Raw genomic sequence first — 57,671 nt, 5'->3', positions numbered from 1 at the left:
GTGTATCTTTCCTGCCTAACGGCTGCCGCTCGCGCGGCACCGGAAAGCTACAAGGCGCTCAACGGAAAGACTGGGATCATTTCCAATAGCCACGGCTGACGGAGCTTCTGCCAAGCCCCCTTTGAAAGGGGTAGAGAGATAAGCGTGCGCTTCAATCAACCGTTAGGAAGCTTCAAATTGCACATCACAGCTTGTGTTAGTTTCAAGAAGTAACTGCTACAAATACTTTTGGTACAGGTTGTAAAGTACGATTTTGTCTTTTGCCGTCAGCACCGTGTCTACCTCGTGTTGGATAAAGTGCAGCTTAAACGCCTTGATGGCGGCTGGCATGTCGCGGGTATCGTAGCCAATGATGCGGAGCGCGTCCTTGGGGTTAAAGTGAGGAGGAATGGTGGAAACAGAGTCGGTCGGCTGCAGTATAAGCGCAGGTTTTGTGCCGGTGCTGTCGAGAACCGTGATCGGCGCGGCCGGCTGCAGGTACTTCTCCACCACCCCCTCGTCGTACCACAGGCCGTACCCGGCATCCGCCAGTTTCTTCCACGGGAAGGTGCGGTTCGGGTCGTTCTTGCGCGTCGGGGCAATGTCAGAGTGGCCTATGAAGTTGGCGGCCGGGATGCCGTGCGTCTCCTTCAGCATGGCAAGTACGTCCAGCAGGCTGTTGATCTGCTCCTCCGAAAAAGGCTCCAGCCCGTTGTTGTCCAGCTCAATGCCGATGGAGGAGGAGTTCAGGTCCCGGTCGTTGCCCCAGCGGCTGTTGCCCCCGTGCCAGGCGCGCAGGTTGTCGTTCAGCATGTGGTATACTTTGCCGTCGCGGCCGATCACATAGTGCGCGCTCACCTGGGTCTTCGGCATCGTAAACGTCTTGAGCGTGTGGTCGGTGGAGTTCTGCGCCGTGTGGTGAATTACCACGAAGTTAGGGCGCCGCATGCTGAAGTTGGTGGTGCCCACCCAGTAATCCCCCTGCTGCAGGCGCTCCTCGCCTGGGATAGTGGCCGGAACTGTGCGGAGCTGCCTGGCGTAGGTCTTCAGCTGTTTCTTGTGCGCTTTGTTGGTGCTGGCATAAGGGTTTTTGGTACAGGCGGTAAAGCTGGCGCTCGCCAGCAGCAGGGCAAAAAAAGCAGTAGCGGTATACTTCATATTGGTTGTTTTGGGTGATTTTTCAGAACATTAAACTTGCCGGATTTTCGGCACAGATGCAAGTTTAGACACTGAATAATAGCCGTACTGGAATATAAATGTTCTTAGAAGTTTCCGAAAAGGTTTGATTTTGTCGCGCGGCTGCTTTTACCTTTGTGGCATCTTTATGCAAGATTTATAAAGAAGAGGGGAGAGAGCAGGCTCAGCGAACCTCTAGCAACCACGGCCGCGGCCGTAAAGGTGCTAACACCTGCCCAGTTTGGGACCTATAAATTTAACCTCATGCACCTGTTACACCAGCTTTCCGCTATTCTTTTCCGTGCCTTTACCGCAACGCCTGTGCGCGCCTGCTACTGTTGTTACTGCTGTTGAGGGTAAGCCTTTTCTTCGGTCACTGAACCGCACCCCGTCGCTTTTCTGCAGGGGATAAAACTAACTGTACATTCTTTTCATTAACCGGGCGTGGCTGCTGCAAGTACTTGGTACCTGCTCCTGCCTTTCGCTTTCATCTATACATGCAACATATTCAGAAAACAGGGGGATGGGCCCTTGTGCCTTTCCTGGTGTTTGTGCTTACCTTCCTGGGGGCAGGCATCCTTTTAAATGATTTTTATGCACTTCCTGCGCCTGTGGCCGTTTTGCTGGGCATTGTTTCGGCCTTTTTTATACTTCGTGGTTCTACGGAGGCGAAAGTGGCGGCGCTTATCCGGGGCTGCGGCGACTCCAAGATCGTTACCATGTGCCTGATCTACTTGCTGGCAGGCGCGTTTGCCACGGTAACAAAGGCCGTGGGCGGGGTAGACGCCACCGTTAACCTGGGCCTCAGCGTGCTGCCGGTGCAGTACCTGGCGCTGGGCGTGTTTCTGCTGGCGGCTTTCCTTTCCACGGCGACAGGAACTTCGGTCGGTGCCATTGTGGCGCTGGGCCCGATTGCGGTAGGGCTGGCAGAGCAAAGCCATACGTCGCTGCCCTTGCTTTTGGGAGCCTTGCTGGGCGGCGCGATGTTCGGCGATAACCTCTCGTTTATCTCCGACACCACGATTGCCGCCACGCAAACCCAGGAGTGCAGCATGCGCGATAAGTTCAGGGTAAATATTTTGATTGCAGGCCCGGCGGCCTTGGTAACCATAGGGTTGCTGCTGTTTACAGGCTGGAACACGGCCGGAACGCCGGAAAACCTGCTGCCTGAGCTGCACGCCGCTTCTTTCTGGCAAATAGCGCCTTACCAGCTTGTGATTGTGCTGGCCGTGTCCGGTGTGAACGTGTTCGTTGTGCTGACGGTCGGCACCCTGGCGTCCGGGGCGGTTGGGTTGGCAACGGGGCACCTGGAGGTGCTGTCGTTCGGCCGCAGCGTGTACGAAGGCTTTACAGGCATGATCGAGATTTTCCTGCTTTCCATGCTCACAGGCGGCCTGGCTCAGATGGTGAACGAGGCAGGCGGAATTGCCTTCCTGCTGCAGCGCGTGAGCAAAGCCACCCGCGGTTTCCGCTCTGCGCAAACAGGCATACTGGCGCTGGTAGGCGGCACCAATACGGCCATCGCCAACAACACGGTCTCTATTGTGGTCACGGGGCAAGTGGTGAAGGAGGTGAGCCGGAAATACAGCATCGATAAGCGCAAAACCGCAGCGCTGCTTGACATCGCTTCGTGCGTGGTGCAGGGCCTGTTGCCGTACGGCGCGCAGATCCTGATCCTGCTCAGCTTTACCGAGGGGCAGCTGAGCTTCCTGGACCTCTGGGCCTCCGCCTGGTATCTGTACCTGTTACTGCTGTTCAGTTTGGTGGCTATCTACACACCACTCGTGGACAGGTTTTTGGCCAGGCAGCCTGCCGCTGCGCCCGCTGTGGCGGCATAACGCATAAACACGCATTACTCTCACCTTAAATACATCCGCAACTATTCTAACTTTACTAACCTTACCAAAAAAGGGAGACAAGCTTTGTCTCCCTTTTTTTATCAGATCAGGCCCCGTGCTTTTAGCTCCAGGTATTTGTTGATGGTGTTCACCGTCAGGTCCTGGGGTGGGGTGAGGATGGTGTGGATGCCGTGCTGGCGCAGTACCTTTACCACTTTTCGCTTATCATAGCTGAACTTCTGCGCGATGGCCTTGGTGTATACTTGCGCTGTGTTGGTGGCAGGCCGGCGCAGCACCTCATGCAGCTCGGTGTTTTCAAAGAAGATGACCACCAGCAGGTGGTGCCGGGCCAGGGCGCGGAGGTATGGGAGCTGGCGTTCTGCACCGTTGAGGGTTTCAAAGTTGGTGAACAGCAGGAGCAGGCTTCGCTGTTTCAGGGAGTGGCGCACCGTGGTGTAGAGGCGCTCGTAGTCTGTTTCCTGGTAGAGGGTTTTCTGGTTGTAGAGCAACTCCAGAATACGGCGCAACTGGTTTTCTTTGCGCTGTGCCGGGAGTATGTTGCTGATCTTGTCGGAGAAGGTGATGACGCCGGCCTTGTCCTGCTTTTTGAGGGCGATGTTGGAGATAACGAGAGAGGCGTTGATGGCGTAGTCCAGCAGGGTGAGTTCCTCGAAGGGCATCTGCATCACCCGTCCCTTGTCGATCAGGCAGTATACCTGCTGCGACTTCTCATCCTGGTAGCTGTTCACCATTAGGTCGGCTTTGCGCGCCGTGGCTTTCCAGTTGATCGTCCGCTGGTCGTCGCCGGCGACGTAGGGGCGTACTTGCTCAAACTCGGAGCTGTGGCCCATGCGGCGCACTTTTTTTACCCCCACCTCATGGAGCCTGTTGGATACGGCCATCAGCTCGTACTGCCGCATCTGCACAAAAGATGGGTACACCGGCACCTCCTGGTCCTGCGCGAACCTGTAGCGCCGCTTCACAAGCCGCAGCGGGCCCATCGCAAACACGTTGATCGCGCCGAAGCTGTAGCTGCCCCGTTTGGTTGGCCGCAAAGTATACAGGATAATGTGCGTGCGGCCCTTCGGGATCTGTGCCTGAAACAGCGTGTCGCGCTTCTGGAACTGGAAGGGCAGCTCGTCAATCACCTCCGTGCGCACCGCAAAGCTATACCTGTTCTCGAGGTACAGGTGTATTTCGTTATCGCTGCCGTTGGAGAGCTTCTCCTGCATGGAGCGGCTGGCATGCATCCCGGCTTTGTTGCTGTAGAGCATGAGCAGGTCCACGAGGGTGAGCAGCAGCAAAACCGCAGTGCCGACCTTGGCAACCACCAGTAGCACCGGCACAAAAAACGCCACCACAAAAAGGCACACCAGCGCAGCCAGGTTCAGGTACAGGCGGTTTGTAAAGTATAAACTGCGGATAAAAGCCACTAGCGCGGTACCTCTATTTTCTGAACGATCTGTTTGATGACCTCATCCGGCGTGATGCCCTCCATCTCACGCTCCGGCGTCAGCAGGATGCGGTGGCGCAGCACCACCGGGGCCAGCTCCTGCACTTCCTCCGGCGTCACGAAACCGCGGCCGCGCAGGGCCGCCATTGCTTTGGCGCTGTTGAGCAGGGCAATGGAGGCACGCGGCGAAGCGCCCAGGTAAAGCGACCTGTTCACCCGCGTTTCCCCGATGATCTGGGCGATGTATTCGATCAGTTTCCGATCCAGGTGCACGGCCTGCACGGCTTTTCGCAGCTCCAGCAGTTGCGCTGCCGATAGCACCGGCTGTACCCGCTCCAGGTCTTTCCTGAGCGCAGCGCCTTTGTGCTGCAGCTCCAGTATCGCCACTTCCTCCTCCAGGCTTGGGTAATCTACCAGCACCTTAAACATAAAACGGTCCAGCTGCGCCTCGGGCAGGCGATAGGTTCCTTCCTGTTCAATCGGGTTTTGGGTAGCCAGCACCACAAAGGGCGCAGCCAGGGGATACACACGGCCATCGTGGGTAATGTGCTGCTCCTCCATCACCTCAAAAAGCGAGGCCTGTGTTTTGGCAGGGGCGCGGTTGATTTCGTCAATCAGAACGATGTTCGCGAAGATCGGCCCCTGCTTGTACTCGAAGGTGGCGCTGCCGGGGTGAAAGACAGAGGTGCCCAGCACATCGGAGGGCATCAGGTCCGGCGTGAACTGTATGCGGCTAAAATCCACCTGCACGGTGCGGGCCAGCAGTTTTGCCGTCAGTGTTTTGGCGATGCCGGGCACGCCCTCAATCAGCACATGCCCTTCGGCAAGCATGGCCACCAGCAACAGCTCGATAAGTTTTTCCTGCCCCACAATAATCTGGCGGAGCTCCTGCTTTATACGTTCGGTGGCTGTGCGCAGGGCCGTATAATCTGTTTTGTTTTCCTGGGTGGCGGTGAGTAGGTCTTCTTGCATAAGCTATACCGGGGCTTGTGGCCCAAAGGAGGTTTGTCTGTGAAATTCTTCTAAATAACTATTCAGCATCAAAAGTGTCTGGTCGCTGAGGGCATCGCTGCGGTGGATGCTGTCGATAAGGTTAAACAGCTTGCCGACCAGCTCTTCGCTGGCGCCGGACTTGCTGATGACCCGCTCCCGCAGCTCCGCATCCTGCTCGTTGGTTTGAATGTGATAGTTCAGGCGCAGGTGCTCCAGGAAATAGGCGATTTTTTTCTCGGCGATGTTCTTGTGGCTGCCCTGGTTAAAGTATAAACTGCTGATGGCCTGCACGAAGTCCAGCGTGGTATTGCGGAGCGGCTCCAGCACCGGAATGACGCGCTGCGTGCGTTTGCTCTGGAACAGCAGGAAAAGCGCCAGCGTCAGCAGCGCCAGGTAGTAGGCCCAGGTCAGGGGCTCGTGGCGCATTAGCACCCGGAACACGGACTGGTCCTCCGGCCGGCCCTGGTTCTGGTACTCATCCCACAGCACCGGCTGCACCGGCAGGTAGGAGAGGGCCGTGGCGGCGTAACCGCTCTGGTTCAGGGTCAGGAGCTGGTAGTTGGAGAAAGCCAGTGGGACGGAGCTGAGGTAAAAGCTCCCTTTGCCATAGGGCAGCCTTGCCAGGTTTGGCAGGCCCGCCTTGTTTTTGCCCAGTACCGTATACCTGGCGGGTTTCTCCAGGCGCAGGAAACGGGCGTTGTTGTTCGGCGGGAAAGTATACACCTGCTGCTGCTGGCCGGTAAAGAAAAAGGCGGTGGAGTCGGGGGAGGTGGTGTTGAGGAAGGCGGTGCTGAAGTGCAGCGTGTCCTGCAGTTCATCCGTAAACTCCTCCGCGGCGATAAACACCTGGTTCCCCCGGGCTACAAAGTCCAGCAGCCGGTCTATGTCCAGACTATCCGCCGTAAAAAACTTGCTTACAAAAACGTAGTTGCCGTGAAGGGTGCTGTCCTGCAGCAGCGTGTAAACCGGCTCCCGCACGGGCTGGATTCGCTGGCCCGGGAAAAGGCCGGGCAGCAGCTCGTACAAGGCGAAGGTGCCGTACGGGATTTTGTCTTCGCGCGAGAAGGTCTGCGACCAGTCCACCTGTTTCGGGCGGAAGTACTCCAGCAGCACCAACGCTCCGAAGAGCAGCACGATCAGGGCGATATATCTGCGGTAGCCTTTCATGCGTGCTGCTTTACGCGTGCGTCAAACTGTTGAAACTCGGCTTGTGCCGAGGCAAAGAACTCCTGCCCCAGCCCCGCTCCGCCGTACCACACGTACTCAAACATGCCCGTGAGCTGTTCAAACTCCTGGCGGATGGCGGCGGGTTTAATCTCTGCTATGTAGCTGCGGTTTGTTTTCCCGGGTTGCCAGTTTATCAGCCCCAGGTCTGTGAGCTGTTTCAGGCTTTGCAGGTAGAGCAGGCGCACAGCCTTGCGGTAATTCTGCTGTGCCACGGCTTCCTCCAGCAGGGCGACCATGTCCATCTCATGGATGTTCTCGTCCAGCACCTCGTACGGGGTGGCTATACTTGCTGTTTTCCTCCCGAACAGGCTGCCGATGTCCACGTGCTGCATTTTCACGACGAGGTATACGATGGCCGCGGCGATAGCCAGGTAAATGAGCACCTGCCACAGCCCGCTGGCGCTGCCCCGGTAAAACACCTCCTCCAGCCATTGTTGTAAGCGACGCTTCAGCCGCTCCCAAAACGTGTTGGCCGGGCGGGCTTCCTCGTAGTACTCAAAGTCCTCATTGGCGCGCAGCTCCTCCAGCTTTGCCTGGTCGAAGCGGCGCATTACTTCGGGGGAGAGGCTTACAGCGGTGCTGTCTTGCGCAAGGGCATGCGCTGCCGGGCCAAAGCTCAGCAGCAGGCAAAGTATAAGCTTGGTAAAGAAGAAGTGCCTAATACGCTCCCTCATTCGCGCTTGTGTTCAGGTCGTTGCGGCCGATCAGGTCCACCTGCTCCAGCAGACCGATGCCGTCCTTCTGCTCCACCAGGTTGAAGTACTGGAAGCCCAGCGCGATCATGGAGATGGTATAGGTGAAGGTGGTCAGCACTGTAGACAGCGCGTTGGCGGCCACCAATAGCACATCGCTCTCGGTGCCCGGCACCTGCAGCGCCTTCAGTACCAGGACCACTCCCAGCGGAAGGGCGGCCAGCCAGGCAACAACGCTCTGGATAATGCCCGCCACGATGATAAGGCCAAAAGTGGCCCACCAGTTGCTCTTTACAAGGTAAAAGCAGCGCTCCACCGTGTCGATAAAGCCGGTCTCCTCGCGCACCATCACGATGAGGAAAAGGGAGAGCACCACGCCCAGGTAGAGGCCCAGGCCGAAAAGAAACACGCTTAGGAAGCTCACCACACCGATCGCTAAGCTGGAGTAAGTGGCCTGCAGCAGGTTGTTTTTAAGGTGATGCCACACGGCGGCCGGGGTTACCTCGCCTTCCTCATCCATGTAGGCCACCATGTAGCTGTACACCGTCAGGGCGACCACAATGTAGCAGAAGAAGGTGAAAAACAGCATGATGATGTAGTTCAGGGAAGTCACCTGGTTAAAGAAGTTATACTCACCCATCGTCTCCATCTCATACGCCCCTCCGCCTGTCAGCGTCTTTAGCATGCGCGATTGGTAGAGGCCCGAGAAGAGGCCCGTCAGCAGCGCCACCGGTGTCACGTAGAGCAAAATGGCCTTGCCAAGCGGTTTAAAGTTCTGTTTGATAAAGGCAAAGGTGGCATTCAGCTTATCCCCGAAATCCCTTTCCTGTCTTAAGTTAATTTTCTGGTCGGTCTGTAACATGTTGCTTGTGCAGTGAACCTGGGTAAAGTATAAAGTAGTAGATGATAAACGCTGCTGAGGCAAGTATAATAAAGAGGCTGAGCGCCAGCGGCATATCGGTATGGCGCGTCACAAAGCCCTCCAGAAAGCCAGCTGCCATAAATATCGGTACCAGGCCTACCGCAATTTTGAGCCCCTGTCTGGCCCCCCGCTTAAAGGAGTGCAGGCGGGAGTAGGTCTTCGGGAAAAGCAGGCTGTTGCCCATCACAAAACCGGCGCAACCGGCAATTACGATCGCCGAAATCTCCAGCGTGCCGTGAATCCAGATGGTGAGCGCAGAGGTGAGCAAGAGCCCCTGTTTGTAAAAGAAGTACTGAAAGGCTCCCAGCATCACCCCGTTCTGAAACAGGACCCAAAACGTGCCGATGGAGAAGAATACCCCCAGCACAAAGGCCATAAAGGCCACTTTTATGTTGTTAAAGGTGATGAACAGGAACATCTCTGCTTCCCCTTCACGCTTGTAAACGGCCATCGGGTCTCCGTTGCGGATGTTCTCCAGCGTCATGTTTACGTAGCTGTCGCCAAGTATGAGCCGTACAAAGGTGTCATCCAGCGCGGCAGAGAGCGCCCCGATGCTACAAGCCACGGCAAACACCAGAAAAGCGTAGAGCAGCTGGCGGTGGTGCTGCCGGAAAAGGAAAGGCAGTTCATACTTCCAGAAGCGGAGGAAGCGGTTCTGGCTTTCTTTTTTGTTCTTGTAGATCGCCTGGTGTGTGCGGCCGGCGAGAGCGTTGAGGTAACTGGTAGTGTCAGACTCCGGGTAGAAGGTGCGGGCATAGGCCAGGTCGTCGGTAAGCTCTATGAACCTGTCTGCCAGCGCGTCAGGGCTGCTGGTCTTCTCGGTTTCGTAGGACTTCCACTTAAGTTTGTTTTTTCGGATAAAGGCTGCCTCGCGCACAGGTACTGTGTTTTGTACTGAACCAAATATATGTATATTGTGATGTAAAAAAAATGAAAGCAAACTTATTTTAGATAAAATGAATACCATTAAAATCCGGACTACCCAGCATGTGGAGGTGGCGTATCCTGTGGCCAGTGTGGGCGATCGCATCGTGGCCCACCTGATAGACCTGGTGGTGTATTTTGTATGGTGCGTGATGTGGGCCATCGTGAAGGAAATGACCGATATGGTGGGGGAAGTCTTTCTTGCCATCGTCGTGATGCTTCCCATCGTGTTTTACCACTTGTTATGCGAGATCTTCCTGCACGGCCAGAGTATAGGAAAAATGGCCCGCGACATAAAAGTGGTGAAGCTGAACGGGGAGGCTCCCTCAATAGGGGATTACCTGCTGCGCTGGGTGTTCCGCCTCATCGATACCACCATCTCTCAGGGCTTTGTCGCCGTTGTCACCATTGCCGTGAGCAACAAGGGCCAGCGCCTCGGCGACATGGCGGCCGGTACCAGCGTGATCAGAATGCGTGCCGTACGCAGGCGGGAGGCCGTAGCGGTGAACATCGAGGAGGGGTACCAGGTCCGCTTCCCCGAAGTGCACCTGCTCACCGATACGGATGTAGCGCTAATCCGAAAGCTCCTTTTTAAAGCGGAAAAGTATCATAACTATGAGCTGCTCGAGAAGATGGCGGAGCGGGTAAAGGAAATTACGGGCATCCAGACCGATATGGCAGAGTGGGAGTTTCTGCAGACAGTTGTGAAAGACTACCACCATTACACCCACGGGGATATAGTGGTATAGCTAAGAAGTGAATGCCGCATAAGCTAACACGGCAGCAACGGAAGTATGGCCCTCCGGCTCAGTCGGGTGCAAGGCTCCGCACCATTGATAGCCACACGTGTGAAGGCCAGCGCCAGATGGATAGGTGTGAAGAAACAAAAAGCCCCGGCTACGTTACAGTAACCGGGGCTTTCTGTTGATACGCTTCAGCGCTTAAAGCTGCGGCTGTTTTTTAACGGAGGCTAACTGCTGCTTCAGTTCCTCTACGCGGTTCAGCTCGGTTTGCAGCTCGCGCTTTATTTTAAGCTCGCGCTCGCGGGCACTTTTCTTGTATTCATTCAGCTCCAGCTCCATCTCGTCGGAGGCTTTGCGCTTTTCGTTGGCTACTATCTTGCTGCTTCTGTGCTGTACCAGCATCACGCCCAGGGCAATCAGCAGGGCGATGATAATGCCGCTGTTCAGGAGCACGTAGAACTGCTTGGGTATGTCAATGCCCAACACAGCGATATGGGTGATGTCGTGCATGCTCTGCTGAATCTCAGCCTCTTTCTGCTCCATGCTTTGCTTCATGGCCTGCAGCTGCTGCTCCTGGGCAGCTACATCCTTGCGGGCCTCCTGTAGCTTCTTGTCGGCCTCTGCCTCAAAGTTGTCCAGCTTTTTGTCTTTGGCAGCTACCGTCTCCTGCACGCTTTTCCAGAAAGCCTCCAGGGTGTTGATCTTCACTACCTTGTAACCCTGCCAGCTGTTGGAGTTGTTTTTCAGGTTGTTAAATTGCTGTTCCAGCTTGTTGGTTGCAGGTGCTTTTTCTGCGGCAGTACCTTGTGCCTGTACGGCGGAAACAGTGCACATAAGCGCCAGGGAGAAAAAGAGTGCCTTCATAATGTAAAATTTTGGTTTGGACTAATTTTAGTTTACTGATGCGGGGCATCCGGCAGGTGAAGATACGCAATTATACCTTTTGGAGCACAGAAACCTTAAAGGGTTAACCAGCAAACAGGTGTATTATTGTAAAAACCTGCTAAAAATTAACCTGCCGCAGCTCTACACCGAACAGAAGTATGGCAAAAGCAAGTTCATTGTGTGGAAAGTTTCCACAGGTAGCGGGCTTTACCCCTTCGTGCCGCGCACAGAGGTCTGGTGCTAGTGCTGCAGAATGGCTAGGATCGCAAAGATATTGATCACCCAAAGCATCCAGCTGATCTCGTTGCGCTTGCCGGTCACAAGCTTCAGGGCCGTCCAGCACAGGAAGCCCCAGATAATGCCCTGCGTAATGGAGTAGGTAAAGGGGATGAGCACCATGGCCAGGAAAGCAGGGATGGCGTCATCCATCTTAAACCAGTCTATTTTGGTTACCGGCCGCACCATAAAGGCCCCCACCAGCACCAGCGCCGGCGCGGTGGCAATCGGGGGAATCATGGAAAGCAGCGGCGCCAGGAAAAGGAACGGCAAAAAGAGCGCCCCGCCCACAACCGCTGTAAGCCCGGTGCGGCCGCCCATTTCTATGCCCACCGCAGACTCCACGTAAGCCGTTCCGGGGCTGGAGCCCACCAGGCCCGCCAGTGTGGTGGCTACGGCATCGGTCGTGAGGGAGCGCTGCACGTTTTGCGGCTCCCCGTTTTCGTCCATGAGGTTGGCGGCCTCGGCCAGCCCCACAAACGTGGAGACACTGTCAAACATATCCGTGAACACAAAGGCGAAGATCACCGGCACAACCGAAAGCTTAAACGAATTGATCAGGTCCAGCTGGAACAGGAGGCTGAAATCTGGTGCAGCCACAAGGCCCTGCCAGGTGATGAGCGGGGCCAGGTCCGTGCCCCACCAGCGGCCGATCGGGTAGGAGGCCAGGGTGGTGAAGAGGATGCCCAGCAGGATGCCCCCTTTCACGTTGCGGACGATGAACACCGCCGTTAAAAGCAGCCCGGCCAGGAAGGTAAGCAGGGCAGGGGTCATGGGGCTGATGCCGATGATAGTGGAAGGGTTAGCCACGATGAATTTTGCGTTGGCAAAGCCGATAAGCGTGATGAACAAGCCGATGCCGGCGGCAATGGCGTAGCGCAGCGGCTTGGGAATTGCCCGCACAATAAGCGTGCGCACGTTAAAAAGGGAAAGCAGGAGAAACACGACGCCCGACCAGAACACCGCCCCCAGTGCCACCTGCCACGAGATCCCCATGCCCAGCACGGCCGAATAGGTGAAGAAGGCGTTCAGCCCCATGCCGGGGGCAACCAGAATGGGGTTGCGCGCATAGAAGCCCATCATAACGCTGCTGAAAAAAGACACCAGCACCGTGGCCGTCAGGACTCCAGAAAAAGGCATGCCCGCCTGGCTCAGGATCGTAGGGTTCACTACAATAACGTAGGCCGTGGCCAGGAAAGAGGAAACGCCCGCCAGCACCTCCGTTTTCACATTTGTGTTGTGTCGATTCAGGTGGAAGTATGACTCCATGTTGCTTTGTGTTGATGTTTAAGAAGGGCCTTCTGAAGAGACAGAAGCAGAGAAGCCCAAAAGTAATAAAAACCTCTGAGTTGGTACGGCTTGCGGCGCTTTATGATAACACGGCCTGCACAATTAAGCCAAGGCAGACGCCAGGACGAACCGCCCTAAAAAGCAACAGCCACAGCGGCTCCTGTAGCGGAGCGGCTGTGGCTGTTAGGAACGTCCATCCGATGCTTATCCGTAGATCTCGTTGAGGAGGCCGGCCAGGCGGATACCCGCCTGCAGTAGGCGCTGCTCTACCAGGTCATAGTTCTCATACGCATAGCGGTAGCTTAATTTCTTGTCTTCCGGCAGGTCGTACATCTGCTCGCGGTAGCTCATCGACTCCTTCGCCCAGTCCCTTACCGACGCAGACTGCCACTGCTTGACCTGCTCTTTGTTCGGCTCGCCCAGGAAGCGCACCACCTCCGTAAAGCTCAGGTTCTTACTGTCGATCATGTCGCTGTCCCACACGCGGTGCAGGTTAGACGGCTGGTAGAACCACTGTACCTTCACCGCGTTGCCACCCTGGTCGTCGTAGCCGCCCACGTGCATCGGCTGGTGGATATCCCCCACCAGGTGCACCAGAAACTTCACGTACTCCTGCTCCTGCTCCTTCGTCAGGTTGCCGGCTTTCAGGGCCTTCGAAACTTCCTCAATCTTGCCGATCACATCCCCGTGCGGGTTTTTCTCCGTCTCTTCGTAAGATTTTCCGTCCGGGATAGTCACCCAGTGCCAGTCATGGGTATGGTCATAGGCATGGTCACTCTTGATATCATCCATCCACACAGAAACCTCTGCCAAGGTGTTCTCTTCCAGGAGTTTCAGAATCTTCTTCTTTGCCTTCTTGCTCAGGTGCTGCTCAGCGACAAGGCCAACGGCGCGGTGTCCGTTCTGGCCCCAGGCAAAGGCCTGGCTGGTAAGCAGTAGGCACAGGAAGAAAACACTTGCTAATTTTTTCATGGCTATACTTAATGGTTGATTGTTGCGATTGCAAAACAACAAAATTTATGCTGAACTGTGTTAGCGCAAATCATTTTTTAGGTGAATTACCGGAAAAAGGGCGCAGCTGTGGCTTTAAGGTCCTCTCTGGAAACCAAAATTGTGTTATGGGTTTAAATTGCCTGCAGCTTTTCGTATTTTAGCAAAAAACGGACAATTGACTATGGATAATGTATATGAAGGAAAGGTAATGTGGTCGCACCTGGATGCCAACATGCACATGCGCCACTCTGCCTACGCCGATTTTGCCGCACAGGCACGTATTGTGGTGCTCGACAGGCTTGGGCTGGACCTGAAAGCGTTTCAGCATTTAAAGATAGGCCCTATCCTTTTTAGGGAGGAGCTGGTGTACCTGCGCGAGGTGGGCATTAATGAGCACCTGAAGGTAACGGTGGAGCTGACCAAAAGCAGAGCCGACGGCTCCCGCTGGTCCATCCGCCACGAAGTATACCGTGCGGACGGGGTAAAAGCCGCCGTGATCAACGTGGAGGGAGCCTGGCTCGACCTGGAGAAACGCAAGCTGGCAAAGCTGCCGCAGGAGCTGGTGGAGCAGTTTAACCGACTGAACAGAAGCGAAGACTACGAAGAGCTAGCGGGCTAAACCGAGTCTGAACCCAAAGCCCTGGCGAGCAGAGGATCATAAGAAAGCGCCGGCAGAGACAGTAAACCTGACTCTGCCGGCGCTTTTTATATGGTAGCGGTTTAAGTTGGGGCTAGAGCCCGCTCTAATCCCGCTTTTTTCGCTGTTTCCGCTCCTGCCGGCGTTTCTTCCAGTTTTCCTTCCACTGCTCAAAAGTCTGGGCGGCTTTGTCGGTAACTTTGTCCAGTACGCGCTCCAGAAAGTTTTCGCGCGGCGGCTCGGCCCGGAAAGACGCACAGTTTAAGCTGGCCTGCAGGCTGGGGGGGAGCGGCTCAAAGTGGCTGTTGTAGTACCCTTTATAAGCCGGGTCGATGGCGATGCGGCGGATAAAGTCTCCCCAGATCGGCAGGGCCGTGTGTGAGCCCTGCCCCAGCGCCAGCGTCCGGAAGCGCACTTCCGGGCTCTCGCCACCAACCCAGACGCCGGTTACCAGCTGCGGCGTTATTCCGATAAACCATCCGTCGGCGTGCTCCTGGGTGGTGCCCGTTTTTCCGGCGATATCCATTTTCAGGCCGAACTGTGAGCGCAGTTTGGCGGCACTGCCCTCTTCCACCACGCCCTGCATGAGGTGCAGCATTAAGGCGGCCGTTTTCTCCGAAAGTACCTTTTTCGCTCCCTCTCCCGCACGGTGCTCACGCAGCACCTTGCCATCCCGGTCGGTGATCTTCTGGATGTACACCGGGTCCACCTGATAGCCGCGGTTGGCGAAGGTGGCATAGGCGGTCACCATCTCCAGCAGCGATAGGTCGGCGGTACCGAGGGCCAGCGAAGGCACCTCCGGAAGGTCTGAGCTGATGCCCAGGCGGTGCGCCATGGCCACGGTTTTGCGCACGCCCGCCTTCATGATGAGCTGAGCCGACACCGTGTTAACGGAGTGCGCCAGGGCACCGCGCATGGTATACTCGCCGCCGTACTGCTCTGAGGCATTGCGTGGAGACCAGTTATCATACTCCGGGTAAGTAATGCGCTCATTCGGGAAGTAGTCGCAGGGTTGCAGGCCCTTTTCCAGTGCGGCAGCGTACACAATGGGCTTAAAGGTAGAGCCCACCTGGCGCTTGGCGCGCACATGGTCATACTTAAACACGTGGTGGTTTATGCCGCCGACCCAGGCGCGCACGTACCCCGAGTGTGGCTCCACGGATAACAGGCCCGTGTTCAGGAAGCGCTGGTAATAGGCGATGGAGTCCAGCGGGCTCATGGTCTTCTTGTCGGTGCCGCCCCAGGCATACACCTGCATCGGCACCGGCTCCCGGAACGCGGCGGCAATATCGGCCTCCGATTTTCCTGCCTCCTTCATTTTTCTGTAGCGGTCGGAGCGCTGCATGGCCACCTGTAACACATTGGAGCTCCGGCCCCAGGGTGCCCGCCCGCGCCAGTGCGCGTCGAACTGTTTCTGCAGTTGCGCCATCTGCTTGCGCACGGCCGCTTCGGCATGGCGCTGCATGCCGGCATCAATGGTGGTATAGATCTTCAGCCCGTCGGTGTAGAGGTTGTAGGTTTCCCCGTTTCCCTTTTTCTTGCCGGCGGCCCACTCCACCAGCTCCTGCCGTAGCTGCTCCCGGAAGTAGGGTGCAATGCCGTCGTTGTGGGTGGTGTAGTTATAGTCGAGTTGTAGCGGCAGCTGTTGCAGGGAGTCGGCCTGGGCGGGGCTGAGAAATTCATACTTGGCCATCTGCGCCAGCACCACGTTACGGCGCGTTCTGGAGCGCTCCAGGTGCAGGCGCGGGTTATAGGTGGTGGTGGCTTTCAGCATTCCAATCAGCACGGCGGCCTCCTCGGGCTTCAGTGAGTCGGCGGAGGTGTTGAAGAAGCGGTGGGAGGCGCGCTCAATACCGTACAGGTTGCCGCCCATGGGCACGGTGTTCAGGTACAGCTCCAGTATTTCTTCTTTGGAGTACAGGCTCTCCAGCTTCCGGGCGATGATCATCTCGCGCAGCTTGTTGACGGGCATGTCCCAGAGCCAGTAGTTCTTACGCGGGTACAGGTTCTTGGCCAGCTGCTGGCTCAGCGTGCTGCCGCCGCCGGAGCTCTCGTTCTGCATCAGCAAAGACTTTATAAAAACGCGGGCCAGGCTGCGTGCATCTACGCCGCTGTGCTCATAAAAGCGCACGTCCTCTGTGGCAATCAGGGCATCTATGGCGGCAGGGGAGATGTCGGCAAACTTGACGTTGGTCCGGTCCTGGATGTAGTAGCGGCCCAGCAGCACGCCATCGGCCGAGTAGACTTCCGAGGCGGTGTTATTGTGCACCGACTTCAGCTCCTTGGTGGAGGGCATGCCTCCCAGAAAGCCAGCGTAGACGGCGAAGTAGAAGAGGACCAGCACCAGAACCCCGAAGAGCGCCAGCTTGTAAAAGGCCCTGAGCAGGAACCTGTAGTCAGAGCGGCTGCGGCTCTCCTGCCACTCGGCCCATTTCTGCTGCCAGTAGGTGCGGGTGAACTTGGGTTTCTGGCTCTGCCAGAAGGCAGACAGCTCGCCGTGCACCAGCCGCACAAAGGGCGCCATTATTTTGGTGATGATGAATTTTAGTATCTTATTCAGCGTACGCCTCATATTCTGTGTTCGTGCCTGGTTTGCTGCCGCAGCGGTGATGGTGGCGAAACATGCAAACGAGTAAAGTGCAAATTTGGGTGCAACGCCTGTCAATTAGCAAAGCCTGTGCCATTGCCCACGCGCTCCGGTGCTGCAAAGGTAAAGTATAATTCTTTACCTTTGCAGCGATGCTCTGTACCCGTACTATCCGACGCCACTGGCTTAAGTACCCGCTGATGTGGGTGATGCTGTTTTGGGCCCTGACCATGCCGGGGCACGAGGTGATGGTATACGATTACCTGGTGCAGGGCTCCGTCGCCAGCTCTGTTTTGCGCCTCGCGCCCGCCCATGTGCAGGAAAACGAGCAGGCTGTAAAACCGCAGCCGGTACAGGTCTTCGATCACGCCGAGTCGGCCCCCGTGCTGGTGGTGAAGCAGGTGCTGCAGGCGGTAAAGCTGCTGTTGCTGCCCCTTTTTGCCGCCCTTGCCCGTAATGCCGAGCCGGTTTATACTTGCCCGGTTACCGCTGCCGAGCTGCTGGAGCAGGTGCTGCCTGCCTCCATACTTCCCAACGCGCCCTAGCTTTTTGGTATTGCCTTTTCTCTGGTTAAGCCGGCTTCGCCTGAAGCCGGCAGTGCTTTCCTGCGCGCGCCGGAGAAATCCTTCAGCCCCTGTTTCGGGGCAATCTTTTTTTTACTATTCCTGTACCGGCGGCGCTGGCTAAGGCGCTGCTGTAACACATTGTTTATACTTTTCAGCTATGGCAGAACTGTCTGTTATTACTTCTATACTTGCTATGACAGGCCTTCTGGTGGGCCTGTTCTCCCCAAGGCGTAGCCTGTGGTGGTACTATGGCGTGCCTAGCCGGGGCGCTGTACTGCGTATTTACCTGTTGGTGCTACTGCTCTCTTTTCTGGTGCATGCTGTAAGCAAGGGAGTTTAACGTAAAGGAACATGCGGCTGCGGCCGTATTACAGCTCAAAACCATCACTTATGAACTTTACAATTGAAGATATCCTTTTAGGCACCTCCATACTGCTCTTCCTGAGTATACTGGTCAGCAAGAGCCTGGGCCGGCTCGGTATTCCGGCGCTGGTGCTGTTCCTGGGTGTGGGGATGCTGGCCGGCTCCGATGGCATCGGCGGCATTTACTTCGACGATTCCCAAACGGCGCAGTCGCTGGGTACCGTGGCCCTGACGCTGATCTTGTTCTCGGGAGGGCTTGATACCAACTGGGCGAGCACGCGCTCGGTACTCTGGCGCGGCGTGACCCTCTCCACGGCCGGGGTGTTGGTTACGGCCCTGCTGGTGGGTGCCTTTGCCTCTTACGTGCTGCACTTTACGCTGCTGGAGGGGGTGCTGCTGGGGGCCATTGTTTCGTCTACGGATGCCGCGGCTGTGTTCTCCATCCTTCGCTCGCGCAACATCGGGCTTAAAAATAACCTGCGCCCCACCCTGGAGCTGGAGTCCGGCAGTAACGACCCCATGGCCTACTTCCTTACCGTCAGCTTTACGTTTTTACTCACCAACCAGGAGGCAAGCCTGTGGGAGCTGGTGCCCTTGTTCTTCCTGCAGATGAGCATCGGGGCCGTGATGGGGGTCGTGATGGGCAACGTGATGGCTTGGACGATCAACCGCATCAAGCTGGGGCAGGAGGGGCTGTACCCTGCCCTGACGCTGGCCATGCTGCTCTTTACCTTCGCCTTCACCAACCTGATCAACGGAAACGGGTTTCTGGCCGTGTACACTTCGGCGGTTATACTGGGCAACAGGAACTTCATCCACAAACGCAGCCTGACGCGCTTTTACGATGGGGTGGCCTGGCTCTCGCAGATCCTCATGTTCCTTACGCTGGGCTTGCTGGTCTTCCCCTCGCAGGTTGTTCCGGTGGCCGGTGCCGGTTTGCTGATCTCGCTGTTCCTGATATTTGTGGCGCGGCCGGCGAGCGTGTTCCTTAGCCTGGCCTTCTTCAACGCCTCCTGGCGCGATAAGCTGTACGTGTCGTGGGTGGGGTTGCGGGGTGCCGTGCCCATTGTGTTTGCCACCTATCCCTTATTGGCGGGGGTAGAGAAGTCGGGGCTGATCTTCAACATCGTTTTCTTTATCGTGCTGACCTCGGTTATGCTGCAGGGCACCACGCTGCAGCTTGTGGCAGACTGGCTGGGGCTGAGCGAAGTGGACGATTCGCTCAAGCGGGTGCAGCTGGGCGAGGAGCTGGGCTACGATGCCAAAAACGAACTGGTGGAGCTGCAGCTCTCCGCGGGAAGCGCCGCTGTTGGCAAGTCGCTGGTGGAGCTGCAACTGCCCAAAAGCTCTCTGATTGTGCTGATAGACCGGGGCGGCAAGTTTGTGACGCCGGTGGGGGCCACGGTATTGCAGGCTTACGACAAGCTGATGGTGATGGTAGACAGCGAGCAGGAGCTAAAACGGGTGAGGGAGCTGTTGGGCTGATTTGATTTTAGCGGCAGTTTCCATACTTCCGAGCACGAATTGGCGCTGCTGTTTGTTCAGTGTGTATGAAATATTTCGTGCCTGAAGATTCGGTGGTGCGCCAGATATGGGGCAAGAGCGACACCATCCTGTTCATATTTGCCGGAGCCTCTGCCGAGTTTGCCCTCAACAAGGCGGTCGACTGGCTTTACTTCACGGGCCGCCTGCCCGCTGATCCGCTCGGCAGGCTGTTCTCCACAGTAGGCTATGCGCGTAAAATCGTGTTCTCGGAGGAAGCGGCAGCGCACCGGGCCATCGACGCCATGGCGGCCATCCATGCCGGGGTGGAGGCAAAGCGCGGCATGTCCATCCCCGACTGGGCTTACCGCGATGTGCTCTTTATGCTGATCGATTACTCCATCCGCGCTTATGAGCTACTCGAGCGCCCGCTGGCGGAGGCGGAGCGTGCAGAGGTGTTCAGCACCTTTAACCGCGTCGGCACCCGCATGGGCATCCGGGGCTTGCCGGACACCTACAGCAAATGGCGCGTGGACCGGGAAAAGCACCTGCAGCAAAACCTGGAACGGAGCCGCTATACCTATGATCTGTACAAGCAGTACCGAAAGCACCTGGGCAGCTTCCGGTACTGGCTGTTGTTGCAGGCGCAGGTGCTGGTGGTGCCGCAGCGCGTGCGGGAGCTGCTGGGGCTGGCGCGGCTGCCGTTGCTCCTCCCGGTGCTGGGCGTGTACAAGTTCAGCCGCAGGTTTAAGGCGGAGTGGCTGCTGAAGGAAGCCATACTTCCGCCGGCTTACAAAGCAGAGATCCGGGAGCTGGATGTGGCACCTGCCTAGCATACCCTATCTGCTGCCCCAAAAAAAGCCGCTCCCTCTAAATTGGAGCGGCTTTTTTTGATATGCGTAACATCCGGTGTAAAGCAATGGTTATAGTGTGTTTAATATGTTAAGTATAGGATGGCGGCATCTGTTTTTCCGCAGCAACTTGGCAAAATCTTAGGAAGGTGGCTAACGGCATGCAGCGGCTGAGGCCGTGCCGGCAGGAGGAGGCGCTAAACTATTTTCTGAGGTTGAAAGTATAACTGTTCTACTGATTGAGAACCAAGCAACAACGTAGCATAACCGATCAGCCGGTGCTACAGGTGAATCTTGCTGGCCTGTTTACCTTAACTACACATACTATGGATATAGAGAACTACCCGGGGAGCCCGTACCCTTTGGGAGCTACCTGGGACGGAGAAGGCGTTAATTTTGCACTTTTTTCAGAGAACGCTACGGCCGTTGAGCTCTGCCTTTTTAATTCGGAGGACGACAAGACCGAGGCAGCGAAGGTGAAGATGACGGAGCGGACGCACCAGGTGTGGCACACCTACCTGCCCGGTGTGAAGCCGGGGCAGTTGTATGGCTTCCGCGTGCACGGGCCTTTCGAGCCGCACAACGGGCACCGCTTTAACCCGCACAAACTACTGCTGGACCCTTATGCCAAAGCTATATCGGGCACCATAGAGTGGCACGACGCCCTCTTCGGCTATACGATGGGAGACCCGCAGAAGGACCTGAGCTTCAGCAAGACGGACAGTGCGCAGTACATTCCCAAGACGGTGGTGATCGACCCTTCCTTTGACTGGGGAAACGACAGAAAACCCAAAATCCCTTACCACAAAACAATCATATACGAGGCGCATGTGAAGGGCTTTACCAAGCTGCACCCCGAGATACCGGAGGAGATACGGGGAACCTATGCCGGGTTGGCGCACCCTGTCACCATCAAGTACCTGAAGCAGCTGGGCATTACGGCCATTGAGCTGATGCCGGTGCACCACTTTATCACCGACCGCCACCTGGCCGATAAAAACCTGGCGAACTACTGGGGCTACAATACCATCGGTTTCTTTGCCCCGGATGTACGCTACTCCAGCAGCGGCACCCACGGGGAGCAGGTGGTGGAGTTTAAGCAGATGGTAAAGGCGCTTCACCAGGCGGGCATTGAGGTGATCCTGGACGTGGTTTATAACCACACTGCCGAGGGCAACCACATGGGGCCAACGCTCTCGTTCCGGGGCATCGACAACGCCGCCTATTACCGCCTGACCGAGGACCAGCGCTACTACATGGACTACACCGGCACCGGCAATACGCTGAACGCCAACCTCCCCAACGTGCTGCGCCTGATCATGGACAGCCTGCGGTACTGGATACTGGAGATGCACGTGGACGGCTTCCGCTTCGACCTGGCCGCCACCCTGGCGCGGGAGCTGCATGAGGTGGATCGCCTCAGCGCCTTCTTCGACATCATCCACCAGGACCCGATCATCTCGCAGGTCAAGCTTATTGCCGAGCCCTGGGACGTGGGAGAGGGAGGCTACCATGTGGGCAACTTCCCGCCGGGCTGGGCCGAATGGAACGGCAAGTACCGCGACTGTATCCGCGACTACTGGCGCGGGGCCGACAGTATGCTGGCAGAGTTCGCTCAGCGCTTTACGGGCAGCTCAGACCTGTACAAAGACGATTACCGCAGCCCGACGGCCAGCATCAACTTCGTAACGGCCCATGACGGCTTTACCCTGCATGACCTGGTGAGCTACAACGAAAAGCACAACGAGGCCAACGGCGAGGGAAACAACGACGGCGAGAGCCACAACCGCTCCTGGAACTGCGGCGTGGAGGGGCCAACGAAGGACGCGGAGGTGGTGGAGCTCCGGAACCGCCAGATACGCAACTTCATGACCACGCTTTTCCTCTCGCAGGGGGTGCCGATGCTGGTGTCCGGCGACGAACTGGGGCGCACCCAGGGGGGCAACAACAACGCGTACTGTCAGGATAACGAAATTTCGTGGATCGACTGGGGGAATGTAGACCAGGACCTGCTCTCGTTTACGCGCCGGCTCATTAGCTTCTGCAAAAAGCACCCGGTGTTTAATCGCCGCCGCTGGTTCCAGGGCAAGCCGATCAAAGGAAAGGTGAAAGACATCGCCTGGTTCCTGCCGGAGGGAAAGGAGATGACGGAGGAGAACTGGAACCATGACTTTGCCAAGTCGCTGGCCGTGTTCCTTAGCGGGATGGGGATCCATTCGAAAGGACCCAAGGGAGAGCAGGTGCAGGACGACAGTTTCTATGTCATCTTTAATGCGCACTATGAGCCGCTCAAGTATAAGCTGCCTTACGTAAAGTATGGGAAAAGCTGGACTAAGGTACTGGATACCGCCGCCCCGGATTCGCTTGATGAAGAGGAGGAAGTATACTTGCCCAACGAAACTGTAGAGGTGGCTGCCCGCTCTGTTGTGGTGCTGCACCACCAGGAGGAAAAGCGCTAGTTACCCGTCAACTAAAGTAGAAGGCAGCCTGCATACGTTGCAGGCTGCCTTTTTTATGAGGCTGTACTTCAGGAGCTTTCTGCCACTGCCTGCGCCACACCTGCTGCGGCAGAGGCTACAGCAACGGGAGAGCCGTGCCTGGCGTGCCAGGTTAAAACGATACAAAAGAGGGGTTGTGGAGGTCCGGCTTGTTGTACACCAGGTCTGTGGTGAGGTCAGTCTGGTAAATGCCCCTTTCCACCGTGTTCAGGATGGCGTGGGCGGCAGCAGTGTCCCATTCCATGGTAGGGGCGAACCTGGGATAGAGGTTTGCCTTGCCCTCGGCGAGCAGCATGAACTTAAGCGAGCTCCCCATGGAGACAATGGAGGGAGCTTGAAACTGGCCGATAAACGTCTCGGTTTCGGGGCTTAGGTGCGTTCTGGACGCAACAATGGAGAGCCCCTGCTGTTGTGAGACGGCAGCAAAAGTAGTTTTCTGGGGCAGTGGCGGGAGCTGCTCCTGCTGACCGGCTGTTACCTTGCCGGCACCGGTCTCTCTGGAGCCGTAGTATAGCGTATCGGTGCAGGGGACGTAGATAACGCCCGCTACTGGCTTGCCTTGCTGCATCAGCGCTATGTTAACCGTAAACTCGCCGTTGCGCTTGATAAACTCCTTTGTGCCGTCCAGCGGGTCTACGAGCCAGAACCACGGCCATTGCCGCCGTTCCTCATAACGGGTTTGTGCCCCTTCTTCCGACAGGATAGGCAGCCCGGTGGCCGACAGGTACCTGGTGATAACGGTATGGGCAGCCAAGTCGGCTTTGGTCAGGGGCGAGGCATCCGCTTTTAATGTCACATCCAGCCCGGGCGCATTGTAGATGTCCAGGATGGCCTGCCCTGCTTCGCACGCGGCGCGCTTCGCCTGCTCCAGCAGTGCGGGCACGTTGATTTCTGATTGACCCGGGGCTTGTTGCCCTGGCTTGTTTTGCGGCATGTATGTATTCTGTAAAGTGCGTTAAGATACTATGTTGGCTACGGCACTGGCCTCATTTTGCAGGCTCAGCTGCGGCTCAATGGCTGCAATCAGCTTGCCCAGCGACTCCTCAATGGACTCTGTGTCCGTTGCCACCTCTACATCTGGTGCCAGCGGAGGTTCATAGGGTGAACTGATGCCGGTGAAATGGTCTATTTCCCCGCGTCGGGCTTTGGCGTATAGGCCCTTGGTGTCCCTCTTCTCACACTCGGCCAGAGAGCAGTTAACATATACCTGCGTAAACCTGTCCTTCCCGATTACCTCTTTTACCAGCTGCCTTTCCGCCTCGTAGGGTGAAATAAAAGCACAGAGCACCACCAGGCCGGCGTCCAGCATCAGCTTGGCGGCCTCGGCCACGCGGCGCACGTTTTCCTTCCTGTCCTTCTCCGAAAAACCAAGGTCCTTGCTCAGCCCGCTCCGGATGTTGTCGCCGTCCAGCAGGTATACTTTATACCCCTGGTGAAACAGGTAATGCTCCAGGCGCAGGGCCAGCGTACTTTTGCCAGAGCCGGAGAGGCCGGTAAGCCACACCAGCCGGGGCTCCTGCTGCATACTGCTTTTGCGCTGCTCGTAGCAGACCTGCGAGTGGAAGGGGTAAATATGTTTCTTGTTGTTCATAAAGTAAGGGAGCGCTCTTGTTTCCCGTGTCTACGTTGTCTTCTGCAGTAGAGGTTTTGCAAGCTTTGGTGAGCCGACAGCCTCCGGGCAGGGCCCGGCGCAGGCAGCGCACGGGTACCGGTGGTGAAGTTAAGAAACTTTGCACGCACTCTCTTCGTCAGTAGGAGCGCAATCATCCTAAGACAACATGAAAATACTGCAAGGCGGGGTGCCCAAGTGCGGCAATTTCTGGCTATACCAGATCATACAGCAGGTCCTCGAAAGAACCGGGGGCAACACGACAAGCTTTATACAGACGCACCCGATCTACACTTTGGCAAGGGAGTGGGACCTGAACTACCCGACCCAAGCCAGCATTGACATGCTGGACGTGACGGACCTGCAGTACAGCTACCGCATCAGCAGTATTTTCAGAATGCCCGTTCAGGACATACAGGCCTATGTAGCGCAGACCAACCATGTGTGGACGCACTCGCCCATTTGCAAAAGGAGCGGTGAGCTGCTGGGCCTCTTCGATAAGAAAGTGTACATCGTTCGCGACCCCAGAGACAGGGCTGTCTCCGCCTCCAAGTACTACACGTCTGACTACATGCTGAAGTACTACCCGCAGGAGGAGAAGGACCCGAAGCGCTTTCTGGAGAAGAACTTTGAGCAACTGATGCTGGAGTGGGTGTGGCATGTGTACGACCACCTGCGCCTGAGCCAGGAGTACAACATTCACATTGCCTTTTACGAGGGCTTCCTGCTCGACTTTCAGGAGGAGCTGACACGCTTGCTGGACTACCTCGGCCTTGAGCTTGGCGAGGACCAGCGGGCAGACCTGCAGGAAGCCATGAGCTTCTCCACGATGAAGAGCAAAAACCCGAAGCACCTGAAGAAAGGCACCTCGGGCTATTGGATGGAGCAGTTGACGGAGGAGCAGGCGGCGCTAGCCGATACCGTAGCCGGTCCACTGATCCGGTTCCTGGGCTACCCGTCGCAAAAGGGGCAGCCGATGGGGTTCTCCGCCGATCTGCCCCACCACGACTTTGAGCAGCTAAAGCAGGAAATAATAGCGGCACAGACACCGCTCTTCCAAAGCTAAGGTCGTTACCAGACGCCAAGCTGGCGCCCAATGGTTTTGAGCTGCCCGATGTGGTAGCCTGTGTGGTGCAGGGTAGTCATGGCGGCCCAGGAGCGGGTTTTGCCGTTGCCCTGTACTTCGAAAAGCTGCGTTTCCGGGTCTTCCACCAGGCGGATCATCTCCTGCAGGTCTTCTTCGTACCTGTCAATGGCCTGCTGCCACTCCTGGTCGCTTTCCGGTACGTGGTTTTCCGGCCAGTGCGCGTCCGGCCACACGTTAGGGTGCGCGCCGGGAGCCTTCATAAAGTTGAGCAGCGTTTGGTGCCGTGCCTGAATGTGGCCCAGTAGTATCCAGGCAGAAAAATGCAGCCCATCGAGCAGAATGCCGGCCTTGCGGTAGTCGAACTCGCGCAGGAGAATAACGTTGGGGGCAAAGCCTCCTTTCAGCAGTTCTGCCAACTGCTCCCTCACCTGTGTCTCTACACTCTGGTCTGTGGATGTTTGATTCATGCTATACGTTGTTGATGGATCGTTTTGTATCGTGCTTACCCCGCGAAATGTTGTGTATTGCCGGATTTCGTGCAGCAGGGGAGAACTAAGCGGAAAAACCGGCTGTCTGCGTTTTTAAAATGCGTTGAGGTTCTGACTTGGTTGCAACCATCTGTTTTACAGAAAGTAAACCCTTAAAGGATACGGTGAGTTCTTAAACGCTTGGGCCTATGCACGTCACTTTCTTCAGCACAAAAGTATACGACCGGCAGTTCTTTGAGGCGGCGAACGCCAGCGCCGGCCATACCTTCAAGTTCCTGGAGTCGCCGTTGCACGCGCATACCGTTACGCTGGCAGAAGGGAGCAAGGCGGTCTGTGTTTTTGTGAACGATGTGGTAAATGAGAGTGTCCTGCAGGGGCTACGCAAGGCAGGCACAGAACTGGTCGCCCTGCGCTGCGCCGGGTTCAACAACGTGGATATAAAAGCCGCCACAGCACTGGGCATAAAGGTCGTGCGGGTGCCGGCGTATTCCCCTTACTCCGTAGCCGAGCATACCGTAGCGCTTATCCTTACGCTCAACCGCAAAACGCACCGTGCCTATAACCGGGTAAAAGAAGGCAATTTCTCATTGAACGGCCTGATGGGCTTTGACCTCCACGGCAGAACCGTCGGTTTGATCGGCCTGGGAAAAATAGGCTTGGTAACAGCACAGATTCTGACTGGCTTCGGCTGCCGGGTGCTTGGCCATGACCTTCGCGAAAGTGAAGAGGCTGCGGCCATCGGGGTGGCGTTTACAGACCTGGATACCCTTTACGCGAAGTCCGACATTATTTCGCTGCACTGCCCGCTCACCCCGCAAACGTACCACCTGGTAAACGAGGAGGCGATCGCAAAAATGAAGGACGGCGTCATGCTGATCAACACGAGCCGCGGCGCCATAGTTGATACAAAAGCGGTGATAAAGGGGCTGAAAAGCGAAAAGATCAAGTACCTGGGCCTGGATGTGTACGAGGAGGAGGCGGACCTGTTCTTTGAAGACCTTTCCAACAAAGTCATTCAGGACGATGTGTTTATGCGCCTGCTCTCCTTTAACAACGTGCTGATAACAGGCCACCAGGGGTTCTTTACCACCGATGCGCTGCAACGCATTGCACAGGTAACGCTGCAGAACATTTCCGACTTTGAGCAGGGGAGGCCGCTGGCAAACGACGTAACGCTCTGATGTACCCGCCTTTTCGGGCACGGCAGACTTGCCTCCTTTTAGCCTTTTGGTCGTGTTTTCTTAATGGACAGTGCGGGGCTGCGAAATTTATATACAGCAAAAAGGAGCTCCCCGGAACCACCTTTCCCTGCCTGTGGTTGTGAAGCCAATGGAGAAACTGCTATTGACAACCCTGATTTGCACCTTTTTGGGTGTGCTGCCGGCCGCTGCTCAAACACAACTGTCCGGGCACGAGGTCATCGAAAATATCTCAGGAAAATACCAGGAGCTAAACGCCGAGGCCGCCTACGTGACGGCTGCAGGCGCGCCAGTGGCCCAAGCGACGCGTTTTATTGAGCCGGAAGACCAGGTAGTGAAAGACTACGGAAAGCTGCGGCAGATTGCACTTGTCCGGCACGGTGAGCCCGACCTCGTCAAGACAGGCAAGTTTTCCCATGAGCAGGCCCAGCGCTACATCGCGGCCTATGATTCAGTAGGCATTGTGGTTCCCGAAAAGCCTTTCTTTCAAGTGCAGCAGGGGGAGGATGTGAAAGTCTTCGTAAGTCCGCTGAACAGGGCCCGCGCCACGGCCGAGTACCTCTTTGGCACGGACAGCGACATGACTTTCTCCGCGGACTTCCGTGAGTTTGAGCGGAGTATTGGCAAGCGTGCGCTAAAGCTGCGTTTGCCCATTAAAGTATGGACGGCTGTTGCCCGCGTAAAGTGGCTGCTGGGGCTCGACAAGAGCGGCGTGGAGAGCTTTGCAGCGGCTAAGAACAGGGCCAGGAAAGCGGCCAAAACTTTGGCCGATGCAAGTGAGGACAACTCCAAAGTAGTACTGGTGGCACACGGTTTTCTGAACCGCTACATTCAGCAGGACCTGGAGGAGATGGGCTGGCGCGTTGTGCGCGATGGCGGCACCGACTACTTTGCCACTACCATTTTAGTGAAGGTAGAGGAGAAAAGTACCCCGGTTGACAGCCAGCTGGCGCTAAATAATAACTGAGCACCAAGCTAAACTTAAGGCGTTCCCGCAACTGCCTTTGCTTTATGGAATTGATATACCACAGGCCGTTTTAGCTGCAGCTAAAACGGCCTGTGGCGTTACGCTTGCGCCTGACTGCCCTGTTTATACTTTCCGTTTACTCGGCGTAGGCAACCTCATAGTGGCGTACTTCTTTCTCAAAGCTAACCATCATGCGCTGCGCCTTTTCTGATACAACGGCTACTGCTGCCTTCTCACCGGCAAACCGGCTAATATCCTCCATCGACTGCCAGCTGGAGATAACCAGAAACTCGGTTGCGCCAGCTGCCTCTCTGCGTTGCACAGAAGCACCCAGGTAGCCTTTTAACTGCCGAAGCTTTGGAAACAGCTCTTCCCGCAGGTAATGCAGGTAGTTTTCTGCTTCCGCCGGCTTTACCTGCCCCGTCCAGTGTCGTGTAATCATGGTTATTTCTTATTGTGTCTGGGGAGGCTAAAAAAGGTTATTTTTTTCTTAGATGCAACAGCAGTTTGCCTGGCTTTAATTGAAGGGTGCGTAGTTCTATCCTTTTATACCTGGTTACGTACCTCACCTTGTAGCATACGGCTTGCTGGCACATGATGCGGCGGCTGTTAGTTTTAAACCCCAAACCTAAAGCCCCGACCTATGGAAAAATCATTCGTTCTAGCTGTCTTTCTCCTGGCTGCTTTCAGCGCTTTTGCCCAGTCAGGCGTTCCATCACCAGAAGTTCAGATAAAGTCGGCTGTGCTGGCCGCGCCGGCTGAGAAGCGGGAAGGTGCGGCTGTATGGGGGTATAACCAGCAGGGGGAGCTGGTGCAGTTGCGGAAAGGAACGAACGAGATGGTCTGCCTTGCAGACGACCCGGCCCAGAAGGGTTTCTCCTCCTCCTGCTACCACCGTGACCTGGAGCCGTTCATGGCGCGGGGCCGGGCTTTGCGGAAGGCCGGAAAAGACGCCAAGGAGATTTTTGCTACCCGGGAGCGGGAGGCAAAGAGCGGAAAGCTGGCCATGCCGAAGCAGCCTGCCTCACTGTTTGTTTTCTCTGCCGATGACGAAGACTTTGACCGATCCTCCGGGGAGGTGGAGAACGGTTACCTGCGCTACGTGGTGTACATTCCCTTTGCCACCGCTGAAGGCACAGGTTTACCCCTGAAGGCAGCGTCTCCGGGAATGCCCTGGATCATGTACCCCGGCACGCATGGCGCCCACATCATGATCAACCCTCCCAGAGAGTAACACCCGTTTCTTCACCGGCTTGCTGCCAAGGCAGGAGTTACCCCGCTCCATCCGTTTTTCGCTATGTATAAAAACTGATTTTGTGCCTGCATATCTTTAGATTTCATCTATATTTACCTATGCAGCAAGCACTACAGGTAAAACCACTTCTTCTTCTGCTATTGATGATAGGAGTAACCACACAGGCCTGGGCCCAGCAAAAGCGCAAGCGGGCCCGGGAGTACGGCATCGTGGTCGGGGTGCTCCCGACAGGCAAGCATAATGCTATCACCGATGTGGCAGGCGTCCGTGTCGGGCATACCACCCTTGTTCGGGAAGACAGTGTGCGCACGGGCGTTACCGCGATCCTGCCGCACGAAGGCAATGTGTTTCAGGAGAAGGTGCCTGCCGCGGTGTACGTAGGCAACGGTTTCGGGAAGCTGGCCGGAAGCACGCAGGTGGTGGAGTTGGGCAACCTGGAGACGCCGGTGATACTAACCAACACGCTGAGCGTGGGCACGGCCCTGAACGCAGTGGTCGGCTACGAGCTGCAGCAGCCGGATAATGAGGAGGTGCAGTCGGTGAATGCGGTGGTGGGGGAGACGAACGACGGCTACCTGAATGATATCCGGGGCAGGCATGTGACGGAGGCGGACGTAGTGCAGGCGATACAGCAGGCAAAAGGCGGTGCCGTGGACGAGGGCAATGTGGGGGCAGGTACCGGAACGGTTTGCTTTGGCTTTAAGGGCGGCATCGGCACCTCCTCGCGGCAGCTGCCCGGGAGCCTGGGCGGCTATACGGTGGGGGTGCTGGTGCAGACGAACTTCGGCGGTGTGCTGCAGGTAAACGGGGCACCCGTGGGGCAGGAGCTGGGGCAGTATTATTTCAGCCAGAAGATAAAAGACAGTGCCGACGGCTCCTGTATGATCGTAGTGGCCACAGATGCCCCCGTAGATGCCCGAAACCTCGAACGGATGGCCAAGCGCGCCATGATGGGCCTGGCAAAAACCGGCGGGATCGCCTCTAACGGAAGCGGAGACTACGTCATCGCTTTTTCAGCGCACCCGGAGCTGCGTATCCCCTATACTTCACCAGGTAAAACGCAGGCAAACAATACCTTGCGCAACGATGACATGTCGCCTTTGTTCATGGCTGTTATCGAGGCCACGGAAGAAGCGATCATCAACTCCCTGTTTAAAGCAGAAACCATGACGGGCAAGGAGCAAAGAACGGTGGAGGCCCTGCCGCTAGCGAAAGTCCTAAAGATCCTGAAGAAACACAATGCCATCACAGACTAATAATTTTGCTTATGTCCGCGGGGAAATCCTGCCGCTGGACAACGCCTTCCTGCACGTGAGCGACCTTGCCATCCAGAGAGGCTACGGCGTGTTCGACTATGTTAAAGTGTCGCAGGGGCACCCGCTCTTCCTGGAGGATTATCTGGAGCGCTTCCATGCGTCGGCACGCATGCTGCACATGGCCGTGCCGCTGTCTGATAAGGCCTTGCGCGATGTGGTTTACGAACTGATCGAACGCAACGACATGGGCGTGTCGGGGGTGAAAATGATCCTGACGGGTGGCTACTCCGGCAACGGGTACGACCCTGCCGAGCCGAGCCTGGTTATGCTGCAGCAGCCCCTTTCGCTGCCGGGGCAGGAGATGCTTGCGCGCGGCATAAAGATCATCACGCACGCGTATGTGCGGGAGATACCGCAGGCCAAGACGATTAACTACACCATGGGTATCCGCCTGATCGAAGAGATCAGAAGCAAGGGGGCCAGCGACGTGCTTTACCAGCAGAACGGGGTTGTGACGGAGTTCCCGCGCTGCAATTTCTTTATTGTGGCGCAGGATGGCACCGTTGTAACGCCAGATTCAAATGTGCTGCTTGGCGTAACCAGGAAAAATGTGCTGGCACTTGCCGCCAAAAAGTACAAGGTAGTTGAGCGGGCCGTGACGCTGGAAGATGTATACCAGGCAAAGGAGGCCTTCCTGACCAGTACCACAAAGCGGATTCTACCCGTGGTGCAGGTGGATGAAAAGACCATAGCCGACGGTAAGCCCGGCCCGGTGGCGCACGCGCTGCTGGCGGATTTAATCCAGCTGGAGGAGGAATACTGCCGGCAGCAGGTGGTGCGCTAAGCCAGTGCCTAAGTATAAACCCAAGTATACAGCGGCGGGAAAAGGCGCTGTATACTTGGGTTTATACTTAGGCGAGCTCTTTCGTGTAAATCAGGCTGATCAGGTCTTTATATTTTTCCTGAATTACCTTTCGCTTCAGCTTGAGGGTTGGGGTTAGCTCGCCTCCCTCTATCGACCAGTTGTAAGGCAGCAGTACAAATTTCTTAACCTGCTCTACATGGTTAAAGTACTCGTTATACTGGGCCACGGCGTCGTTGATCAGGGCCCAAGCCTGTTTGTCCTTTATAACCGCCTGGTCGCCGGGGTAGGGCTGGCCCTGCTTGGCGTACCACTCTTTTAGCGCCTGGAAAGCAGGGACAATGAGGGCCCCCACGTATTTCTGCAACTCGCCCACCACCATAATCTGCTCTATCCAATGGCTTTCCACCATTTTGTTTTCAATGGGCTGGGGCGCCACGTACTTGCCGCCGCTGGTTTTAAAGAGCTCTTTTTTGCGGTCGGTTATTTTCAGGAACCTGTCTTCCAGCATCGTGCCGATGTCGCCGGTGCGCAGCCAGTCTCCCTCCATTACCTCTGCCGTCAGGTCAGGGCGCTTGTAGTAGCCCATCATCACGTTTGGCCCCTTGCAAAGAATCTCCCCGTCTGGTGCCAGGCGTACCTCCACATCCTTTAGCAGCGGGCCCACTGTGCCGAACATGCGGTTCTTTTCGCTGTAGCGGTTGCCGCTGATGATAGGGGAGGCCTCGGTTAAGCCATAGCCCTCCTGTATCACGATTCCGGCCGCCGTAAAGACTTTTAGCAGCCGCACCTGGCAGGCTGCCGCGCCGGTAATGATTGCCTTTACCTCGCCTCCCAGGGCTTCGCGCCACTTGCTAAAGATCAGCCTGTCGGCCAGGGCCAGCTGTACTTTATAGCTGGGGCCTTGCGGCTGGTTAATCTCGTACTGCTCGGCCAGGCGGAGCGCCCAGAAAAACAGGCGCTTCTTAATGCCCGTCAGCTCGCCCCCCTTGGCCAGAATGCCTTCGTACACCTTCTCCAGCAGCCGCGGAACAGTAGTGAAAAGCGTCGGCTTTACCTCCCGCAGGTTCTCCGCGATCTTTTCCATACTTTCGGCATAGTACACGGACACACCGCTGTAGAAAAAGCAATAGGTGGCCATGCGCTCAAAGGCGTGGTTCAGGGGCAAGAAGCTGATCGCTCTTTTCCCGCGCACCCCAATCTCCTGAATGATGTCTGCGCTGCCGAACACGTTGCTGATAATGTTGCGGTGGGAAAGCATCACGCCTTTCGGCGTACCTGTGGTGCCGGAGGTGTACAGGATCGTTGCCAGGTCCGTTTCGGCTACCGAGTGGCTTAGCTGCTGCACGCGCTGCGCAACTTCCGGTGTCGTGTCGGCAAGCAGCGCTGTCCAGTGCGGGGCACCGGCTACAGGCTTAAAGGCATATATTGCCTGAAGGTCAGGTAGGGCGTCCTGTATGCTGAGCACTTTCCGGTAAAGGGTATCATCCCCCACAAAGATCAGCTTAACGGCGGCATCCGAAAGTATAAACTGGAGCTCGCTGTTGTTGATAGTGGGGTAAACAGGCACCGAAACAGCCCCGATCTGCTGGATGGCCATGTCTACCATCATCCACTCAGGGCAGTTCTGGCTCAGTATGGCGACTTTGTCACGGCCTTCGGTGGTGCCGTCTCCGTTGGAGATGCCCTGCGCAAGCAGCGAAGCACTGATCCGGAGCACATGGTCCTGCACGTCGCTGGTGCTGTACTTTTTCCAGTGGCCATGCTCCTTGGCACTGAGCATGTCGTCCAGCGGGAAATGCTCTAGCTGATAAGCCAGGCAATCGAAGAGGCGCTTCGGCTGTTCCATGGCTGCTGTTTTGATAGTTGTAGTCACTTTTCTTTGTTATTCCCTTTGCTACGCCCCGGCCGTTGCCGCCTTGCGTTGCAGTTCGATAAAGGCCTATGGTAAAGCCTACGTAATGGCTGTAAATTTAGTGCTTTTTAGTGATGCCCGGCTATGGTCTTGGAAATTAGGGCGCCTGGTTACGCCAAGGGCAGGGCAAGATGCTAACAGGGGGCGGAGGGAGGTGGTTTAACGCCGGGTGTTGGCCAGGAGGAGCCGGTGCCTGGGAATCTTGTTTCGGTAGAGGATTGCAGGAGTTGGGTGGATACACAAAAGGCCGGCTATCTGCCCGGCCTTTTGCAATACAATAACTATAGGAGCTGGTTTAGCAGCAGCCGTCTATGCCGCAGCTGTTGCCTTCTCCCTTGATTTCCTCTAGCTGCGGTGCCACCTGCGCGAACACGTTCAGGAAAGCCTCGGCAGGCTGTGCGCCACTTACCAGGTACTTGTCGTTAATGATGAAGGCGGGTACGCCTGTGATGCCTGCATCCTGCGCCCACTGCTCCATCTCACGCACCTCTGCCTTGCCTGCCTCACTTTCAAAAAAGCCTTCCAGCTTTTCGGCCGGTATGCCATTGTCGAGGCCTATTTGCTTCAGCAGCTCAGTGTCGTTCATGTTGTTGCCCTCGGTGAAGTGGCTGTAGAAAAGGGCGTTGGCCACTTTTTCCTGCACACCGTTTTCGCCAGCCAGCCAAATCAGCCTGTGCCCGTTAAACGTGTTGTTCACCTTCGTTAGCTTATCAAAACGAAATTCGATGCCTTCTTCGGCGCCCGCGTTCGTCATGCGTTCATTCATGGCGTCTAGCTGCGAGACGATGTTAGGGCCGTAGGCCTTTTTAAAGTACTCCACTCTGTCCTGGCCCTCCTGCGGGAGGTTGGCATTCAGCTCGTAGGGTTTAAAGCTGATATCAAAGCTATACTTGGCCTCCGTGGCGGCAACGGCCTTTTTCAGGCGCTGCTCCCCCACGTAGCACCAAGGGCAGTTAATATCAGAAACGATGTCTATTTTTATACTTTGTTTGCTCATGTTCAATGTTTGTGTGTTGTCTGGTCACGCTGTGATAACAAATATACGACGTTTTAGTTTAAAACTTGTACCTACAAATGTGTAATCTCCCCGATGCCTGCTTTGTGTGACGCAATGGCAGGCGCTGGAAAGCATTCTGCTAAAAATACAGTGTCACCAGAAAATAAAACATTACCTTTGCAGCCAAATTTTCAGCATATGATTTCAGTAGACGGTGTAACGGTTGAGTTCAACGGCTCAGCCCTTTTCAGCAATATCTCATTCAACATCAACGAGAACGATCGCATTGCCCTCATGGGGAAGAACGGCGCAGGTAAATCGACGCTGCTCAAAACCATTGCGGGGGTAAACAAGCCCACGCGCGGTAAAATATCGGCGCCCAAGGATGCCGTGATCGCCTACCTGCCGCAGCACTTGCTAACAGAGGACAAATGCACCGTGTTTGAGGAAGCCTCCAAGGCCTTTTCCAGAATACTGGACATGAAGGCGCAAATGGACGAACTAAACGCACAGCTGGAGACCCGCACCGACTACGATTCTGATGACTACTACAAATTGATTGAGCAGGTCTCGGAGCTTGGGGAGAAGTACTATTCCATCGAGGAAATAAACTTTGACGCCGAGGTGGAGAAAACGCTGCTGGGCCTGGGCTTCCTGCGCGCTGATTTCACCCGGCCCACGAGCGAGTTCAGCGGCGGCTGGCGCATGCGTATCGAGCTGGCCAAGATCCTGCTGCAGAAGCCGGACCTGATCCTGCTCGACGAGCCGACCAACCACATGGACATTGAGTCCATCCAGTGGCTAGAGGACTTCCTGGTGAACAACGCCAAGGCGGTGATCGTGATCTCGCACGACAAAACCTTTGTGGACAACATCACCAACCGCACCATAGAGGTTACGATGGGCCGCATCTACGACTACAAAGTTAACTACACCCAATACCTGCAGCTGCGCAAAGAGCGCCGCGAGCAGCAGCAGAAGCAGTACGATGACCAGCAGAAGGAAATTGCCGAGATTCAGACGTTCATCGACCGCTTTAAAGGGACTTACTCCAAGACGCTGCAGGTGCAGTCGCGGGTAAAGATGCTGGAGAAAATGGAGATTGTGGAGGTGGATGAGGTGGATACCTCTGCCCTGAACGTGAAGTTCCCGCCGGCCCCGCGCTCCGGAAACTACCCGGTGATCGTCGAGGACCTTACCAAGAAGTACGGCGACCACACCGTGTTTGCGGATGCCTCGCTGACGATTGAGCGCGGAGAGAAAATTGCCTTTGTCGGGAAAAACGGTGAAGGAAAGTCTACCCTCGTGAAAGCCATTATGGGGGAGCTGGACTATGACGGCAAGCTTCAGTTGGGCCACAACTGCATGATCGGCTACTTCGCCCAGAACCAGGCCTCCCTGCTCGACGAGGACCTGACGGTGTTCCAGACGATTGATCAGATAGCCGTTGGCGACGTGCGCACGAAGATCAAAGACCTGCTGGGCGCTTTCATGTTCAGTGGAGATACCGTGGAGAAGAAGGTGAAGGTATTGTCCGGGGGGGAGAAAACGCGCCTGGCGATGATCAAACTGCTGCTGCAGCCTGTCAACCTCCTGATCCTCGACGAACCGACCAACCACCTGGACCTCAAGACCAAGGACATCCTGAAAGATGCGCTCAAGGCTTTCGACGGAACACTGATCCTGGTGTCGCACGACCGGGACTTCCTGGACGGGTTGGCCACGAAGGTGTTTGAGTTTGGCAACAAGCGCATTAAGGAGCACTTCGAGGATATTAACGGCTTCCTGCGCAATAAGAAAATGGAGAACCTGCGCGAAATAGAGCGAAGCGTGGCAAAGTAACATCGGATAACCGGCTGGCTCGCACTTCGGCGTAACAGCGGCAAAACCATACAACAAAGAAGCGCCCTTCTGACCAAGAGAAGGGCGCTTCTTCTTTTTTTAGGCTGCTTTAGCTGCTGAGGGCCTCACGGCCCGCCCCAGAGCGAGGCAAGTGTGGATTTTTGTTTCAGGCGCTACTATGTTGTATAGCAGGAGTTTGCGTGCCGGCGGCTCCTGCGTTTTGCTGCAAAAGGCGCTATGCATAGGCCCTATTTGAAATATATGCGTATTTTAGGGGTAAACGCTGTAGAACCAGATGCGCCCTGCATGAATCACGTAGAGAGAGTACTCGTTATTGACGACGACCCAACCAGCATTTTCCTGACCACGCGGATACTGAAAAGCATGGGTATAGGAGAGCAGACCCAGACGGCCAGGAACGGGCTGGAGGGGCTGGAGCTCTTTAAGGAGGCTGTTGCACAGAACCGGGTTCCGCAGCTTGTCCTGCTCGACCTCAAAATGCCGGTCATGGACGGCTTTGGCTTCCTGGCCGAGCTGGAGAAGCTCGGCAGCGAAAGCCTGGCGCAGGCGAAGGTGGTGCTGCTGAGCAGCTCTCAGAACCCGTGGGAAATGGAGAAGGCAAAGAAGTATGTGGCGGCGGCGTTTTGCCATAAGCCACTGACGAAGGAAAAGCTGCAGCGAGTCCTGGATACCGCCCGGTAAAGCCTACTCTTTTGGCAGCTTAATGTAAAAGGTCGTACCAACCCCTTCCTGGCTTTGGAAGGTAATCTCGCCCTTGTGCAGCTCCACAATTGTTTTAATGATGGACATCCCCAGTCCGGTCGCTTTCTCCCCCCTTAGCCCGGCTCTGCGGGCCACGGTAAACCTCTCGAACAGGTGGGGTTGTACCTTTGCAGGAATGCCGATGCCGGTATCCGCCACCGTTACAAGCACATGGCCCTCTTCCTCCTGCACCGAAACAGTGATATTTCCGTTGTCGGGGGTGAACTTGATGGCGTTGGAGACCAGGTTGTTCATCACCTGCAGGAACTTCATCATGTCCAGGTAAAGGAAAACAGGCCGCTCCGGTAGCACCAGGTGGAAGGACTTAGCCAGGCGGCTCTGGCGCTCTCTGTAGTTGTCCATCATGATGGCGAGTTTATTGCACAGGTCAACCCGCTCTTTGTGCAGCACCACCTGGGAAGACTCCAGAAACTCATGGTCCACAAAGTCGCGGATCATGTCAGAGCCACGCAGTGCATCCTGCTTTATAAAGTTCAGCAGTTGCTGAATGTCAGCCTCTCCCGCCTGTATCTGCTCTTCTATGGCGTTTATCATACCCTGGATGTTGGCGAAAGGGGCAGCCAGGTCATGCGAGAGTATCTCAAGGGTGGAATTCTTCTTGTTGTTGTACTTCATGATGTTCCGGATGTACTCCTTGTACTCCGTAATGTCTTCGGCAAGGCCCGCTATAAGTTGCTGGTCGCCTTCCTGCACCATAACGGCGGAAACACAAAGCCACCGCACCTCCTGGTTCCCAAGTACGACCCGGAACTCTACCTGCTCTTCCTCATGGCTCAGCAACAGCGACGTATACTTATGCGCCAGAAAATCAATGTCTTCTTCGTGCACATAGTTTACAAAAGAATGAGGGGATGCCTTTATACTTTCAGAAGAGATGCCCAATACCTGCTCAAACCCAGGGGAGATGTGACGAAACGTTTTGGTGCTGGTGTCGAAGCTAAAATATACCTGGCCGAAGCGCTCAGCCACTTGCTCTATAAAGGATATGTCAGGAGAGTTTCTGTCTTTCATAAGTATAACCTACTGCTGTTTACTGCATGCGCCAGTAGCGCGTTTTTAAAAGCTTTTGTGGTATACTGTACTTTGCAATCTGTTTTAAGTTGACCCTCACCTAAAAAGAAACGCCTTTTTCGGAATTGTGCACCTGGCGGAGGCTGTACTTCGGGCACCTGCTGGGGGAGGCGGAGCGCGTAATGGTTGCTCTCCGCCGGGTGGAGGCGGAGAGGCAGGTCTGCGTACTTTCACAAAAGCGGAGCTATGTGGAGCCGTGCTTATTTGGTGTGATTCTAAATTGCTTTAAAACAGTGGTTTATGCGCAACATGAAGGAAGCAAAACGAAGTATAAATAACAGATATGAGGATGTAGAACTAAAAGAACACGTTATGGAAGCAACATGCAATCACTGCACCCACTGGGAGCAAGATCAGAATAAAGTACAGCTGCAGAGCAACGACTTTGGCGTATGCGACGAACTGACCGGGCAGCATGCCCTGGAGCCGTCTTACGTGCTGCCGCTGGTGCATGAGGGGGCAAGCCAGGACAAAAAGCCGAAACAGTTTGAGATGATAACCGGAGCCTCTTTTGGCTGCAACCATTTTAGCGAACGCAAGAATTGGGTAAAGTAACCTGTTCCGCCTTTTGCCCGGCTGAATTATTGTTTAAGAACCTTACAGCAAGAAGCCGCTCCTTTTAAGTGAGCGGCTTCTTGTGCGTAGGAGCTGCTCCTTATCACCTGCTTTGCTTTAAGAGAGGTCTGTCCGTGGCATGTGCCGGGAGTGCTACAGAGTGCAACTTGCGGGAATGGTGCGGCAGTGCTCTATACATGCTTACAAGAAGTATAACACATCACGTACGTTTGCACCCCTTTGGCAGAAATGCCTACCTTTTGGCGGTAGTTTAGCCTTCGGTTCTGTTGCACTGCATGGCGCCATCATCTTACAACAAGCTGCTGCTGCAGGCGCTGCCCCTGCGAGAGAGCGGCAGGTACATTCCTTAGAACTTGAAGCGCTAAGTTTTAGGCGGCGCTGCACCCTTAAGGTAGCAGCGCGACTCTTTTGCAGGTTTTCCGGGCTGCCTGATTATACACTGCCTGATAGCCTGCTTTTCTGCTGCTGTGTTAGCTTGTAATCTATTTGTAAAGTGCTGACAGATAGATGATAACCTCTTTTGTGTTTGCACTTTAACTGCGCCGGGTGCTGCTTACAGGAGAGGCTGCCTGACAAGTGTTTAATTGCAACGTTTTTAGCCGTTTTAATCACCTTCAGGGGCAAGTAAACGTAAAAAATACTGAGCCTCCTTTTATAACTAATAAACGGTCCAAAGATGGTAATAAACAACTACCTTCCCACCAATAAGGACAGGAAAGAAACGAAGCGTAGGCCCATCTTCAAGTGGATTTTCTTTGGAATTCTGCTCCTGGGAATGGGAGTCGCCGTTGCTGCCCTGTTGTATGAGGTGCAAACCTCCCGGCTGCAGGCGCGTGAATTCTCTCGCTATGCCGCCACCTTAACCTACACGCTGGATGCCGGCCCGAGCGATAAGACGGTATACCCTAAAAGCGGTCCATTCGACAACCGCCTCGGCTATGCGCAGCTACCGAGGCTGCTGGACCGCATACGGGCGAAGGGTATGCTGATCGAGTCGCAGGCCAGGTTTTCGCCGGCCCTGCTGGCGTACACCTCCAAAGGGTATTTTGCCCCTTACCCGGAGAAGAGCCAGGCCGGGCTGCACATCCTGGACAGCCAGGGAAAGCTGTTCTATCACTTCAAGTATCCCAGGAGAGTATACCCCGCGTTTGAGTCTGTTCCTTCGCTGGTGGTACAGTCGCTGCTGTTTATTGAGAACCGCGAGTTGCTGAACACCGAAAAGCCCTACATGAACCCCGCCGTGGACTGGGTGCGCTTCTCGAAAGCCTCGCTGCACGAAGCCGCCAACATCATCGGCCTGAATTACAAAACCATTGGCGGCAGCACACTGGCGACACAAATCGAGAAGTACCGCCACTCCCCGGAAGGGATAACGACGGGGCCCTTCGAGAAGCTGCAGCAGATGGCATCGGCCAGTGTGCGCGCCTACCGCAAGGGGCCGGAGACACTGCCCGCCCGCCAGGAGCTGGTGCTGTCTTACGTTAACACGGTGCCGCTCTCCGGCGCGCCGGGCTATGGCGAGGTGCACGGCCTGGGCGACGGGCTATGGGTATGGTTCGGAACGGACTTCGACCAGGTGAACCAGCTGTTGCGCCTCCCAAACGCGAACGGAGACACGCTGCAGGCGCAGGGTCAGGCACTGCGGCAGGTCCTTTCCCTGATGATCGCGCAGCGCCGCCCGTCTTACTACCTGGGGCCAAACGGCCGGGCAGAACTCAGCAGGCTGACCGGAGGCTACCTGCGCCTGCTGGCTCAAAACGGCTACTTACGGCCCGAACTGCGGGATGCCGGCCTTGCCCAGGAAGTTAACTTTCGCGACTTCAGCAGCAACCCCGCCGTGGCGCCAAAGGATACCGATAAAGGCGCGCTCATGGTGCGCACCCACCTTTCGAGCCTGCTGGGTAAGCCGCTCTACGACCTGGACCGCATGGACCTGGCCGCCACCTCCACGCTGGAGAACAGCCTGCAGGTGCAGGTAAGCGATTACCTCAACCGCCTGAACGACCCGTCGTTTGCCAGTACCGTGGGCATTCTGGGGGAGCGCATGCTTACGCCTGGTGGCACGGGGGAGGTGCGCTACAGCTTTACGCTCTTTGAACGTACGCCGCAGGGCAACCTGGTGCGGGTGCAGACAGACAATACCGACCAGCCCTTTGATATAAATGAAGGCAGCAAGCTGGAGCTGGGTTCCACGGCCAAACTGCGGGTGCTGGTTACTTACCTCGAGATAATAGCAGAGCTACACGAGCGCCATGCCGGACAGCCGGCGCAGGCACTGCGCGATTCTCTGGCGGCATCCCAGGACAGGCTGAGCAGCTGGGTGTTGCAGTACCTGCTCCGGGCTGGCGATAAAAGCCTGGAGGCCACACTGCAGGCTTCCCTGGAGCGCCGCTACCCGGCCAGCACAGGAGAGGTTTTCTTTACCGGCGGAGGGCTGCATACCTTCCATAACTACAGCGACAAGAACAACGGCAGGAGGCCGACAGTGCGGGAGGCTTTCCTTGCATCTATCAACCTGCCTTTTGTGCGGATCATGCGTGATATCGTGCGGTATACCACGGCTCAGAAAGTTGATAACGTGGCGCAGCTGTTGGCGGACAACCGGGATCCGCGCCGCCGGGCCTACCTGATGGCCTTTGCCGACCGCGAAGGAACCGAGTACCTGCAGCGCTTCTGGCAGAAGTACGAGGGGCAGAACCCGGAAGAGCGTTTCAATACGCTGTTACACACGATGCGCAAAGGCCCTGTGCGCGTGGCTGCTGCGCACCGCTACCTGTACCCTGAAACTGACTCTGTCAGCTTTGGCGAGATGCTGCGCGAGCGGCTGCCTAACGAGGAAATCACCGCAGAAAGAGTAAGTGAGCTGTACCACATGTACGGCCCTGAGGCCTTTAACCTGTCTGACCAGGGCTACATTACAAAGGTGCACCCGCTGGAGCTGTGGCTCCTGAGCTACCTGCGCCAGCACCCCGATGCCACCTGGGCCCAGGTGGAAGAGGCTGGCAAGGACGTACGGCAGGAGGTGTACACTTGGCTCTTCCGCACCCGCTTTAAGCATGCGCGCGACTCCCGAATCCGTACCATGCTGGAGCTGGATGCCTTCCACGACATTCACCAGCGCTGGAGTAGGGTTGGCTATCCCTTCGGTCAGCTGGTGCCCTCGCTGGCCACAGCCCTGGGTTCTTCCGGCGACCGGCCGGAGGCGCTGGCCGAGCTTATGGGTATCATCATGAACGATGGCCTGCGCCGCCGCACCCTCCGCATAGAAGGACTGCACTTTGCCGCCCAGACTCCTTATGAAACGGCGCTGAAGTGGCAACCGGAGGCAGGGGAGCAGGTGATGGCACCGGAGGTTGCCGCTGTGCTGCGGGAGGCGCTGCTGGAGGTAGTGGATGAGGGCACCGCACGGCGCCTGCGGGGCGGTTTTACCCAAACGGACGGAAACCCGCTGCGCATGGGAGGCAAAACCGGCACCGGCGATAACAGGGTCGTGACGCTAAGCACGAGGGGGCGCCGCATTGCCTCCCGCAGCATTAACCGCACTGCCACGCTGGTTTTCTTCCTCGGCGACAGGCATTTTGGTACCCTGACGGCCTTTGTGCCGGGTAGAGAGGCTGCCGATTTCCATTTTACCTCGTCGCTGCCGGTGCAGGTGCTGCGCGGCATGGCGCCTATTATTGAGCCTTACCTACGGCCAAACCCGGACAGCCTGACGGATGTACAGCCTCTGATCGCCAAAGCAGGGGAGACGGAAGCGCTATCTGGAGGAGAAACCGAAGTAGCCGGGGTGCCTGCAGCTGTACCGTCGGGTACTGCAGGTGAGGCGCAGGTGACGGAGGCAAACGTGGTGGCGGAGGAAGAACCGGTCTTGCCTTCACCCACTGAAGCCCCCCAACCCGTCTCACGCGTGAACAGGTTGCTGCTGGAAGAACTGTAACGAGTATCATCGTACGGGGAAAAGGGAACTTTACTTTTCCCCGCCTACAGGGCTTGAGCCTGCATACACCAGATACAGAGCAGTTGTGACAAGGCGTTTTACGGCTGCCGGAGCGGGAGCCGTATAGAGGCAGAAGACAGGGGAAACGCTGAAATGGCCGTCAGGGTCGGAGGGAGCGTTGGGAACGTGGCGGATTTTTCCTTATCTTAGGATTACTCCGTTGAGGGGGTAAAATGTTGTAGAAGAGAACCAGAAGAAAGGGATAGCGCATGGCACAGCAGGTTTGGAAGTATGTTTGGGTAACTTTGATCATCGTAATAGCGCTGCAGTTGTGCAGCCAGCAGCAGGCAGGGCATGCGGAGGAAGCTGCCGTGGAAGATAAAAAAGAAGACAGGCTGGTGCTGAGCCCTCCTCCCTTACCACCCTCGCTGAGCTTTGCCGGAGAGCCGGTGCCGCTCGATGTGCCGGACGTGGCTGAGCGGCTGGACCGGGAGCTGCTAGTGAACTCCTACTTGCATGCCACCACCCTTCTTGGCCTGAAGCGCATGCAGCGCTACGTGCCGGAGATCAGGGCTTTGCTGCGAGAGAATGGAGTGCCGGAGGATTTTGTGTACCTGGCGCTCGCCGAGAGCCTCTTCGGGCATGTTACCTCGCCAGCTGGTGCTGCAGGTTTCTGGCAGCTGATGCCGGAAACAGCGCGGGGCTACGGGCTCGTGGTTAACGGCGAGGTGGATGAGCGCTTCCATGTGCAGAAGGCAACGCTGGCGGCCGTCCGGTACCTGAAAACAGCACATGAGCGCTTTGGCTCCTGGACCAATGCCGCCGCCTCCTACAACCGTGGCATGAGCGGGTTGAACCGCGCCCTGGAGCGCCAGGGGGTAACATCCTACTATGACCTTTACCTGAACGATGAAACCTCCCGCTACATGTTCCGGATTTTGGCCCTGAAAGAAATCCTGGGCAACCCCGACAAGTACGGCTTTGCGCTGAGCGAAGCATCCGGCTATCGCCCGCTTCCTTCGCGCCCTTTAACAGTATCCGCTACCATTCCTGATTTGCCTGCGTTTGCGCTGGAACAAGGAATCAACTATAAAACACTGCGCCTCTACAACCCTTGGGTAAAAAGCTATAGGCTAACGGTGCCACAGGGCAGGGAGTATGTGCTGGAGCTGCCGGAGTAGCTACCTGCACGGAAAGGAGCCGGGGCAGCGGAAGATGTTTGCAACTGTTTGTCTTCTATTCCGGAATGCAAAGTACTGTAAGTGCTAAGAGATACACCAATAAAAAGAGCCGTAGACAGTGTTTGTCTACGGCTCTTTTAGTATGTCCGGGTTTTGCCTGGTCGCCTATTGCAGGAGCGCAATGCCTTCCTGGTTCTGCTGCTGCTTGGCCAGGTCCAGGGCCGTTAGCCCGCGCTGATCACGCAGGTTTTTGTCTGCCCCATTGCTAAGCAGCAACTTTATCACTTCGTTGCGGCCAAACATAGCGGCCATCATCAGGGCTGTGCCACCGTTGGCATTCTGCAGGTTCGGGTTTGCCCCTTTGCTCAGGAGCAGTTCAGCCATGGCAGGGTTGCCTTTAAATGCGGTACCCATCAAAGCGGTGTTGCCTGTGGCATCCTGGTGGTTCAGGTCTGCGCCTGCCTCCAGCAAAAGCTTTGCGGCCTCTGCCTGCCCGTTGTAAACGGCAATGATTAGCGGCGTAAAGCCTTTCTGGTCCTGGGCATTTACCTCTGCCTTGTTTTGCAGCAGTTGCTTGATGGTTGCCACATCGCCGGTTCTGGCAGCTGCCGTAAGGTCTGGTGCCTGGGCAAAAACAAGGGCAGGCAGCATCAGGAAAAGGAAGTTAAGGAATAGTGATTTCATGTGTGAAGTATAAACTGTTCGTAAAATTTAAGCTATCTGAAATAATTGGTTTAAGGACTGAAGCAGTACCTCGCGCGATGCGCCGTCTGCTGCTCTGAGGGCACCTGCCGGGCGGCGAATAAGCCTGTCGAGGGTGGCTTTGGCTAGTTTGGAGGCTGCATCGCCTTCCTGTAAACTGGTGTGTTTTTGTAGTTCACTTTCCAGCACGGTGGCAAAAAAAGCTTTCAGTTCGCCGATGCTGTGGTAAAGCGGTAGGTCCTGCAGCCAGTGGGCAAAGCCTGCTGTTTCCTTTTCCACAATGTGCCGTACATCGCTTATGGATGCTTCGCGTGCTTTTTTCACTGCCTCTGTTCTGCTCGTAATCTGATCCATGTTCACCAGCGTGGTGCGTGGCAACTGAGCAGCGGCAGGGCTTATACTTAGTGGTACCGATAGATCAACCAGTACACGTTTGTTTTCTTGTAGCGGCATGCCTATCTGCGATGGCGTTAGCTGCTCTCCGGCACTCACGCAGGATATGATGACATCATAACTTGCCATAGCAGAGAAACGATCCGCAAAAGGGATGGTCTTCAGGTTTAGCTTGCCGGCTAAAGTCTGTGCTTTTTCATCGGTGCGGTTGGTTAGCGTCACATCCTGAAAACCAAAAGAGGTGGCGTAGCGGGCAATGTCGGTGCCCATCTGGCCTGTGCCGATAATCAGCATGCGCTTTCCGGAGAACTCCTTGCGCGGAATAAAATCACTTATTCTTTCCAGGGCTGCGTAGCCTACAGAAGAAGCACCGGACCGGAAGCTTGTTTCGTTGTGTACCCGCTTGTGCGTGCGGAAAAGCGTCTGGAGTGCCTGGTGCAGGAGTGTTCCGCCCAGGTTTAAATCTTTTGTGAGTTGGTAGCTGTCTTTAAACTGCCCGATAATTTGCCGGTCGCCGAGTACCTGGGAGCGCAGCCCCAGCCCAACCTCCAGCAGGTATTGGAGCGTATCTTCGCTGTGCGTAAAATGCTTGAACAAAGGCGAAAAGGCGGCCTCGTCCGCTACTCCTTTAAACTGCAGTAACTCCTGCTGTATCACCTCGGCAGTTGTGCCAGCCGATTCAAAGTATACTTCTGTGCGGTTACAGGTGGTCACCACCATCACCGCATCCGCCAGCTCCCGTTCTTTCAGGTGCACCATAAAAGCTGTAGCCTCCTCTTTGCTTAGCTGCAGGGCCTGGCGCCATTCTAAGGATGCGGTTTCATGGGAAAGAGAAATTGCCTGTAGGGTGTTCATGGTAGAGTATGTGTTGGATGATGTACTGCCGGGCGTTTTAAAGGAAGCAGGTACTGTAAGAGCTTTAGAAAACCCATCCCCAAGCTCTCTGTGCGGAAGTGTTCCCATTGGCAGAAACCTCCTTTCAGAGTAGCCAGGGACGGGTTTTTACAGTGTTTTAACTTAACTAAGCAGGAAAGCTTACTTTGATGCTATCAAAGCTACTACATCGTTTTTGTTCAGCTTCAGGGCTTTGATCAGGCGGTTGCCGTAATCAGCATCAGCCTGGTAGAAGTAGCTCACCATTTTGTTTACCACATCCTTGTTCTTTACCTGGCCCAGGTCACCGGCCAGGTTGCTGATCAGGTGCTCTTTTTCAGTTTTAGATAGAGAGCGGTACAGGTCTCCAGCCTGCTTAAAGTTGTCCTGCTTGCTGATAACGCGCTGCATGGTTTCCGCATCAATTTTGCGGGTAGAGTAGTTGTATTGGCTGTCGTCCACAAACGTTGGCTGCGCCATGCTCGGCTGGTAGTTCACATCAGATTTGGTGGCACGGTTGCTCGACGCACCGTTCTGGTTGAAGTTGTTAACCTCTACAAGCGGGGCGTTTACAGGTATGCGCTGGAAGTTGCCACCCAGGCGGTAGCGCTGCGTATCCATGTAAGAGAACACGCGGCCCTGCAGCAGTTTGTCTTCAGACGGCTCAATGCCTGGCACCAGGGTGGCCGGGGCAAAAGCAGCCTGCTCTACTGTTTCGAAGAAGTTGTCCGGCACTCTGTTCAGCGTCATTTTACCGACAGCCATACTTGGCGCGATTGACTCAGGCCAGATCTTGGTTGGGTCCAGCGGGTTGAAATCAAACTTGTCCAGGTCCTCTGGCTTTAGCAGCTGTACAGACAGCTCCCAAGAAGGAAAGTTACCTTTGTTGATGTTCTCGTACAGGTCTGCCGTGGCGTGCGAGTGGTTTTTAGCCTGCATCTGCGCAGCTTCCTCAGCAGAGAAGCTCTTCACGCCTTGCAGCGATGTCCACTTATACTTCACATAGGTTACTTCGCCTTTTGCATTCACCCATTTAAAGGCGTGCACCCCAAAACCGTCTATCTGGCGCAGGTTAGCTGGCGTACCCAGGTCCTGGTACAGGTAGGTAAACATGTTGGTGGCCTCCGGCACATTAGAGAAGAAGTCGAACACGCGGTTCTGGTCTTGCCTGTTATATACCGGAGACGGTTTGAAGGCGTGTACCATATCCGGGAACTTGATGGCATCGCGGATAAAGAATACCGGCATGTTGTTACCTACTAAGTCGTAGTTGCCCTGGTCGGTGTAGAATTTCACGGCAAAGCCACGTGGGTCACGCAGGGTTTCCGGTGAGCCCTGCTCGTGCACTACCGTAGAGATACGGGTGAAAACAGGTGTTTTTTTGCCTTTGGCATTGAACAAAGAAGCCTTGGTATACTGAGAGAAGTCACCGTAGCTTTCGAACTCCCCGTGGGCGCCTACACCGCGTGCATGCACCACACGCTCCGGGATGCGCTCGCGGTCAAATGTGGCCAGTTTTTCAATCAGGTGAACGTCTTCCAGCAAAACAGGCCCGTTTTCGCCGGCTGTCTTAGAGCTTTGGTTGTTTCCTACAGGAGCACCGGTGTTTGTGGTAAGCGTCTTCTGCTGTGCAAAAGAGAGTTGCCCACAAGCCAGAAGGCTTAGTAAGAGTAGCGTTTTTCTTAGCATAATTGGTTTGTATAGTTATTTAACCCTACAAAAGTGGCGGAAACATCTTTATAAGAAAAATAGATACTTTTTATACTTATATAGTTTAAAATGATGATGCTGTTCAAGGTGCTGTACAGTAGCTGTCTAGCCTGCTGCGGCAAAGCGGGCGCTTTTTTAGGGTGAGGTGAAATAACTGCTCCTGTTAAGATGTGGGGGCCCGGTTTTCTAAAAAAACGAAGGTAACAGCCTGCAAAAGCCGCAAACCTCCTCCGCTGGACCTGGTGGCCCCGCAACTGGAGCTGTTGTAGGGCGCAAACGTAAAAGCCGGAGCACAGGCAAAATAATAGGGCACCCTTGCCAGATCAAGGGTGCCCTCTTCGGTACATGCATAGGTAAAGGAGCCTGCTAGGTTTATTGTAGCTGTGTGTTTAAAGTATGAACGGCTAAGGTCGAGGGCTTAGCTGTGAGGCTGAAGCAAGTTTTCTAAGATTGCCTAAAGCAAATGACCTCCAGTTCAGATAAAAGCCCGGCTACTGCGGCAACTCTGGCCTACTGATGCGGTACGAAACCGTAGAGATAGATTCCAGGAAAGCAATAACCGCCTGCTTCTCCTCCGCGCTCAGGTCCAGCTGCTGAATGATGGGCGATGTTTTTGGAAACAGCGGATCGTTTTCCTGCCCCTCTTTCGGTTTTGGCTGCGGCATGCCTGCGCTGTACATGTTCAGTACGCCCTCCATACTATCAAACAGGCCGTTGTGCATCCAGGGGCGGGTGCGCATCACGTCGCGCAGGCCCGGGGTTTTAAACTTGCCTACATCCTCCGGGTTTTTAGTCTGCGCGTAACGGCCCAGGTCTTCATACTTGCGGCCGTAGTAGGTGAGGCCCAGGTTGTGAAACTGGTTATCGGTAAATAATGGGCCGTTGTGGCAGTTAATGCAGCGGGCTTTGGTGCGGAAAAGGTGCAGCCCCCAAAGCGCCTCGTCATCCAGCGCGTTCTGGCGCCCCTCCAAAAATAAATCGAACCTGCTGCGGCGGCTGGTGATGCTCTTCTGAAAGGTGCTTAACGCCTGCAGTATCTCTTCTTTTTTGATGTAGGGGCGGCCGTAAACTTCCCTGAACTTGGTACGGTAGCCTTTGATTTTGTTCAGCTCCCTGGGCAGCAGCTTCAAATCCTGGTGCATTTCTACAGGGTTCTCAATAGGGGAGAGTGCCTGGTCTTCGAGGCTGGCGGCACGGCCATCCCAGAACAGGCTTTGCTGTGCCCACACGTTCAGGAGGGTAGGGGTGTTGCGGGTGCCACGCTGGTGGTCGTGGCCCACGGGTACCGAGCGCCCATCAGACCAGTTCAGCTCCGGGTCGTGGCAGCTGGAGCAGGAAACCTGGTTAGAGCCGGAGAGGCGCGGATCAAAAAACAGCACCTTACCCAGCTCGATGAGGGGGCGCAGCGTGGAGTCTGAGGCAACAGGGGAGGCAGGCACTGTGCCTAATTCGCGCCACTGTACGCCCGGATCTATGTTTGGGGATGGCCACTCGCTGGTGGGCTTGCTATATAGGTTACGCAACTCCTGAAAGTACGCTTTGCCGGGTGTTGGTTTTAGTTGCCAGGCGGTGGAGGTAAAAAAGATCGCAACGGATAGGTATAGAAGTAGCTTTTTGCTCGTCATTACATGTGAATATTTAGGCCAAAGGTGTAGGTGCTTCTGCTGTGGGCAGGGTTAAAATCAGCATAAGGGTTGGTGCTGGTCTGGAGTGGTTGAACCAGGCTATAGTCAAAGTATGGCATCAGCACCACCTCCTGCACTTTCAGCCCAAATCCTAGCGAGGAAGTATACCTCAGCTGCTCAGCGCTGTAGTAGGCGAAGTCAGGCAGTATCACCCCTTTCATAAAGGTGTTGTACTGCGTGCCGATGTTGAGTTCAGAGCCCATGTCGGTACGGTAGGCTGCCTGCAGGTTTAGTTTTAGCAGGTTGTTGCCTAGGTGAAATAGCTTGCCCCCTCCGGCAGCCACGGCAGCAGTTTGGATTGCGTAGTCTACGGCAGCGGTTCCGTCTTTGCGGGTGTCGCGGGTGAGGTTCGAACTGAGGCTATACTCCCAATCGTTGAAGCGGGCGTGGTAGGCAGGTGTTACCGAAAATGCTGTGCCCCGGTAGTTATTCCCGTTGATGATCACCTTGTTGAAGTCCGAAGTCTGCTCGTAGGTAAGTGCCATGTCCAGCAGGTGGCTTAGCTTTTCTGATTCCCAACTATAATTTGCCCGGAGTGCGTGGCGGTCTTGCGTCACATCTGCTATCGGAACAGCAACGATAGCTTCATTGCTGTCTTTTGTGCGACGGCTATACTTTCTAACCGCCTGCTCCAGGCTGTAGCTCAGGTTAAAACTTGAAACCTGTAGCACCAGCGCAGCGCCTTTCGTGTGCTGGTCTTCCTGGAGCCTGAGAGCTGTGCCGGTGGTGCGGTAATAGCCATAGCCCATTATGTCGTGGCTCACATAGTCGGGGCGGCCAATGGTGTTGTTCATCTTGTTGGCGTAGCCTATACTATTGCGTTCATCTCCATACCCGTAAATGCCTGACAGCACCACCGCCCACTCCTCAAACTGAAGGCCCAGGCCCCCACTGAACTTTAACCTGTAGCGGCTGATCTCGGGGCGAGGATCGTTAAACCGGCCGTAGTTGCCCATGGTAAGTGCTGCGCCTGCCGTTGCGAATACAACACCAGCCACGGGTATACTTGCTGCGCCTTTCAACTCATACGTGTGCGCATCCCAGTTTCCGGGCTTTTTGCTGGCCAGGTAATAGGGGCTGGTGTCGTGGTGGTCCGGTTTCAGCATCCAGCCCACACTATCCTCCAGGCGGCGCTTGTACGCAAAGGCGCCGCTGAGTTTAACTTTTTTCAGCGTGTAGGCTCCTTTAGAGGTAATGTGGTAGGTGTTGCTGCTGGCTGGCATCTGGTAAGTGCGCCAGTCGCCGTCGGTGGCGGAGAAGCCTGCACTGCTAAAGCCATACTTGTCGGAGGGGTGAAACAGCACCTGCCCAGCTGTATGCTCATAAGCGCTGTAGAGCTGCTGGTAAAAGGAGAAGAGCGTAGGCGCCTGCACAGAATCCGGGCGCTGCGCTGCGGCAGTGCCCGGACCTGCAACAACGCGCACGCTCCAGCAAGCAAGTATAAGTATAAAACTACGTTTCATTAATATCCGCGCGGGCTGGCGCGCTCCATCACTTTAAAGTCGTTGGTGGAGTTGTTAGTGTCTTTTAAAATGTAGCGGCCGTTAAAGGTTCTGGCCACCTCACGCATCACCGACTGCGAAGAGTAGATGCCGAGCGGCACATAAGTATAACCGGCATCCACGGCATTACTCAGCTTTTTGGGGCGAAGCTGCTGCGGGCTGGCCTGCGTTTCCACGCCATCGATCAAATCTGCCACCGGAACCTGGAAGTATACATTGGCAGAGGTTGGTTTGTCTGGCGTAGGAAAGCTGGGCCAGCTGCTCACTGGATCTTCTGTTCTGAAAATAGCATAGGCATCCCGACCAATCACATCCAGAATCATATCATTACCCATAGGCTGGTGCACGATCAGGTCCGGCACGGCAGGGTTATCTAGGTCAGAGTCAAAGCCCTTGTTGTAGAAGGCTTCAAAGTCGGCACCACTCAGGTCAACTGTCAGGCCAGGGTCACGCGGAGCTACTACGTTGCCCTCCTGGTCCTGGTAAGGCGCCTTGTGGTTGAGGGCGTTCTGTGCAATCACGATGCTGGCACCCGGTTCAATAGGGTACTGGCTGCCGGAGCCCGGAATCTGGTACACGGTTTTGGTGTACACGTAGTCGCGGTTGGCATTGATGCCTTGTGGCATACCCGGAGACTTGCTCCAGTCATACTGTCCGTTTTCCTGCAGGTAAGAAGGTATAGGGTTAGAAATACTGGTTGAGGTGCTGCCGTAAAGCTGGGCAAAGTACAGGCCATCCGCGTAGATCACCTCATCGGAATTGTTGTGAATCTCAATGAACTGGTCGCGGAACACAGCGCCATCGGTACGGTGAGAGCCGGCGTAGTAAATTTGCTTGATCACCAGGTCTCCTACACGGGCAGAGGCCAGCTCCAGCTCAAACTGCTTCTGCGATGCGGAGTTGATCAACTGCTTTGTCAGGGAGGAGTTAAACACGACCTCACTGCCTACGGTGTTGCCGGCAAACTCTTGAAATTGCTCGGGTGTGTAGGTAATGGTGGCGGTGAGGTCATACACCCCTACCGGCAGGCCCACAAAATTAGCCACGCCTATTTGGTTTGTCTTTACCTCCGTGCTCAGTTGGTTGTCTACATTGGTGGCTTTTACAGTCACGTTCGGTGCTGTGGCGTTTCCGTAAGCGTCGCTATACTTTACAGTTACTGCAAAGTCAACGGGTTGCACCGTGGGGTCATTGTCATCGCTGCAGGCAGTGGCCATTGCCGCCAGTAGTAGCAGGAATAAGTAGTGTCGAAGTTTAAGCATAGTTTTATTATTTAATGGTTAGTCGTAGCTCCATCCCAAAGGCCGGAGACTGGTTGAGTTGCTCGTAATTGTTGTCGCCATCATCATACACCTCCGGCCTGTGGTTCAGGAAGTTGTTGGCGTAGAAAGATAGCCGTACCAGGTTATGTATCTCCTTGCTGAGCTTGAGGTGATAGTTGCTGTACACAAACTGCTGAAACGTGCTGGTGCGTCTTTTTTCATCCTCTACAAGATGGGCAAAGGTCTGGCTATCGCGCTCACCCTCAGGTATGGCGACGTAAGATCCTTGCTGGTTGATATAGGCAATTGGGTAAACAGAGGCGGGACTATTCTTTTTCCATTCGTCCCAGAAGAACTGCGCCCGGAAATTTACCAGCAGCCCCAGTTTAGAGATGTGGTGGTTGGTAGAGAGGGTGGAGATGGCTTCCAGTCCCTCTGTCAGCGGGTTCAGGAATATGCCTACCACAGCCTCTTTGTCAAAATGCTCCTTTTCGGGAGCATACATTACCGGGGTGTTTCGGTAAAACCGGGAGTAGTACAGTGTAGAGCTCAGGTTAAATGATGTTTGGATGGCGGCAAACTTAATAGTGCTGATGTACAGCTCCAGGCCGTAGTTATCGGTGTGTAGATCGTTGCTGTAGCTCTTGTAGATGCCGAAGTCGCGGGAATAATTTCCGGTAGGGGCGTAAAGCGGCTGCTGGTCCGGGCGTGTTTCGGTGATGGTATACTCCGGCACGTTTACAAGGTATAAGTTGGATGCCTGGCTAAAGCCCCTGCGCACCTGCTTTCTAAAAGCGGTCAGCGAAATATCGTACAAGGGTTTCTGGTGCGTAATGCCCAGCTCCATGGTTTGGCTGCGCATGGCTTTTAGCTGGCTGTTGTCTGGTGTAACAACCTCGGTATAGTACAGCACCAGGTTCTCTTTATACTTGTTGGGGTAGTAGTTCAGCAGCTGGTAATCGAAGTACACCGGCTTGGGCTGCAGGTGGATCAGGCCCGGCGACTTGGTGGCTAGGCCAAAGGCCGCTTTCAAAGTGGTACGCTCGCTGAGCTCCAGCGACGAGCTGATGCGCGGCGAAACCGACCACTTCTGAAACTGCTCATCCAGGCGTATACCTGCCGAGGTGATCAGCTTTTTGCCGCTAACCTGGGTCGTGAACATATCTTCCAGATAGAAGCCCATGTTAGCAAGCGCGGGCACCTGCTCAAAAGCGTAGTCGCGGCTCTGCCCCCTGGAGCTGCCTGTTTTCCACCTTGGCGAGAAAGGGTCAACCTCGTAACCCTGGCCGCGGTTGCTCTCATGGCTGTAGTTGCCGCCGAAGGAAAGCTGGTGCTGCACAGCCCCTGTCATCACTTTTTTGTGCCCGTTCAGGCTAAAGCTCAGGCGTTGCGGCTTGCCGTATACTTCGGTTTCGGCCTGGTAGTTCGGGTAGGTGAAAATGCCTTGGGCCACGCCTGCCACTGTGCTGATAGACATGGGCTGCACGCCTGCATTCCGGTAAACCGACTCGTAAGAATATTGATTGCTAAGGCTGTAAGCGGCGCTGTAACTCAAATTGTCCAGCACTGGCAGCGATAGTTTCCAGAAGCCTCTGTAGTTGAGGCGCCATTGGCTGTTATCGCTTTTTACCACCTCGTTGTCTTTCTCCGAGTCTACGTTGTAGGTGTCAAAGCTGGTGGCATAGTCCACGCTCAGATGGCTGCTGACCTTCCTGCTTTTATCCAGGTAAGTAGACCAGAGCAGACCGGTGGAGAGGCGCTTGTATGATTTCTGCTTGTTGGTGGTGCTGGGGGAAGAGTCCAGGTAATCCAGGGAGGTGTTCAGGGAGCCGAGTTTCGGGCCGAGTTTGAAGCCTTTGTTCAGGCCGAAATTGTTGGTGCCGTCCTGGATGCGGGCCGTGATGCTCCACGGCGATACGCCTGCTTTGCGGTCAATCAGGATTGCTCCGTCGGTCAAATCGCCATACCTGGCAGAAGGCACCCCCTGTATCACTTCTATTTTCTCGATGTTGTTGGCCGGTATCTGGCGCAGGTCCACGGAGCTGAAGGTAAAGTCGCTGGTGCCGTAATTACCGGCTGTAAACTCGTTGCTCAGGCCAAACCCGTTTCCGCTGGCCTGTAGGTTGGTGTTGTTCGAAAGCGCCTCTCCGTCCAGTATAATTGCCGTCCCGAACTGGCTGTTCTGGGCATAAGAATCGGTGGCCACCGTGCGCAGGTTTATCGTTTTAGCAGACTGCAGGTCCGGGTTAAGGATAGTTTGCCCCGGCAGCAGGTTCAAAAGTATATCGGAGAGACTGTAGGGCTGAATCTGCTCAATAGCCGCCTGCTCAATCACAATTGAGGAGTTGGAGTTGGTGGTATGCACCTGTTTGGCGTTTATCTCCACCTCGTTTAGGTACAGGTTATTGTCTTGCAGTGTCAGGGCCACTTCATGCACCTTCCCCGGTTGCAGCGGAACGGTGCGCTCCAGCTTATGCTTGCCTACATAAGAAACAGACAGCGTAACACTAGCAGGGGCGGGGGCTGCAAACGTATAGCTGAACTTCCCGTTCTCATCTGCTGAGACCCCTGCCTGCAGCTCCGGCAGAAGTACATTGGCGAACGGCAGCGGCTTGTGCTCCTGGTCCTGTACTATCCCAACCACTTTGGTTTGCGCCATGCTTTGCAGGCCGGTGAGTAGCAGAACGAGGGTCAGGAGGTGGCGCACGCTTTTTTATTTAGACTAAGTATAAATACCGATGCAAGTATAGGTCTTGTTTAGAAACATTCCAAATAATATTATTCGCTATATTGAATACAATAGTAAATCTGTGGATGGAGTAGTGGCGTCAGAAGCCTTTGAACAGTGCTGCAAACCCCTGAACTTGCTCTTAGGAGGAGTTAGGGTATAACATTTTGTAAGACATTGTCTTGATGCGAAGCAGCAGCCGTTTTTTGCGGGGCGGGAGCCAAAGGGATGTGCCGCCGGGGGGAGAGGGAAGGGAAAGTTCTAGTGGGACAGGCATGGTTCTGTACAGCGGGTTTTAAGAGACGGCGTATGGGAGCGTTCGTTCAGGCGAACCAAGGCTCCCATACTTTCCTCTATCGTCAGCCCGGTTTTGGCTCCGGCGTACAGCGTTAAGCTTTATCCTCATAGGTGGGGCAACTCATGTAAGGCCGGGACTGCAGGTGGCCCCGGCACAGCTACCGCATCAGGAACTGCAGGTTGTGCATATCCCGCAGGGCAATACCAGTACCCTTTACAACGGCCAGCAGGGGCTCATCCACCACATGCACCGGGAGTTTGGTGCGGGCGGCAATGCGGGTGCCTAGTCCCCGCAGCAGCGCCCCGCCGCCCGTCAGGTAGATGCCTGCGTGGTGTATGTCCGAAGAGAGCTCTGGAGGCGTGATCTCGAGCGTTTTCAGAATGGCTTCCTCAATTTTAGTCAGCGACTTATCGAGGTAGTGCGCCACCTCCTGGTACGACACCATCACCTGCTTCGGCAGCCCACTCAGTAAGTCGCGCCCCTTTAACGCATAGTCGGCAGGTGGGTGCTGTAGCTCGGGCAGGGCAGCGCCCACCGCCAGCTTTATCTTTTCGGCCGTAGACTGCCCTATGAGCATGTTGTGCTGGCGGCGCACATGGTGTATGATGTCGGCGTTAAAGTTGTCGCCGGCCACCCGGATAGACTGGTCACACACGATGCCGCTGAGGGCGATGACGGCTATTTCGGTGGTGCCGCCCCCAATATCTATCACCATGTGCCCTGTGGAGTCCTGCACATCCAGCCCGATACCGATGGCCGCGGCAATGGGCTCGTGTATCAGGTACACCTCCTTTGCCCCGGCAATAACGGCGGAGTCGCGGATCGCCCGTTTCTCTACCTCTGTTATGCCCGACGGAACACAGATCACCATTTTATACGAGGGCGCAAAGCGGCTCCTGCTTTTGCCGACGAGTTGGAGCATCCCTTTCATCATTTGCTCTGCCGCATGAAAGTCTGCAATGACACCGTTCTTCAGTGGCCGGATGATGCGGATGTTCTCGTGCTCTTTTCCTTCCATTTGCTCCGCTTTCCTGCCTACGGCAATCACTTCCCCCGACGTTCGGTTAAACGCAACCACAGCAGGCTCATCCACCACCACGCTGTCTTCCTGCATCAGCAGAAAGTTGGCAGTGCCCAGGTCCATGGCGATACCCTGTGTGAGAAAATCTAAAATCCCCATTTCATATGTTTTGAAGGTTTGTTGCCCTTGTTCCGGCACTCGGTTAAAGGTACATGTTGCCGGCCGCTTCGGGCTGGTACACAACCTCCACCACCTGGTACACGACAGTGCCTTTTGGCGATGGCCAGCTCACTTCGTCGCCAACCCGGCAGCCAAGTATGGCGGTGCCAACCGGTGCCAGCACAGACACTTTACGGCTGCCCAGGTCTGCGTCTTTGGGGTAAACCACCGTGATCTCCATTTCGGTGGAGCTGTTCATTTCCTTGAGTTTCACAAGGGAGTTCATCGTTACCACGTCCACAGGCACCTCGGCTGACGGTACCACCTTTGCCCGCTTCAGTTCTTTGCTCAAGGCGGCCACGGCGGCGGGGTTGTTCTCCAGGCGGTGTGCCTGCACCAGGCTGTGCAAGCGCTGGTGGTCTTTCTCGGTTAAATAAATCGTGCTCATCATTTTATTGAAAGTAGGTTTGTATCTTTTTTATTGGCGGATGCTGCTAAAAACGGCAGCGGTAGCCCAACCGAGCCAAACCTGCCCAAAGGCCATGCCTCCGCCTACGGCATACTTTGGGCGTATGCCATAGGCGGAGGCATGGCACCTGCTGCTGTGTTAGCGGCGGGGCAGTATGGGTAAAGGTTGCAGCGGGTGCCGGTAAGTGTACCGCGCTCCACCTGTAACTAAAGTGTTCTTTGCCAAAGCCGGAAAGCACCTGTACAAGTGAGGGAAACGCCTCGCTGGCAGTTGTTGTCGGCTTTGATGGAATTGTAAAATGGAAAAAGAGCAGGCCAGGGCTTAGGCGCATTGGCAGCCAAAACGCTCCTCCTGCTCAGCGTAGGGGGTAGGGCCGGAGGCGTCCGGCTTACTTATTGAAGTCCTTAGGAGTTGCGTAAAAGTTAAGGCAGTAGCCATTCAGCACATCACTCAGAGATACGTGATGCGAGGCTGCTACAAAGCCGTTGAGCGGCTTTAAGTAAGAACAGGAAAAGCTGTTAGGAGGTAGCATGGCACAGTCAAACTTATTAGCCAAAGTAAGCCAAAGGCAGTTACAAAAGCAACCGCTTGCGTGTAGTTCTTGCCTATACGCACCCTGCCGCCGGACGAACAGCATGTTGCGGTGCTTCTAAGGATAGGTGCGGTGGGGGCCGGAGTTGCTTTGGCAGGATCGCTGCTGGATCGGGTGCCTTACCCTTTGCAAGGGTACTTCCTGTGTGCTGTCTTTCCGCCGCCCTGCTTTACTGGTGCTGCTTTACAGAAGCGTGAATGCTGTATCCTGTCACTCTTTCTGCGGTCAAAATTTTTCTGCGGGAAGTATAAAATAACTGGGGGGAGGATCATTTTTGGAGGATCTTTGTACCTTCGTTTCTAAAGTAGAGCCAGCCTCAACTTCTCCTTTTCTTAACCATTCACTTACTACAGTACATGAAGCAAACAATCCTCTTCCTTATCTTCGCCCTGCTGGGCACAAGCACGTTCGCGCAATTACAGTTCGAGAACCTGGCCAATATGCCAGCCGCTCGTGGAGCCGTTACAAGCGCCGCAGACAGCAACGCTATTTATGTGGCGAACGGGTACTCCAAAACGGTTAATTATACACCGGAAGTTGAGAAGTATGATATCAGCAGCAATACCTGGGAACTGCTCACGAACAAAACCATTCCCAAGCGCTTTGCCTCTTCGGCCGTTGTTGGCGGTAAGTTGTACATTTTTAATGGCCTTACCGCCCATGGAGCGCTCAACGAGAAGGTGGAGGTAGTTGACCTGGCAACAGGCGAAGTAGACTATGCCGCCGTTAACCCGAACCCGGTATACGGCGGGGGCGTAGCCGTGTGGGAGGGGCAGATCTATGCCTTTGGTGGTGCCAGGTCTGCCAAGGAGTTCTCCGATAAGCTGTATAAGTTTGATCCTGCCACGAACATGTGGACGGCCCTCGCCAGTATGCC

The 57,671-nt window shown here is 55.5% G+C and carries 47 protein-coding genes and 1 riboswitch (1 of these 48 only partly in view); of the genes, 20 read left to right on the top strand and 27 right to left on the bottom strand.

Annotated features, from left to right (window positions below):
- Positions 1–216: 216 nt before the first annotated feature.
- On the bottom strand, positions 217–1,137 hold the full coding sequence (locus CA264_RS08700; RefSeq protein WP_025606384.1) for an N-acetylmuramoyl-L-alanine amidase: 921 nt from the start codon (positions 1,135–1,137) through the stop codon (positions 217–219).
- Positions 1,138–1,309: 172 nt separating this feature from the next.
- Positions 1,310–1,412: riboswitch (SAM riboswitch) on the top strand.
- Between the two features lie 240 nt (positions 1,413–1,652).
- On the opposite strand from CA264_RS08700, the gene CA264_RS08695 reads away from it, so the two are divergent.
- Positions 1,653–2,993, top strand: coding sequence for a Na+/H+ antiporter NhaC family protein (locus CA264_RS08695; protein WP_025606382.1), 1,341 nt, complete (start codon positions 1,653–1,655; stop codon positions 2,991–2,993).
- A 101-nt stretch (positions 2,994–3,094) separates the two neighbouring features.
- Here CA264_RS08695 and CA264_RS08690 read toward each other — a convergent pair whose 3' ends face one another.
- The 6 genes from CA264_RS08690 to CA264_RS08665 are packed head-to-tail and all read right to left on the bottom strand — an operon-like array spanning position 3,095 to position 9,157.
- A complete protein-coding gene (locus tag CA264_RS08690; RefSeq protein WP_025606380.1) occupies positions 3,095–4,426 on the bottom strand; it encodes a DUF58 domain-containing protein in 1,332 nt (443 codons plus the stop codon).
- The gene (locus CA264_RS08685) at positions 4,426–5,418 is read right to left on the bottom strand and encodes an AAA family ATPase (RefSeq protein WP_025606379.1); all 993 of its coding nucleotides are present in this window, start codon (positions 5,416–5,418) and stop codon (positions 4,426–4,428) included. The genes CA264_RS08690 and CA264_RS08685 overlap by 1 nt, the downstream gene beginning before the upstream one ends.
- A 3-nt stretch (positions 5,419–5,421) precedes the next feature.
- Positions 5,422–6,606 (bottom strand): DUF4350 domain-containing protein, encoded by a 1,185-nt coding sequence (locus CA264_RS08680; RefSeq protein WP_025606377.1) that lies wholly within the window; start codon positions 6,604–6,606, stop codon positions 5,422–5,424.
- A complete protein-coding gene (locus CA264_RS08675; protein ID WP_025606375.1) occupies positions 6,603–7,340 on the bottom strand; it encodes a DUF4129 domain-containing protein in 738 nt (245 codons plus the stop codon). The genes CA264_RS08680 and CA264_RS08675 overlap by 4 nt, the downstream gene beginning before the upstream one ends.
- Entirely contained in the window at positions 7,324–8,220 is an 897-nt protein-coding gene (locus CA264_RS08670) for a hypothetical protein (protein ID WP_025606373.1), read from the bottom strand. The genes CA264_RS08675 and CA264_RS08670 overlap by 17 nt, the downstream gene beginning before the upstream one ends.
- The gene (locus tag CA264_RS08665) at positions 8,195–9,157 is read right to left on the bottom strand and encodes a stage II sporulation protein M (protein WP_025606372.1); all 963 of its coding nucleotides are present in this window, start codon (positions 9,155–9,157) and stop codon (positions 8,195–8,197) included. The genes CA264_RS08670 and CA264_RS08665 overlap by 26 nt, the downstream gene beginning before the upstream one ends.
- Before the next feature lie 79 nt (positions 9,158–9,236).
- Between CA264_RS08665 and CA264_RS08660 the strand changes: the two genes are divergently transcribed.
- A complete protein-coding gene (locus CA264_RS08660) occupies positions 9,237–9,953 on the top strand; it encodes an RDD family protein (protein ID WP_025606370.1) in 717 nt (238 codons plus the stop codon).
- A 192-nt stretch (positions 9,954–10,145) separates the two neighbouring features.
- On the opposite strand, the gene CA264_RS08655 is transcribed toward CA264_RS08660, so the two are convergent.
- The 3 genes from CA264_RS08655 to CA264_RS08640 form a co-directional block, all read right to left on the bottom strand.
- Positions 10,146–10,811, bottom strand: coding sequence for a hypothetical protein (locus tag CA264_RS08655; protein ID WP_025606369.1), 666 nt, complete (start codon positions 10,809–10,811; stop codon positions 10,146–10,148).
- Positions 10,812–11,072: 261 nt separating this feature from the next.
- Positions 11,073–12,377 carry an NCS2 family permease gene (locus tag CA264_RS08645; protein WP_025606366.1) on the bottom strand — a complete coding sequence of 435 codons (1,305 nt, stop codon included), beginning with the start codon at positions 12,375–12,377 and terminating at the stop codon, positions 11,073–11,075.
- 225 nt (positions 12,378–12,602) lie between these two features.
- Positions 12,603–13,370: a S1/P1 nuclease gene (locus CA264_RS08640; protein WP_025606364.1), complete on the bottom strand. Its 768-nt coding sequence runs from the start codon at positions 13,368–13,370 to the stop codon at positions 12,603–12,605.
- Positions 13,371–13,572: 202 nt separating this feature from the next.
- Between CA264_RS08640 and CA264_RS08635 the strand changes: the two genes are divergently transcribed.
- On the top strand, positions 13,573–14,010 hold the full coding sequence (locus tag CA264_RS08635) for an acyl-CoA thioesterase (protein ID WP_025606363.1): 438 nt from the start codon (positions 13,573–13,575) through the stop codon (positions 14,008–14,010).
- Positions 14,011–14,134: 124 nt separating this feature from the next.
- Here CA264_RS08635 and CA264_RS08630 read toward each other — a convergent pair whose 3' ends face one another.
- Entirely contained in the window at positions 14,135–16,600 is a 2,466-nt protein-coding gene (locus CA264_RS08630; protein ID WP_084196241.1) for a penicillin-binding protein 1A, read from the bottom strand.
- Between the two features lie 167 nt (positions 16,601–16,767).
- On the opposite strand from CA264_RS08630, the gene CA264_RS08625 reads away from it, so the two are divergent.
- The 5 genes from CA264_RS08625 to glgX all read left to right on the top strand — a co-directional run bounded on the left by CA264_RS08625 (position 16,768) and on the right by glgX (position 22,336).
- Positions 16,768–17,160 carry a hypothetical protein gene (locus CA264_RS08625; protein ID WP_025606360.1) on the top strand — a complete coding sequence of 131 codons (393 nt, stop codon included), beginning with the start codon at positions 16,768–16,770 and terminating at the stop codon, positions 17,158–17,160.
- A gap of 178 nt (positions 17,161–17,338) precedes the next feature.
- Positions 17,339–17,521, top strand: coding sequence for a hypothetical protein (locus CA264_RS08620; protein ID WP_025606359.1), 183 nt, complete (start codon positions 17,339–17,341; stop codon positions 17,519–17,521).
- 50 nt (positions 17,522–17,571) lie between these two features.
- Positions 17,572–19,029 (top strand): potassium/proton antiporter, encoded by a 1,458-nt coding sequence (locus tag CA264_RS08615; protein ID WP_025606357.1) that lies wholly within the window; start codon positions 17,572–17,574, stop codon positions 19,027–19,029.
- Positions 19,030–19,094: 65 nt separating this feature from the next.
- Entirely contained in the window at positions 19,095–19,859 is a 765-nt protein-coding gene (locus CA264_RS08610; RefSeq protein ID WP_025606355.1) for an oxygenase MpaB family protein, read from the top strand.
- A gap of 344 nt (positions 19,860–20,203) precedes the next feature.
- Entirely contained in the window at positions 20,204–22,336 is a 2,133-nt protein-coding gene (glgX, locus tag CA264_RS08605) for a glycogen debranching protein GlgX (protein ID WP_025606353.1), read from the top strand.
- Positions 22,337–22,487: 151 nt separating this feature from the next.
- On the opposite strand, the gene cysQ is transcribed toward glgX, so the two are convergent.
- Positions 22,488–23,309 carry a 3'(2'),5'-bisphosphate nucleotidase CysQ gene (gene cysQ / locus CA264_RS08600; protein ID WP_084196186.1) on the bottom strand — a complete coding sequence of 274 codons (822 nt, stop codon included), beginning with the start codon at positions 23,307–23,309 and terminating at the stop codon, positions 22,488–22,490.
- A 21-nt stretch (positions 23,310–23,330) separates the two neighbouring features.
- On the bottom strand, positions 23,331–23,966 hold the full coding sequence (gene cysC / locus CA264_RS08595) for an adenylyl-sulfate kinase (protein ID WP_025606350.1): 636 nt from the start codon (positions 23,964–23,966) through the stop codon (positions 23,331–23,333).
- A 187-nt stretch (positions 23,967–24,153) separates the two neighbouring features.
- Here cysC and CA264_RS08590 point away from each other — a divergent pair, with 187 nt between their 5' ends.
- Positions 24,154–25,050, top strand: coding sequence for a sulfotransferase domain-containing protein (locus CA264_RS08590; protein ID WP_025606349.1), 897 nt, complete (start codon positions 24,154–24,156; stop codon positions 25,048–25,050).
- 5 nt (positions 25,051–25,055) lie between these two features.
- On the opposite strand, the gene CA264_RS08585 is transcribed toward CA264_RS08590, so the two are convergent.
- Positions 25,056–25,538, bottom strand: a complete 483-nt coding sequence (locus tag CA264_RS08585) for a hypothetical protein (protein ID WP_025606348.1) — start codon at positions 25,536–25,538, stop codon at positions 25,056–25,058.
- Positions 25,539–25,747: 209 nt separating this feature from the next.
- On the opposite strand from CA264_RS08585, the gene CA264_RS08580 reads away from it, so the two are divergent.
- Positions 25,748–26,740 (top strand): 2-hydroxyacid dehydrogenase, encoded by a 993-nt coding sequence (locus tag CA264_RS08580; protein WP_025606347.1) that lies wholly within the window; start codon positions 25,748–25,750, stop codon positions 26,738–26,740.
- 148 nt (positions 26,741–26,888) lie between these two features.
- Entirely contained in the window at positions 26,889–27,725 is an 837-nt protein-coding gene (locus CA264_RS08575) for a histidine phosphatase family protein (RefSeq protein WP_036776302.1), read from the top strand.
- A gap of 136 nt (positions 27,726–27,861) precedes the next feature.
- Here the strand turns inward: CA264_RS08575 and CA264_RS08570 are convergent, their stop codons facing one another.
- Positions 27,862–28,167 carry an antibiotic biosynthesis monooxygenase family protein gene (locus CA264_RS08570; protein ID WP_025606343.1) on the bottom strand — a complete coding sequence of 102 codons (306 nt, stop codon included), beginning with the start codon at positions 28,165–28,167 and terminating at the stop codon, positions 27,862–27,864.
- Between the two features lie 201 nt (positions 28,168–28,368).
- Here CA264_RS08570 and CA264_RS08565 point away from each other — a divergent pair, with 201 nt between their 5' ends.
- The 3 genes from CA264_RS08565 to CA264_RS08555 all read left to right on the top strand — a co-directional run bounded on the left by CA264_RS08565 (position 28,369) and on the right by CA264_RS08555 (position 31,080).
- Positions 28,369–28,959 (top strand): hypothetical protein, encoded by a 591-nt coding sequence (locus CA264_RS08565; protein ID WP_025606341.1) that lies wholly within the window; start codon positions 28,369–28,371, stop codon positions 28,957–28,959.
- Positions 28,960–29,078: 119 nt separating this feature from the next.
- Positions 29,079–30,236, top strand: a complete 1,158-nt coding sequence (locus CA264_RS08560) for a DmpA family aminopeptidase (RefSeq protein ID WP_036775959.1) — start codon at positions 29,079–29,081, stop codon at positions 30,234–30,236.
- Positions 30,220–31,080, top strand: a complete 861-nt coding sequence (locus CA264_RS08555) for an aminotransferase class IV (protein WP_025606337.1) — start codon at positions 30,220–30,222, stop codon at positions 31,078–31,080. The genes CA264_RS08560 and CA264_RS08555 overlap by 17 nt, the downstream gene beginning before the upstream one ends.
- A 67-nt stretch (positions 31,081–31,147) precedes the next feature.
- Here the strand turns inward: CA264_RS08555 and CA264_RS08550 are convergent, their stop codons facing one another.
- Positions 31,148–32,947 carry an AMP-dependent synthetase/ligase gene (locus tag CA264_RS08550; RefSeq protein ID WP_025606336.1) on the bottom strand — a complete coding sequence of 600 codons (1,800 nt, stop codon included), beginning with the start codon at positions 32,945–32,947 and terminating at the stop codon, positions 31,148–31,150.
- Between the two features lie 361 nt (positions 32,948–33,308).
- Positions 33,309–34,010, bottom strand: coding sequence for a DsbA family oxidoreductase (locus CA264_RS08545; RefSeq protein WP_025606335.1), 702 nt, complete (start codon positions 34,008–34,010; stop codon positions 33,309–33,311).
- Between the two features lie 198 nt (positions 34,011–34,208).
- On the opposite strand from CA264_RS08545, the gene CA264_RS08540 reads away from it, so the two are divergent.
- A complete protein-coding gene (locus tag CA264_RS08540) occupies positions 34,209–35,852 on the top strand; it encodes an ABC-F family ATP-binding cassette domain-containing protein (RefSeq protein ID WP_025606333.1) in 1,644 nt (547 codons plus the stop codon).
- A gap of 306 nt (positions 35,853–36,158) precedes the next feature.
- Positions 36,159–36,554 (top strand): response regulator, encoded by a 396-nt coding sequence (locus CA264_RS08535; protein WP_025606331.1) that lies wholly within the window; start codon positions 36,159–36,161, stop codon positions 36,552–36,554.
- Between the two features lie 3 nt (positions 36,555–36,557).
- Here CA264_RS08535 and CA264_RS08530 read toward each other — a convergent pair whose 3' ends face one another.
- A complete protein-coding gene (locus tag CA264_RS08530) occupies positions 36,558–37,646 on the bottom strand; it encodes a PAS domain-containing sensor histidine kinase (RefSeq protein ID WP_025606330.1) in 1,089 nt (362 codons plus the stop codon).
- Between the two features lie 372 nt (positions 37,647–38,018).
- Here CA264_RS08530 and CA264_RS08525 point away from each other — a divergent pair, with 372 nt between their 5' ends.
- From CA264_RS08525 to CA264_RS08515, 3 genes are all read left to right on the top strand, one after another.
- A complete protein-coding gene (locus CA264_RS08525) occupies positions 38,019–38,261 on the top strand; it encodes a hypothetical protein (protein ID WP_025606328.1) in 243 nt (80 codons plus the stop codon).
- A 697-nt stretch (positions 38,262–38,958) separates the two neighbouring features.
- Positions 38,959–42,219, top strand: coding sequence for a transglycosylase domain-containing protein (locus CA264_RS08520; RefSeq protein ID WP_025606327.1), 3,261 nt, complete (start codon positions 38,959–38,961; stop codon positions 42,217–42,219).
- Between the two features lie 269 nt (positions 42,220–42,488).
- On the top strand, positions 42,489–43,400 hold the full coding sequence (locus CA264_RS08515; RefSeq protein ID WP_025606325.1) for a lytic transglycosylase domain-containing protein: 912 nt from the start codon (positions 42,489–42,491) through the stop codon (positions 43,398–43,400).
- Between the two features lie 165 nt (positions 43,401–43,565).
- Here the strand turns inward: CA264_RS08515 and CA264_RS08510 are convergent, their stop codons facing one another.
- The 9 genes from CA264_RS08510 to rnk form a co-directional block, all read right to left on the bottom strand.
- The gene (locus CA264_RS08510) at positions 43,566–44,084 is read right to left on the bottom strand and encodes an ankyrin repeat domain-containing protein (protein ID WP_025606324.1); all 519 of its coding nucleotides are present in this window, start codon (positions 44,082–44,084) and stop codon (positions 43,566–43,568) included.
- 27 nt (positions 44,085–44,111) lie between these two features.
- Complete coding sequence (gene hemA / locus CA264_RS08505; RefSeq protein WP_036775956.1) at positions 44,112–45,350, bottom strand: glutamyl-tRNA reductase; 1,239 nt, start codon at positions 45,348–45,350, stop codon at positions 44,112–44,114.
- A gap of 180 nt (positions 45,351–45,530) precedes the next feature.
- Positions 45,531–47,057: a catalase gene (locus CA264_RS08500; RefSeq protein ID WP_025606320.1), complete on the bottom strand. Its 1,527-nt coding sequence runs from the start codon at positions 47,055–47,057 to the stop codon at positions 45,531–45,533.
- A 512-nt stretch (positions 47,058–47,569) separates the two neighbouring features.
- The gene (locus CA264_RS08495) at positions 47,570–48,703 is read right to left on the bottom strand and encodes a cytochrome-c peroxidase (RefSeq protein ID WP_025606318.1); all 1,134 of its coding nucleotides are present in this window, start codon (positions 48,701–48,703) and stop codon (positions 47,570–47,572) included.
- Complete coding sequence (locus CA264_RS08490; protein ID WP_025606317.1) at positions 48,703–50,226, bottom strand: DUF6850 family outer membrane beta-barrel protein; 1,524 nt, start codon at positions 50,224–50,226, stop codon at positions 48,703–48,705. Before CA264_RS08490 ends, CA264_RS08495 begins: the two co-directional genes overlap by 1 nt.
- Entirely contained in the window at positions 50,226–51,527 is a 1,302-nt protein-coding gene (locus tag CA264_RS08485) for a DUF4876 domain-containing protein (protein WP_084196184.1), read from the bottom strand. Before CA264_RS08485 ends, CA264_RS08490 begins: the two co-directional genes overlap by 1 nt.
- Positions 51,528–51,534: 7 nt before the next feature.
- Positions 51,535–54,234: a TonB-dependent receptor gene (locus CA264_RS08480; protein WP_025606314.1), complete on the bottom strand. Its 2,700-nt coding sequence runs from the start codon at positions 54,232–54,234 to the stop codon at positions 51,535–51,537.
- A 476-nt stretch (positions 54,235–54,710) separates the two neighbouring features.
- Complete coding sequence (locus tag CA264_RS08475; protein ID WP_025606313.1) at positions 54,711–55,733, bottom strand: rod shape-determining protein; 1,023 nt, start codon at positions 55,731–55,733, stop codon at positions 54,711–54,713.
- Between the two features lie 43 nt (positions 55,734–55,776).
- The gene (gene rnk, locus CA264_RS08470) at positions 55,777–56,184 is read right to left on the bottom strand and encodes a nucleoside diphosphate kinase regulator (protein ID WP_025606311.1); all 408 of its coding nucleotides are present in this window, start codon (positions 56,182–56,184) and stop codon (positions 55,777–55,779) included.
- A gap of 966 nt (positions 56,185–57,150) precedes the next feature.
- On the opposite strand from rnk, the gene CA264_RS08465 reads away from it, so the two are divergent.
- Positions 57,151–57,671 carry the 5' portion of a Kelch repeat-containing protein gene (locus CA264_RS08465; RefSeq protein ID WP_025606310.1) on the top strand. 397 nt of this gene lie beyond the right edge of the window, so the window shows 521 of its 918 coding nt (coding positions 1–521); the start codon lies at positions 57,151–57,153; its stop codon lies beyond the right edge, outside the window.

This window comes from Pontibacter actiniarum, assembly GCF_003585765.1.
GTDB lineage: Bacteria > Bacteroidota > Bacteroidia > Cytophagales > Hymenobacteraceae > Pontibacter > Pontibacter actiniarum.
The sequence above is the reverse complement of the archived record's forward strand: the minus strand, read 5'-3'. Positions and strand labels throughout refer to the sequence as shown.

What these genes read in the sequence shown, in the direction of transcription:
- CA264_RS08535 (WP_025606331.1), top strand. Translation starts at nt 36,159, where the DNA reads ATGAATCACGTAGAGAGAGTACTCGTTATTGACGACGACCCAACCAGC.
- hemA (WP_036775956.1), bottom strand. Translation starts at nt 45,350, where the DNA reads ATGAACACCCTACAGGCAATTTCTCTTTCCCATGAAACCGCATCCTTA.
- CA264_RS08550 (WP_025606336.1), bottom strand. Translation starts at nt 32,947, where the DNA reads ATGGAACAGCCGAAGCGCCTCTTCGATTGCCTGGCTTATCAGCTAGAG.
- CA264_RS08475 (WP_025606313.1), bottom strand. Translation starts at nt 55,733, where the DNA reads ATGGGGATTTTAGATTTTCTCACACAGGGTATCGCCATGGACCTGGGC.
- CA264_RS08490 (WP_025606317.1), bottom strand. Translation starts at nt 50,226, where the DNA reads ATGAAACGTAGTTTTATACTTATACTTGCTTGCTGGAGCGTGCGCGTT.
- CA264_RS08675 (WP_025606375.1), bottom strand. Translation starts at nt 7,340, where the DNA reads ATGAGGGAGCGTATTAGGCACTTCTTCTTTACCAAGCTTATACTTTGC.
- CA264_RS08580 (WP_025606347.1), top strand. Translation starts at nt 25,748, where the DNA reads ATGCACGTCACTTTCTTCAGCACAAAAGTATACGACCGGCAGTTCTTT.
- CA264_RS08610 (WP_025606355.1), top strand. Translation starts at nt 19,095, where the DNA reads ATGAAATATTTCGTGCCTGAAGATTCGGTGGTGCGCCAGATATGGGGC.
- CA264_RS08575 (WP_036776302.1), top strand. Translation starts at nt 26,889, where the DNA reads ATGGAGAAACTGCTATTGACAACCCTGATTTGCACCTTTTTGGGTGTG.
- CA264_RS08680 (WP_025606377.1), bottom strand. Translation starts at nt 6,606, where the DNA reads ATGAAAGGCTACCGCAGATATATCGCCCTGATCGTGCTGCTCTTCGGA.
- CA264_RS08655 (WP_025606369.1), bottom strand. Translation starts at nt 10,811, where the DNA reads ATGAAGGCACTCTTTTTCTCCCTGGCGCTTATGTGCACTGTTTCCGCC.
- CA264_RS08660 (WP_025606370.1), top strand. Translation starts at nt 9,237, where the DNA reads ATGAATACCATTAAAATCCGGACTACCCAGCATGTGGAGGTGGCGTAT.
- CA264_RS08585 (WP_025606348.1), bottom strand. Translation starts at nt 25,538, where the DNA reads ATGAATCAAACATCCACAGACCAGAGTGTAGAGACACAGGTGAGGGAG.
- CA264_RS08545 (WP_025606335.1), bottom strand. Translation starts at nt 34,010, where the DNA reads ATGAGCAAACAAAGTATAAAAATAGACATCGTTTCTGATATTAACTGC.
- rnk (WP_025606311.1), bottom strand. Translation starts at nt 56,184, where the DNA reads ATGATGAGCACGATTTATTTAACCGAGAAAGACCACCAGCGCTTGCAC.
- CA264_RS08635 (WP_025606363.1), top strand. Translation starts at nt 13,573, where the DNA reads ATGGATAATGTATATGAAGGAAAGGTAATGTGGTCGCACCTGGATGCC.
- CA264_RS08630 (WP_084196241.1), bottom strand. Translation starts at nt 16,600, where the DNA reads ATGAGGCGTACGCTGAATAAGATACTAAAATTCATCATCACCAAAATA.
- CA264_RS08515 (WP_025606325.1), top strand. Translation starts at nt 42,489, where the DNA reads ATGGCACAGCAGGTTTGGAAGTATGTTTGGGTAACTTTGATCATCGTA.
- CA264_RS08495 (WP_025606318.1), bottom strand. Translation starts at nt 48,703, where the DNA reads ATGACGAGCAAAAAGCTACTTCTATACCTATCCGTTGCGATCTTTTTT.
- CA264_RS08510 (WP_025606324.1), bottom strand. Translation starts at nt 44,084, where the DNA reads ATGAAATCACTATTCCTTAACTTCCTTTTCCTGATGCTGCCTGCCCTT.
- CA264_RS08560 (WP_036775959.1), top strand. Translation starts at nt 29,079, where the DNA reads ATGCAGCAAGCACTACAGGTAAAACCACTTCTTCTTCTGCTATTGATG.
- CA264_RS08615 (WP_025606357.1), top strand. Translation starts at nt 17,572, where the DNA reads ATGAACTTTACAATTGAAGATATCCTTTTAGGCACCTCCATACTGCTC.
- CA264_RS08640 (WP_025606364.1), bottom strand. Translation starts at nt 13,370, where the DNA reads ATGAAAAAATTAGCAAGTGTTTTCTTCCTGTGCCTACTGCTTACCAGC.
- CA264_RS08565 (WP_025606341.1), top strand. Translation starts at nt 28,369, where the DNA reads ATGGAAAAATCATTCGTTCTAGCTGTCTTTCTCCTGGCTGCTTTCAGC.
- cysQ (WP_084196186.1), bottom strand. Translation starts at nt 23,309, where the DNA reads ATGCCGCAAAACAAGCCAGGGCAACAAGCCCCGGGTCAATCAGAAATC.
- CA264_RS08520 (WP_025606327.1), top strand. Translation starts at nt 38,959, where the DNA reads ATGGTAATAAACAACTACCTTCCCACCAATAAGGACAGGAAAGAAACG.
- CA264_RS08540 (WP_025606333.1), top strand. Translation starts at nt 34,209, where the DNA reads ATGATTTCAGTAGACGGTGTAACGGTTGAGTTCAACGGCTCAGCCCTT.
- CA264_RS08645 (WP_025606366.1), bottom strand. Translation starts at nt 12,377, where the DNA reads ATGGAGTCATACTTCCACCTGAATCGACACAACACAAATGTGAAAACG.
- CA264_RS08530 (WP_025606330.1), bottom strand. Translation starts at nt 37,646, where the DNA reads ATGAAAGACAGAAACTCTCCTGACATATCCTTTATAGAGCAAGTGGCT.
- CA264_RS08590 (WP_025606349.1), top strand. Translation starts at nt 24,154, where the DNA reads ATGAAAATACTGCAAGGCGGGGTGCCCAAGTGCGGCAATTTCTGGCTA.
- glgX (WP_025606353.1), top strand. Translation starts at nt 20,204, where the DNA reads ATGGATATAGAGAACTACCCGGGGAGCCCGTACCCTTTGGGAGCTACC.
- CA264_RS08570 (WP_025606343.1), bottom strand. Translation starts at nt 28,167, where the DNA reads ATGATTACACGACACTGGACGGGGCAGGTAAAGCCGGCGGAAGCAGAA.
- CA264_RS08670 (WP_025606373.1), bottom strand. Translation starts at nt 8,220, where the DNA reads ATGTTACAGACCGACCAGAAAATTAACTTAAGACAGGAAAGGGATTTC.
- CA264_RS08625 (WP_025606360.1), top strand. Translation starts at nt 16,768, where the DNA reads ATGCTCTGTACCCGTACTATCCGACGCCACTGGCTTAAGTACCCGCTG.
- CA264_RS08500 (WP_025606320.1), bottom strand. Translation starts at nt 47,057, where the DNA reads ATGCTAAGAAAAACGCTACTCTTACTAAGCCTTCTGGCTTGTGGGCAA.
- CA264_RS08485 (WP_084196184.1), bottom strand. Translation starts at nt 51,527, where the DNA reads ATGCTTAAACTTCGACACTACTTATTCCTGCTACTACTGGCGGCAATG.
- cysC (WP_025606350.1), bottom strand. Translation starts at nt 23,966, where the DNA reads ATGAACAACAAGAAACATATTTACCCCTTCCACTCGCAGGTCTGCTAC.
- CA264_RS08700 (WP_025606384.1), bottom strand. Translation starts at nt 1,137, where the DNA reads ATGAAGTATACCGCTACTGCTTTTTTTGCCCTGCTGCTGGCGAGCGCC.
- CA264_RS08695 (WP_025606382.1), top strand. Translation starts at nt 1,653, where the DNA reads ATGCAACATATTCAGAAAACAGGGGGATGGGCCCTTGTGCCTTTCCTG.
- CA264_RS08620 (WP_025606359.1), top strand. Translation starts at nt 17,339, where the DNA reads ATGGCAGAACTGTCTGTTATTACTTCTATACTTGCTATGACAGGCCTT.
- CA264_RS08685 (WP_025606379.1), bottom strand. Translation starts at nt 5,418, where the DNA reads ATGCAAGAAGACCTACTCACCGCCACCCAGGAAAACAAAACAGATTAT.
- CA264_RS08525 (WP_025606328.1), top strand. Translation starts at nt 38,019, where the DNA reads ATGGAAGCAACATGCAATCACTGCACCCACTGGGAGCAAGATCAGAAT.
- CA264_RS08555 (WP_025606337.1), top strand. Translation starts at nt 30,220, where the DNA reads ATGCCATCACAGACTAATAATTTTGCTTATGTCCGCGGGGAAATCCTG.